We start from the raw sequence: 57,671 nt of genomic DNA on the forward strand, positions 1-57,671 counted from the left end.
TGAACTTGTACAAGCGCATAATATTAAAGTACTTAATAGCGTTGATGAGCGAGCGCGTACTTTCCGCGTTATTGGGCAAGTTAATGGTAATGGCTTAATGCCAGGAATGTCAGTAAGTGCATGGTTACCAGAAGGTGAAAGCAAAACAACGCTGACAGTACCGAAAGACGCACTGGTAAATCGCGGCGGCAACTACTTAGTTTATAAAATAATTGTGCAAGGCGATAAGCAAATTGCGCAGCCTGTATCTGTCAATGTGCAATTTCATCAAGGTGATAAAGTGGCTATTTTCGCTCCGCAATTAGCACCAAATGACAAGGTGATCACCGAAGGCAATGAACGATTAATGCCAGGCCCTGTGGTTGCTGTAGCCGATGTCTCAAATGGCAATCAACAACATTTAAAGTAGGCACGATATGAAGATTGTAGAAAGTGCGGTTAAACAACCCATAAGTGTTATCGTCGCTGTTATTTTATCAGTATTAGCGGGTATTTTAGCTTTTACACAAGTTCCAGTACAAATGACGCCATCGGTTGATTCTGTGGTAGTTAGCGTGCGTACCTTTTGGGAAAACGCCAGCCCTGAAGAAATCGAATCAGACGTTGTTATCGAACAGGAAAAAGTGCTGTCTGATGTCAATGGCTTAGTGTCGTTAACCAGTATTAGCCAAACGTCTGCAGCGCAGCTGCGTTTAGAGTTTGAAACTGGCACTGATATTAAACAAGCACAAGCAGAAGTTGTACAAAAACTTAATGAAGTTCCCGCCTACCCTATGGGCGTATCGGAACCGACAGTTGAAGGCGTTGACCCGATGTCGGTAGACTACATTGCCTGGGTTGGCCTTGCTGCAACCGACCCGAGTTTTGACAACACTACCCTATATGATTTTATGGAGCGCCGATTACGTCCACGCCTTGAAAACATCAAAGGTATTTCAAAAGTAGGCATTTTAGGTGCTCGTGAGCAAGAGCTGCAAATTCAAATTGACCCGATCAAACTTGCTAATTTTGGCATTACTTACAGCCAACTAGTCGACGCCATACAAATTACCAATAGCAACTACTCTGGTGGCAGGCTACCCGATGGTAAAAATGATATTCGTGTGCGTGCAATGGGGCGTTTTAGCGATGTAGCAACTATTGAAAATATTGTGATCCGCAAAGATAGCCGCGGCCCGGTATATGTTAAAGACATTGCGACAGTAAAACTCGACTACAAAGATATGCGTGATTGGGTGCGTGCTCGCGGTGTGAAAATGCCATTTTTCAACTTTCAGCTGGCGCATGGTGCAAACTTACTTGAAACCATGAACTCGCTAAAAGCGGAAATAGCAGAGCTTAATAAGCCCGATGGCATGCTTGAGCAACATGCTAAAAAGCTTGGTATCAATGGTACGATTGAGCTAGTTACTACCTGGGACTCATCTAGCTATGTTGAAAACGCCATTGATTTAGTGCAAAGCAATATTATGGTCGGTGGCTTACTTGCCGTTATTACCCTGCTACTATTTTTACGCTCGCTGCGTACTATTGGCGTTATTGCTATCGCGATTCCAATTTCAGTGATTGCATCTGTAGTAATTTTGGTTGCTCTTGGTCGTTCGATTAACATCGTATCGCTTGCGGGCATGGCCTTTGCGGTAGGTATGGTAGTTGATAATGCCATTGTGGTTATCGAAAATATTTTCCGCCATTTAGAAATGGGTAAAAAACCGCTTAAAGCCAGTGTTGAAGGTACGCAAGAGGTTGCAGGCGCAGTGTTTGCGTCTACCATGACAACACTCGTGGTATTTGTGCCAATTTTAACGATTGCCGACAGCGCAGGTCAGCTTTTTCGCGATATATCACTTGCCATCATGGCAGCAGTCTTTATTAGTTTTGTCGTTTCTGTCTTAGTTATTCCAGTAGCGGGTGCTTACTTCTTACGTGCTCGTAGTGACTCTAAACAGGTCAAACTGAAAACGGGTAAACTAGCTGAAATAGAGAAAAAAGCAGCACAACTTCCTAATAAAATTGGCGAACTCTTTATTGCCATTACCAGCACTACCAAACGAAAAGTGACTGTGGTGACTAGCTTTGCCGTTGTGACACTTGTGGGTATTGCATTACTTATTCCACCGCTTGATTACTTACCAAAAGGTAACCGTAATTTTGCCTTTGGTTTTATGGTACCGCCGCCAGGTTATAACCTTGATCAAGTATCTGAAATTGGCGACCGTATTGAAAAAGTACTGCGCCCTGCATGGGAAGTCACTGGCGATAAATACCAAGCTGAAACAGTGATCCGCGGTGGTGAGCCAGACTTAACGCAAAGCGTGCCTGACATTCAATTAATGGATGGCAGTACCATTAAAGCACCAGAAATCGATCACTATTTCTTAGTTGCCATGGACGGTCAAATACTCCATGGCATGATCCCAAAAGAAGCGGATAAAACCATTGATGCAGTCGACTTTTTAAACCAAACATTAATGGGTGTAAACGCGCCTGATGTAATTGGTTTTGCTTTCCAGTTTCCACTTTTTAATACCGGTGGTACAACAGGTAGCGCAATTCAAATCGACTTAGTAGGTGATGACTTAGAGCAAATCACTAATGGTGCAACAGCCTTGCTATTTAAGTTAATCGGCAATTATGGTCCCTACGCAACCATTCCAGAGCCAGCTAACTTTTTACTACCAACGCCAGAGCTATCAATTAAGCCGCTAGATGAACGTTTAGCCGAACTTAACATGACGCGTCGTGATTTAGGCTTGGCCGTGCAAGCAAATGGTGATGGCATTATTATGATGAACAGTTTTGCGGTTGGTGGTGAGTTAAAAGATCTTAAAATCGTAACGAATGCGCAACAAGGTGATTTTCCGATTGATGCACTGATGCAAACACCGCTTGCAACACCGCAAAGTCAGGTAGTAGATTTACAATCTTTGGCACTGGTTGAGCGTACACAAACCGTTGACCAAATTAAGCACGTTTCACGTCAGCGCGCGGTAACATTACAATTTACGCCACCTGCAGGAATGCCGCTTGAGCAAGCCATTGCATCAGTGAATACCTTGGTTAGTGAACTGCGCGGCGCGGGCGCTATTTCACCTGCTGTAGAGGTTAATCTTGCTGGTAGTGCCGGTAAACTGGCAGACCTTAAAAAGTCGTTATTAGGTGATGGCAGTGTTTTTGGCACATTAAGTTCAAGCATGTTTCTAGCAATGTTTGTGGTGTATCTGGTAATGGTTATTTTATTCCAAAACTGGAAATACCCACTTGTTATTATGGTAAGCGTACCGCTTGCAACATTAGGTGGCTTTATGGGACTTGCTGCTGTGCATTGGGCAAGCGTGTTTGACCGTTACACGCCGATACAAAACCTTGATGTATTAACCTTATTAGGCTTTGTTATTCTGGCAGGTGTAGTTGTAAATAATGCAATCTTGATTGTGCACCAAGCGCTTAACAATCTGAAATATAAGGGCTTAAATGCACAACAGGCGATTAAAGAGTCTGTTGAAAGCCGTGTTCGCCCAATTATGATGTCTACACTTACTTCTGTCGGAGGCATGTTACCTCTGGTATTAATGCCAGGTGCTGGTAGTGAGCTATACCGAGGTTTAGGCGGTGTTGTGGTTGGTGGATTAGTGGTTTCAACAATATTCACTTTGATTTTAGTGCCAGTCATATTAAGCTTCTTACTTAAGGATTCTGATGTAAAACAACAATCAGAAGACACCGATTTACGGACAGCCGCTTAGATATGGAAATCTAAATTGATGACTGACCAAAAATCCCAGCTCCGGCTGGGATTTTTTATCTAGTACTCTATTTAATAATTTCAAACACAGTTTATATAACATTTAGCCCGCTAAAATAAGCTGCTATTTAAGTGATTTGTTATAAATCACACTTTCAATTTCATCTGCATGACAATCTTTGTCTATAGTAATTAAGTGGCTTGCTAAAAATAAGCGAACTGATGATAGAAATAGACAGTAAAATACTTAACGATGTTGCAACGGGTTTTACCATTCCTGCTAAACCCGATATCTTGCAAGCCCTGCAAGATGAATTGAGCCAAGAGCCTGAACTGTTTCGCGTTGCCGATATTATTGCGGCAGATGTGGCAACATCCGCTGCAGTACTTAAAATTATCAACAGTCCGTTTTATGGGCTTGCCAGAACCATTAGTGATATTCGTCAAGCTGTAATGTTTTTAGGATTAGAAAACATTACCAACCTAGTGACAGGTTACCTGTTAAAGCAAGCATACGATCAAAGTAAATGTTCGGTGTCATTAAGTCGCTTTTGGGATAATGCCAATGATATCGCCAGTGTTTCTTGCATTATTGCCAAACACCTTAAGTCTCCTTTACCACCAGAGAACTTACATTTAATTGGCCTTTTTCATGACGCAGGTATTCCGGCGATGGCTATTCGCTTTGAAAATTATGCTAATCTTTTACAAGAACACCGAGAAAATGACACAACGCCTTTAATCAATAAAGAAGAAAACCGATTTAAAACCAACCATGCAGTTGTAGGGTATTACCTAGCCACCAGTTGGAATTTACCAAAACAAATCTGCCAATTAATTTTACAACATCACAGTAATGACTTTATCAATAGCTGTAATGACGCATTTGAGCGCAGCTGCTTTGCCTGTTTGCGTCTTGCTGAAAATTTCGTTCATGTTGCAAGGCAATTTCGCCCAGAGCCACAGTGGCACACTATTGAACAAGACGTGTTAGATATACTGCAGTTATACGATGATGATTTCCAAGATTTAAAAGAAGATGTGGATGAATATTTAATTTCTTCTCATTAAAAGTGAATACTTCTTTTTAAAGCCCCTTGAAAACAAAAAACCCAGCACATGGCTGGGTTTTTTTATATGACGTTACTTAGTCCGCTTGCGGGCGCATATGCGGGAATAAGATTACATCTTTAATTGTTGGTGAGTCAGTAAATAACATTACTAGACGGTCGATACCAATACCTTCACCTGCTGTTGGCGGTAAACCATACTCAAGTGCTTGGATATAATCATCGTCAAAGTGCATTGCTTCATCATCACCGGCATCTTTCTCTTCAACCTGACGTGCAAATCGTGCCGCTTGGTCTTCTGCATCGTTAAGCTCAGAGAAACCATTTGCTAATTCACGGCCGCCTACGAAGAATTCGAAGCGATCAGTAATAAATGGATTTTCATCGTTACGACGTGCAAGTGGTGATACTTCCCACGGGTATTCAGTGATGAAAGTCGGTTGAATTAGCTTGTGCTCAGCTGTTTCTTCGAAGATCTCACATAAGAACTTACCTGCACCCCATACACATTTTTCTGGGATCTTAACGTGTACTTTCTTCGCATAAGCTACTAGCTCGTCGAAGTGGTTTTCAGGATCTTTGAAGATATGCGCGATTTCAGCTGCATCTGGGCCAAACTTGATGATGGCATCAGCCATAGATAGACGCTCAAATTTGCTACCAAAGTCATATTCGATTGTCTCAACAACTTCACCTTCAGCGTTTTTAACTGTGTTAACAACCGTTGTTGTACCAAGTACATCTTGTGCAACGGTACGTAACATGTCTTCAGTTAAATTCATTAGGTCGTTGTAGTCAGCGTACGCTTGGTAGAATTCAATCATTGTGAATTCTGGGTTATGACGCGTTGAAAGACCTTCGTTACGGAAGTTACGGTTAATTTCAAATACGCGGTCAAAACCACCCACAACTAAACGCTTAAGGTATAGTTCTGGTGCGATACGTAAGTACATGTCGATGTCTAACGCGTTGTGGTGAGTCACGAATGGACGCGCTGATGCACCACCAGGAATAACCTGAAGCATTGGTGTTTCAACTTCCATAAAGTCGCGCTCAGCTAAGAAACGACGAATACCTTCAATCACTTTTGAACGAATACGGAAAGTCTCACGGGTATCCATGTTAGTGATAAGGTCAACATAACGCTGACGGTACTTTGCTTCTTGGTCTGTTAAACCGTGGAATTTTTCAGGTAATGGACGTAGTGATTTAGTTAGTAGCTCGTACTGAACCATATCTACGTAAAGGTCGCCTTTACCTGATTTATGTAACGGACCAGATACACCGATGATGTCACCGATATCTAATTGACCATATTTTTCTTTAAGTGCTGCTTGAACTTCTTTTGAAGCATACGCCTGAATACGGCCTTTCATATCTTGTAATACAAGGAAAGGACCACGTTTTGCTAAGATACGGCCTGCTACTGAAACTTGGTGGTCTAATTCGACTAACTCTTCCTTCGATTTATCACCAAACTTAGCTTGTAGATCTACTGTGTAATCTTCACGGCGGAAAGTATTCGGGTGACCATTAGCTGAGCAATTCTCACGAATCGCATCTAGCTTGGCACGACGCTCTGCAATCAATTTATTTTCGTCTTGAATTTGATCTGTCATGTTATAGCTCTAAGTTGCTTGGTTTAAATTAAAGGCCAGATTTCAGGCTGGCTTCGATAAACTTATCTAAATCGCCGTCTAATACGGCTTGAGTATTGCGGTTTTCAACCCCGGTACGTAAATCTTTGATGCGAGAATCATCCAGTACGTACGAGCGAATTTGGCTACCCCAGCCAATATCCGATTTTGCATCTTCTTGCGCCTGCTTTTCAGCATTTTGCTTATGCATTTCAAGCTCAAACAATTTAGCTTTTAACTGCTTCATTGCTTGGTCTTTGTTTTTGTGTTGCGAACGATCATTCTGACACTGTACTACCGTATTGGTCGGTAAGTGAGTAATACGTACCGCAGATTCTGTACGGTTAACGTGCTGACCACCCGCACCCGATGCACGATATACGTCAATACGTAAATCGGCTGGGTTAATATCAATTTCAATATTGTCATCCACTTCTGGATAAACAAACGCTGAAGCAAATGACGTATGACGACGACCCGTTGAATCAAATGGGCTTTTACGCACTAAACGGTGAACACCTGTTTCAGTGCGTAACCAACCGTATGCATACTCGCCTGATACTTTTACCGTGGCACCTTTAATACCGGCAACATCACCATCGGTCGCTTCAACGATTTCAGCTTTAAAGCCCTTTGCTTCTGCCCAACGTAAATACATACGTAGCAGCATATTACACCAGTCTTGTGCTTCAGTACCGCCCGAGCCTGACTGTAAATCGATGTAGGCATCGTTACTATCTTGCTCACCAGAGAACATACGGCGGAACTCAAGTTTTGCCAGCTGACCTAATAAATCTTCAAGCTCTGACTCTGCTTCTGCAAACGTGTCTTCGTCTTCAGCCTCAACCGCAAGTTCAACTAAACCTTCCACATCTTCAGCACCTTGCTCAAGATTTTCGATGGTTTCAACAATTGCTTCTAAGCTCGATTTTTCACGACCTAACGCCTGTGCTTTTTCAGGCTCATTCCATACTGCTGAATCTTCTAATTCGGCATTAACTTCTTCTAACCGCTCTTTCTTAAGAGGGTAGTCAAAGATACCCCCTAAGTTGGTCGGTACGTTCGCGAATTTCCTTGATTTGGTTAATCACAGGATTCACTTCAAACATTACATCACTCCAACAGGTGTTTTGCCCGAATTCTTGGCAATAATCAAAGGCGGGAATTTTAGCAAAAAAAAATGGTTTTGATTAGATTCAAAACCATTTTTTCGCATAAATATTTCTTATCTATGCCAATTGTATTTCGCTAACCAGTAATTGCAGCGAAAACTTGCCTCTAAACTCATTAATATCAAGCTGATAGGCTAAACGTACTTTTTCAGCAGCGGTATTTGGCCACGCCCTTAAATCAACATTAAAGGCAATCGCGTCAACATCTAAACCCGATGCATGTCGCAATACTAATTTTAAATGTTTTTCACCCACCATACGCTGTTGAATAACATAAAAAACATCGTCAAATAGCGGTTCAGGAAAGCTCTGACCAAACGGTCCAGCTTGCTTAAGCTGGTTAGCAAAATTCAAATTAAAACAATCAGCTGGCAAATTACCGTCGGTTAATAGCACCGCGTGTTTATCTTCTTCAGCTAACGTATTTGCTACTGCATCTGAGTACACTTGCTTAAAGCGTGTAAAGTCGCTTTCTAAAATTGATAACCCCGCCGCCATCGCGTGACCGCCAAATTTTAAAATTAAATCTGGGTGTTTCGTTGAAATTGACTCTAACAAATCACGCATGTGTAGCCCAGGAATCGAGCGGCAACTACCTTTAATTTCGCCATTTTCGCCCTGTGCAAAAATCACAGTAGGACGATGATATTGCTCTTTTAAACGCCCAGCTAAAATACCAATAACACCCTGGTGCCAATCATCTTGATATAGACACACTGCATCTGGAATCTCTTGTGACTTTGATACTAAGCGTTCTAGCACTGCGTTTGCCTCAATTTGCATGCCTTGTTCGATTTCGCGGCGCTCTTGGTTTAACCCGTCAAGTTCTGAGGCAATGCGCCTTGCTTGATTACCATCACGGCTCAGTAAACAGGCGATACCTAAACTCATGTCATCTAAGCGCCCTGCCGCATTAAGCCGTGGCGCAATCGCAAAGCCAAAGTCACTGGCTTGCAGACGATAACTATTACGGTTGGCAACCTCAATTAAAGCCAAAATACCAGGGCGGGTGCGTCCTGCGCGAATACGCGCCAAACCTTGATACACCAGAGTACGGTTATTGGTATCGAGTGGCACCACATCGGCCACAGTACCCAGCGCCACAATATCCAAAAGACTCGCTAAATTAGGTTGTGCTAAGCCGGAGTTTTCAAAATAACTTTGCTCTCGTAACATGTGGCGAAGTGCCACCAGCAAGTAAAACGCAACACCACACCCTGCCAAGGCTTTTGATGGAAACTGACAATCAAAGCGGTTCGGGTTAACAATCGCATCGGCATTCGGTAGTTGCTCACCTTGCAAATGGTGATCAGTTACTATCACTTGAATGCCAGCTTGCTTACAAATTTCAACACCCTGCAAACAGGAAATACCGTTATCGACTGTAATTAAAATATCCGGTTTGATTTGCACTACTTGCTCTGCAAGCTGCGGGCTTAAGCCATAACCTAGGTTAAAGCGGTTTGGCACTAAGTAATCAACATGTTGAAAGCCAAACATTGGCAGGCCTTCCATTAATACCGCGGTGCTAGTTGCGCCATCGGCATCAAAATCGCCAACAATTAAAATTTTTGCCTGTTTTTGCAGCCCATTAATTAAGATATTTGCTGCAACATCAATGTCTTTTAACAAGCGAAAATCAAGCAGTGACGCTGCACTGTTGTCGAGTTCAGTATTGTTTTTAATGCCACGAGAAGCATAAATTTGTTTAATAACAGGATGAAGCGATGCATCTAAATGACTGTCGTCAACGCGTGCTCGAGTTTGAATTGTTTTTTGCATGAACCGTTTTTAATAATCCCAGACTAAAAAGGGCCTTTACGGCCCTATTTCACAAACTGGTTAGATTACCCTTTTGTGCTACTTTCAAGAATTTGCTTTAATTGCGCTGCTGGCTGGTAACCCGGAATAAGCGTACCATCTTCTAAAATGATTGCCGGCGTACCCGTAATACCAAAGCTTTGACCCATTTCAAACTGCTCTTTTACTGGTGCATTACAGGCAGCAACATCAACCACATCTTCACCTGCTTTTGCATCTGTAAGTGCTTTAGCCGCATCTTTTGCACACCAAATGTCTTGTAAGTCGTCAAAACCTTTACTTGGTATACCTGCACGCGGGTAAGCAAGATATTGCACCGTAATGCCTGCATCTAAGTAATCTTCTAACTCACGGTGTAATTTACGACAGTAACCACAAGTAATATCTGTAAAGATTGTTACCTTGTATTTTTCATTTTTAGCTGGGTAAACAATCATTGAGTCTGCAAATTGTTTTACGCCTTCTTTACGTAAGTTACCAAGTGCAACTTCCGTTAAGTTTTCTTTGTTTTCAAGGTCAAGTAACGTACCTTGCAGTAAGTATTTACCATCTGCCGTGCTGTAAAGTACGCCGCGATTGGTTAATACTTCGTATAACCCTTTTACTGGCGTTTCTGCAACACCACTTGCTTTTAAACCAATTTTCTCAAATTCAGCAATGATTTTCGTTTCAATTGGATCAACACTCGCTGCTGCGACACCATTTGCTGAAATATTAAATGCCGCACTCAACAAAGCAGCTGCGATTGCTAGTTTTTTCATTTGCTTTCTCTATTTTTAAATACTGGGGCTTATAAATATTTAGACCGTACTAAGCCACATAAAATTCCGTATTTTGTCATCAAGCCCTTGGATGATGCGTCTGATGAATGGATTTTAACCTTTCTTTTGCTACATGAGTATAAATCTGTGTGGTCGATAAGTCACTATGACCAAGCATCATTTGCACCACGCGTAAGTCAGCGCCATGATTAATCAAATGTGTGGCAAACGCATGACGTAAGGTATGCGGTGATAATTCCGTTTGAATATTCGCAATTAACGCATAATGTTTAATGCGATGCCAAAAGGTCTGCCGAGTCATACCTATGCCGCGTTTTGACGGAAAAACAAAGTCGGTTGCATGTTTAATTAACTGCGGTCGCGCCAGCTTAATAAACGCTTCAATGTACTCAAGCGCCACTTCTCCCATCGGCACTAAACGTTCTTTATTACCTTTACCTTTAACAAATACCACAGCTTGACGCAGATTGATTTGCTCCATACGCAGGCCAACTAATTCACTTACGCGAAGCCCTGTTGCATATAACAGTTCAAGCATTGCTTTATCTCTTAGCTCAATGGGCTCTTCAAGATTAGGCGCATCAAGTAAAGCTTCAACTTCTTGTTCTGTTAAAGTTTTAGGTAATGACTGACCTAGCTTTGGCTGTTCAATATGGGCAAGCGGTGAACTAGAAAGTTTTTTTAAACCAATAAAATACAAATAAAAGCGTTTTAACGCACTTTGCGCCCGAGCCGTGCTGCGCGCTGAAAAACCGTTATCTCGACGATAAGCTAAATAATCGAGAATAATGCCTTCATCAACATCAAAAAGTGATGTTTTCGCAATAAAAATCGCAAATTTATTTAAATCGCTGCGGTAGGCCGATAAGGTATTTTCACTTAAACCTTGCTCAAGCCAAAGGGCATCTAAAAACTGCTCTATCTGTTGGCTATTTTCAACACTTGGGGTTTGTTTTTCTGTCAATGTATTAATAACACATAGGTTAAGGTAAACTAGCGCCTATCATATCAAGCTCTCGGCAACGCACAAATTTAATATGAAAATTGGTTTATTTTTTGGCTCTACAACCTGTTACACCGAAATGGCTGCAGAAAAAATTCAGCAAATTATCGGTGAAGACATCATTTCACTTCACAATATTAAAGACGAGCCACTGAAAAACGCAGAAGATTTCGATTTCTTAATATTTGGTATTTCTACTTGGGACTTTGGCGAGTTACAAGAAGATTGGGAATCGATTTGGGATGATATTGAGTCGGTTAACTTAAGTGGTAAAACCATTGCGCTTTTTGGCATGGGCGATCAGCAAGGCTATGGCCAATGGTTTCAAGATGCATTAGGCATGCTGCACGACAAAATAAAACCGCAAGGCGTGACCTTTTTAGGCTACTGGCCTAATACAGACGATTATGAGTTTGAAGCGTCAAAAGCATTAACCGAAGATGGCACACAGTTTGTTGGCCTGGCACTTGATGAAGACAGCCAGTACGAAAAAAGTGATGAGCGCATTGCTACTTGGGTTGAGCAAGTGATGACTGAATACGCCGAAACACTTTAATTTTCGACTTAAAAATTCAGATAAAAATCGCGGCACAGTGCTTTAAAGGCTGTGCTGTATTCGCCACTTTCAGCGTGAATAATCAATTCTTCTTCAACTAACGTTTGCAACTCATCATTGTGCGCTAAACACAGTAACACGCGTTTTGCAGCTTTCTTTTTGCTAGTGAATACCCACAGCTTTTTAATAACCATTAAATTAGCGTTATCTGCGGCACTTTCAAATCGGCTTAACTCGGTTGTTGGCAATACCACACAAAACCGGCCCTTTTTACTTAATAAACTCGCCGCTTTAGCACATAAACTATCAAACGATAAGCCATCCGTATGGCGTGCTGTCATGCGCTGTACATTATCACTTTTAAGTGAATCATTAAAAAATGGCGGATTTGAAACAATTAGATCAAATGCTGTATTTGCTTGAAATTCTTTGATATCGCCTTGCCACACATTTAAATCCGTCCAAGGCGACGCTGAAATATTTTCTTTTGCTTGATTGTACGCTGCCAAATCAATTTCAACGGCTGTGATCGCTAAACTAGGCGCACGTTGCTTAAGCATCAAAGCAATTAGCCCCGTACCTGTGCCAATATCTAATGCTGTATTTGCGCCTTCAATAGGTGCCAAAGCGCCCAGTAAAATACCGTCTGTGCCCACTTTCATGGCACATTTATCGTGGTTAATATGAAACTGCTTAAAAGTAAAACCCGACATTGCGGTAAAATGCCCTCTGCCCTATTGCCTGATTCGGTGTATAATACAGCTAATTTTCATTTATGTTTATTTCCTTATGCACTTTGCTGACCTAGATCTTGATCCCAAATTATTAAACGCCATTGAAAAAATGGGTTTTGATAAACCGACTAGCATTCAATCGCTCGCTATTCCTGCAGCGATGAAAGGTCGCGATATTTTAGCAAGTTCACCAACCGGTACTGGTAAAACAGCTGCGTTTTTACTTGGTTCAATGCAATACCTGATTGATTTCCCAAGACGTAATCCAGGTTTTGCGCGCGTACTTATTATGACACCAACACGTGAACTCGCCTATCAAGTGTATGAACAAGCAAATGCATTAGCTGCACAAACTCACCTTAAAATTGGTGTGGTAACCGGTGGTATTAACTACGGTAGCCATAAAGAGATTTTTGAAAAAAATAACGACATTCTGATTGCTACGCCTGGTCGTTTAATGGATTACTTAAATTCAGAAAACTTCCACGCAGAAGATGTTGAAGTACTTATTCTTGATGAAGCGGACCGCATGTTAGACATGGGCTTTCGTAAAGAAATGCTACGAATTTGCGATGAAGCAAAAAACCGTAAACAGTGCTTTTTGTTCTCAGCCACATTAGAGGGCGACAGCGTTGAGCTATTTGCAGAGCGCATTCTTAATGATCCTGCACTTTTAGAAGCAACCCCATCGCGCCGCGAAAAAGGCAAAATCCATCAATGGGTGCATTTATCAGATAACCGCGAACATAAAGTGGAACAACTTGAAGCGATTTTAAAATCGGAAGAAGTTGAAAAGGCCATTGTGTTCGTTAAAACACGTGAGCGTTTAGAGCAGCTAGTTGGCGAGTTATTCGCGAAAGACATTAAAACCACTTGGTTGCGTGGTGAAATGCCTCAAGATAAACGTTTAGCCGCACTTAAAAGCTTTGATACCGGCCGTACAAACGTATTAATTGCAACAGACGTTGCCGCACGCGGTATCGATGTAGCTGATATTAGCCATGTAATTAACTTCGATATGCCACGCACCGCGGATATTTATGTACACCGCATTGGCCGTACAGGCCGCGCAGGTAAAAAAGGCACAGCGATTTCATTTGTTGAAGCTCATGATGTAGAAATTTTGGCAAAAGTTGAGCGCTACACCGAGCAAAAACTTAAACGCCGCACGATTAAAGGCTTGGAGCCAAAGCACAAAGAAGCGAAACTGCCGGCGAAAAAGAAAAAAGATCCAGAAAAAATGAAAGCGAAAAAGAAAGCCAAGAAAAAAGCGAAAAAGAAGTAAATTAATTACGCGGTGTTAATTTATTACACCGCATTATATTTTCCAATTATAGAATGCTCACTAAATTAAAAATATATACTGCTCGTTTGATTGTAAGTTTATCGCTGCTTATAAGTACTTTTACTTTTGCAGCTGAAACTTACAGTGATCACGAGCAATTTTGTCAATCTCGCACGTTTGAAAAGTGTGATTTCTATCTAAAAAACACACTAGCGAGAATAAAACCCTACAGCAACCAGTGGTATAAAATCAGCTCGTATCAACTCGATTTTTACTACGATCACCAGTTGTTTTCAGAGACATTGAAAATTACTTCGCCATTGCTAGAAAAACCTGAGTTACCTAGCGTCTTTAAAGCTCAAATCTATTTTTATCACGCTAAAGCATTAAACTATACCGGCCAGAAATTACAGGCTAAAGAAGTTGCATTTAAAACCAAGGAGATTCTGAAAGACCATTTTGATGCCTTTCAGGACCCCTATCGCATTGTTGAAATAGCAAACCTATACCATGTATTTGGTGACCCTGAAAATGCACTAAAATTGCTCCAAAAAACCCAGCATCAATTTGCTAAACGTCAAGATCCGCATTTTAATTTTGAGTTGTACGGTAATCTTGCACAAACTTATATCGCATTGGGTGATTTAGATAAACAAGTATTAGCTTGGCAAAATGCCCTTTATGCGGCTAATCAAACAAATGACCCACAAAAAATAAAAATAGCTTATGGTGGTTTGGCCTTTAGCCAAAAAGCAAACAAAGACTTTCAAGGTGCTTATAATAACTACCTCAAAGCACTATCAATAAAAGCCCCAAAACAAAATCAAGCAAGCTTTGCTAGGTTGCAAATAAATTTAGCTGAAATGGGTCTGGCACTTAAAAATAAAAAGCTCGCAGCGGACCACTTTAAAAAAATATTACCGCAAAGTGTGCCTAGACTGCACAAAGAGCGATATTTACAATTACAAACTAAACTGCAAATCGAATAAAACTTAAGGTTTTATTGCACCTTCATGGCGTAATAACCATGCCTTTCGCTCTAAGCCACCTCCGTAACCTGTAAGTGACCCATCCTTACCAATCACCCGATGACACGGCACAATAATCGCAACCCGGTTCATACCATTTGCAGTGGCGACTGCGCGCACCGCTTTTGCGTTATTAAGTGCCGTTGCTTGCTCTGAATAACTGCGTGTTTCGCCAAATGGAATAGTTTGTAACCCTTGCCATACGCCTTGTTGAAATTCGGTACCAGGTAAATCTAGGGGAATGCTAAACTCTTTTCGCTTGCCCGCAAAATATTCATTGAGCTCTAACTTACACTGTTTAATGTGATCATTCTCGCCTTGTAAAATCACCGCATTCAAGCGCTTTTGTAAATCGTTAAATTCCGTCTCAAGCATTCGCCTATCAACAAACTCAACCAAGCAGACGCCGTTATTGGTTGCGCAAATAAACATTGGGCCAATCGGTGTAGTGTGGCGCGCAATTAAGATAACTTGCTTTTCATTACTTTTACTTGGGTTAAGGCCTGTGGCTTTTTTAAAGGTGTAGGCAAACCCGCTTAATGAGTTAAAACCTGAATCAAGTGCCGAATCAATCAGTTGCTTGCCATTTTGAATTTCTTGATAAGCGGTATTTATACGCACCATGCGCTGATAAGCTTGAAACGTCATGCCATAGTGTTTTTTAAACCAACGCCTTACCAGCTCAGGTTGAATGCCCGCTTCTTTTAAATGGTAGTCTGAAAGCTTTTCTTGGCCTTTTTGCGCTAGCAATTTTAACGCTGTAGCAACTGGCTCTGGCATTGAATGGGCATTTTGTGTTGGCTTACACACTTTACACGGGCGAAAGCCCGCATCCAGAGCATCTTTTACCTCAGAGCAAAACTCGACATTTTCTTTTTTTGGTTTGCGTGCACTGCAAGTCGCGATACAAAAAATCTGCGTGCTGGTAACACAGGCATAAAAACAGCCAAGATATTGACTGTTTTTATCTACCAATGCTTGGTAATACTCGTTAATTTTTTCAGGTTGTGTGATTTTCATAAAGCCAATCATTTGGTGATTTTAGCCAAGCGTAACCAAGGCTAACATTTCACTCAACCGAAAACTGAACAAGTATATTTTTAGTGTTGGACTAACGAACTTTCAGGCAATCCAATTTCATCCAACATCATCATTAAATGGGCAGCGCTCCAACTAAAGTTAGTTGCACCTTGTTGCTCACCAGTAAAAGGATGATAATTTTCACGAATACTGTCTTTTTGGCTAAGGCCTTTACTATTACTAATCAGCTTTTGTAAAAGCTGCTGCGCGTCCTTTTTATAGCCATAATGACTTAGTGCACTTAGCGCGAAATACACTTGATCAAGCCACACCCTGCCGCGCCAATAAACATCTGCGCCAAATGCGGGGTTTGTGATAGCAGCGGTAGGAAATGGCACATGGGTATTAAATTCGTGCTCACTAAGCATGGTATTAATAACGCTTTTAGCATTTTTCTCGCTTGCAACCTGGCTAAACAACGGCGCCCAACCTTCAGGGCCTTTGCCGCGATGCACTAACAACTTACCTTTACATTCACTCGTTGACTGCTGACTATTTTCAATGGCTAAATCATAGTAAAAGCCAGTTGTGCTATCGTAAAAACACGCATCAATACGTGCTTTTAAGATTTGATATTCTGCTTGGTATTTTTGTGCATCTTGCTTGTTACCTAATCGTTTTGCCATTGCCGCTAGTTGGCGTTTTTCCATCGCGAGGTAGCTATTAAGCTCTACAGATTCTTGGTTAATTGAGTAGCCAACCAATTGACCATCACGTACGTTTTCAAAAATCTTAACCTGCCAATCAGCCTTCGCTTTTGCCATATCGCCTTGATAAGTTTGATTGGCATATTCTTTAAACTGCTCATTTGAAATAAAACCAAAACGCGCCGCATTATCCATACCTGACTCCCAGCCCGCAGCATGTTGCACAGGAATATCAAACGCACTAATTTGGCTGTTATCAAGTAAACTTAAATACAACTGATTACCGCTGCATAAATACCAATTATCTTTCCCTTTTTTGCACGATGCCAAAACAGCCAGTTGCGTATTTGCTTGCACTGAGAAACGCATCTCCCCCTCTTTTGTGGTATGCGTATCATCAACCGTGCCGCCATATTCAATTAAGCCATTGCCATTATGATCACGGTTTAAATACCACCATTCATGGTACGCTTTTAATTTCGGATACATTTCAGCCAAAAACGCATCATCATTACTTTTTGACACAATTTGCCAAACAACCCAAGATGCCAGTGGCGGCTTAGTATTACGCTCATTCCAATTGCCGCCATCGCCCCCGCGCGCTTTTGAGTAGTTGTAAAACACCGCATCAATCACCATGCCCGCGTCTTGCGCACGAAGTGTATCTTTGTGCGTTATTTGATAGTCAAACATGGCGCGAACATTATCTTTAGCAAGTTCGGGCATCACCTCAGCAAGTGCATAGGCATGCTTCCAGCTGTCCCACGCCCATACACCATTAAACCAACGGGCAGTCACCGATGGGGTTATACCATTATGTTTAATTGCCCCTGCAGGACTACGCCAATTACCAACTAAGGTTTCTAGCGACTTTATTGCTAACCCCTTTGCTTGTTCGCTGTGCAGATTTGATAGTTTATTTGCAACTGACTGCCATCTCGTTTTCGCTTTCAAATAGGCGGGCTTTTTACTGTTCAACCAAGCGTTTATTTTTACATCTTCGCTATCGCTTTCTTGCTTATTGTGAGTATAGCTGAGCACTGTAGTCAGTAACTTTGAATTTGCAGGCAAAACCGTTAATGCACTTGTACTTATGTAGCTTTGTTCAACAGGGTTAATAACTGATTTAGAAGCAATGGAACGCGTAATTTTAAACCGAGCGTTGCTGTCATTAAGTTTGTGCCACGTATCGCGAGTTTGGTCAAATTGCCATGCAATTGCTTGCTTAGAGGTTTTTGGTGTTACTTGCCAAATGTAATCGTCATCGTCGCTTTTCCAATGCTTTGTAAGTTGCCCTTGCCACTTTAGTGAAAGGTTGAGTGGCTTTTCGGTTAAATTAGTAATGTGTGTATCAATCACACTGCTGCGCGTTGATACAAAACTTAAGTAAATATCGATGCTAAATGTGTTTGTGGTAAAGGTTTGTTTGTAATATCCAAGCTCACTGGAAATGGAACTAGATAAAGCCGAGAGACGTTGATAATCACCGCCATCAACAGCAACTGATAACATCTCAACATATTCAGCAAAATAAAGGGTGTACTCTTCAAACACAATGGCAGGCCCCGCAAATCCGCCAGCATTTTCATGGTTTGGTTGTAAAAATCCATGCCAGCTACCAAGGTCAAATAATGGGTTTGCTTGCTGATTACCATATTTGTCATAAAATTTTGCCAATTTGGGCTCGCCTACACGGTCGAGTTGCGATGCAGAAATAGCCTGAAAGCTAAAACACATTAGAATAGAAGTGAGTAGAAATTTCATTAAAATAAGTTAACAATTTAAATTTTGTATACATTATCCACAACATGCATAAAAAAACAATTCAGGACAAATGCACTACTATCTTAAGTAGAAATCAATTGAATTGCGTGACAGTACTTCCTAGAATAACGCTGACGCCAAAATAAATGGCGAGTAAATAAATTATAAAAATAATGAAAAAACGAAACGGTATTTTGGCAAGCTTATTATTGCTTTGCACACAACTTTTAGCTGCGGATAACATGCATAACTTTGAAGATGTATGTTTTGAGCTTCCCGTACCAAAGTGCAGTGCAAAATTATTAAAAGAGCAAAGTGAGTATGACCCATTCACGACCGATTGGTACTTTATTACTGCTCATTACCTAGATTTTCTCTATGAAACAACAAATTTGCTGCCGCTTAAAAACCTAACTGAGCAATATATCAATGCCGACCATAGGCACCCTGTCACTTTTCAAACTCAGCTTTACTTTTATGCCTCTAAAGCATTTAGTGTTTATGATGAAAAAGAGAAGGCTCAGCATTACGCTAAAAAAGCGATTGCGTTAGTAAGCGCTACATCTGATAGTTTTCCAAATCCTCTACGCACAGTAGAAATAGCTAATTTAGAAATGGTTTTCGGGGACAGAGATAAAGCCGTTAAAATGTTTAGTCGCCTTGCGCAAAAATACAAAAAGAGTAAAGACGCAAAATTACAGCACGAAATTTATGGAAACTTGGCAAATGCCTTGTACTCACAAAATCAATTACTAGAATCGATTCCGCATCGTAAAAGTGCTATTTTCTGGGCGAAACAGCTTGGCTTTACAGAAAATATAATTATGGCGATAGGTAATTTAGCGCGCACCTATCAACTCGTTGGCCAGTTACAGCTTGCTAATGAAACTTATCAAAATGCAATTTCTCTATTTAAAACAGGAGAAAGTCCAAACTATTCAATTTTTCAGTTACGTTTAGCTGAAATTAACGCTGCGCTGAGTTTGCAAAATGAAGCTAAAGTGCACCTTGCAGAAGTTAAATTTACTAAATTATTGCCGGGCCACCTTACTCTCTACAAGCAACTAGCTCAAAAGTTAGACTTAGAAACTTCGGCGCTTTAATCACCAATCTTAACTTGTTAATCTGATAGTGGCGGTTAATAATTGTACTAAGCACAAGTAATGTAGCGTAAAAATGTCGATTTATGCTTTAGCACTCTTTTTTTTATTACCAGTTGTTTCATTCTGGTTGTTTCCGCATGTAAATAACATCGATTACATCAGCTTTGCATCTGAATTTATTATGGCTGTGACGGTGCTAGTGTGTATTGTGAATTTAAAGAACTTTCAAAAAAGTGAACGCTCAAACCAAATTCTCTATGTTGGTTTCTCTATTCTTTTAGTTGCCATCTACGTTGATGCTCTAGATGAATTATTTATTTTTCCAAAAGTCATCACTATTGTTATCGAAGATATCTTCCAAATTTTAGGGTTGCTTTTGATCGTTTTCGGTATCAAGTTGTGGCTGGAAAAACAAGAAGCGCAAAACAATTCATTGATAAAATTAGCAACCACAGATCCACTAACTGGCGTATTTACTAGGCGCTATTTTATTGATAAAGCAACTGAAAAATTAAGTGAAAGCAATCCGCGTTTTTGTATTTTGATGCTTGATATCGATCATTTCAAAAAAATAAATGACAAGTATGGGCACAATGTAGGTGATTTAGCTTTGGTTGAGTTTTGCTCACTGATGGAAAAAAACTTACGTGATTCTGATTTATTTGCTCGCTGGGGCGGTGAAGAATTTATTGTGATGTTACCGCATATTGCACTGTCTTCAGCTGCAGATAAAGCTGAATCACTTCGAAGCAAGCTGGCTGAATCAAAAATCCAGTTGCCAGATGCTGAATTTACTATGACAGTGTCGATTGGTGTGGTTGAGTTTAACCCTGTTACGCCAAAACTCGAGACGCTGATCGATATTGCCGATCAGCGTCTCTATAAAGCAAAACAGCAAGGGCGAAACCAAGTTGTATCAAACTAGCTGCGCGCTTGTTTTTAAGCTTGCTCTTCTCTTAAAAATACAGGTTCATTTGCTTTTTTAGTTTGCTCTTCGCTAAAGTAATAACCCGCACAATCAAACGCTAATAATTGCTCCATAGTAGTCACTTGCTGCTCCATAAGATAACGCGCCATCAATCCTCGCGCTTTTTTCGCATAGAAGCTAATCACTTTATACTGACCGTTTTTACAATCCTTAAATACAGGTGTGATAATTTCACCTTTAAGCGCTTTTTTATCCACCGCTTTAAAATATTCGTTAGATGCTAAATTTACTAATGTCGATGTATTTTGCAGAGCAAATACCTCGTTAAGCTTTTCAGCAATAATGCTGCCCCAAAATTGATACAAATTAGCACCGCGAGAATTCGCTAGTTTTGTGCCCATTTCAAGACGGTACGCCATCATTAAATCAAGCGGTTTTAAAATTCCGTATAACCCCGATAAAATACGCAAATGGTTCTGCGCATAATTAAGCGTTTCTTCACTGAGAGACGCAGCATCAAGACCAACATAAACATCCCCATTAAACGCGTAAATAGCTTGTTTAGCATTACTTTCATTAAATGGTGTTTGCCATTCGGTAAATCGCGCTACATTCAAACCCGCCAATTTATCGCTAATTTTCATTAAGCTTGAAAGATCTTGTGCTGAGAGTGTACGACACACTTCTATAAGTTCTTGGCTATGGCTTAATAATTCTGCCTGAGTGAAGTTTTTGTGCGGTGCTGGCGTTTCGTAGTCTAAATTTTTAGCAGGTGATATTACTGTGATCATAATTACTATTGACTTGTCGTTGTATTAAGGTAATTTCAACATTTCTTGTAATAAAAATCACCTGTTAGTTAGTTTTCGATGGATTTTTCTTCGCTAGGAGTAGCGTAAACCGTGAGTTACGGACATTTGACCTTTCCCAAATACTTGTCATCTAGCTTTAATGATTCATCTTTAAGCTAAACTTTAGCTAACACGCTATTTTTATTACCTTGAAATTAGGAATGAGGTAAACCATGACACAAATTTTAGCGGCTTTAAAAGCCCAATCTACAATTGTTGCCGATACTGGTGACATCGCTGCAATCAAAGAACACCAACCTGAAGATGCAACAACAAACCCTTCACTACTTTTAAAAGCAAGTGAAATTGAGGCATATCAGCCACTGCTGGCAGAAGCACTTTCATATGCAAAAGCAAACGAAGCCGATTCTGCAAAGCAAGTAGCCCTTGCGTGTGATTATTTTTCAGTTTTACTGGGTAAAGAAATCAGTGAAGTTGTACCTGGTTACATTTCAACAGAAGTTGATGCGCGTTTATCATTTGATACTGAAGCTACCATTGCAAAAGCAAAAGCTCTGCTTGCGCTTTACCGTGAAGTAGGCGTTGATACAGATAAAATTCTGATCAAAATCGCATCAACATGGGAAGGTATCAAAGCTGCTGAACAGTTAGAAAAAGAAGGTATTAAGTGTAACCTAACACTACTATTCTCTGAAGCGCAGGCCAAAGCATGTGCAGATGCAAATGTATTTTTAATTTCACCATTTGTTGGTCGTATTTTAGATTGGCACGTTAAAAATGGTATGCCTAAGCCAGAATCAGCACTTGACGATCCAGGTGTACAATCAGTGCGTAGCATCTACAATTTCTATAAGTCACATGGTTATGAAACCGTTGTAATGGGTGCAAGCTTCCGTAATACCGGCGAAATTTTAGCGTTAACAGGTTGCGACCGTTTAACGATTAGCCCTCAGCTATTAACTGAACTTGCAGAGTTAACCGACGCAGAGGTTTATCCTCTAGAAAAACCAACGGAAGTATTACCAAAGCCAGCACCACTTAGTGAAAATGAGTTCCGCTGGCAGCATAACCAAGATGCGATGGCAACAGAAAAGCTAGCTGAAGGCATTCGCTCGTTTGCCGAAGCACAAATTGAACTTGAAACTCGTTTTGCAAACCTATAAGGAATAAACGGTTTATGACCACCTTAGCGCAGTTGCACACGCAACTAACAAATGCTGCTGAGAATATTAAAAAGAGCCATATTTTGGCTCTTTTTGATGCGCAGCCTAACCGTGCAAGTGAATTTACAATAAGTGCGGCAGGTTTAACCCTCGACTTTGCTAAGCAAGCAATCGATAAATCCATTCTTAATGATTTAATTGAAGTTTCTAAGCTAAAGCAGTTAGCGCAACTAAAGCACGCGCAATTTAGTGGTGAATTAGTAAACACTACTGAAAAGCGTGCGGTACTTCACACAGCATTGCGTGACAGCACTTTGTTAGCCAAGCACTTGCCCGAGGTGGCACAAGAAATTGAAGCAACTAAAACTCGATTGCTTGATTTTGTTGCCCGTTTCGAACAAAACAGCATCAAAGGCGCTACAGGCAAAGCCATTACAGATGTAATCAGCATTGGTATTGGCGGCTCTTTTTTTGGCCCTAAAATGTTGGAAGCCGCATTAGTAGATAACCATGTCAATGATATCAATGTGCACTATATTGCCAACATTGATGGCCAACAAATTAAGCACACGCTAGCAAAGCTAAATGCTGAAACGACCTTGATTGTGGTAGCGTCGAAATCGTGGACCACAGCTGAAACTCAGCTTAATATGCAAGCCGTGATGGACTGGTTTAAGCAAACCATGCCAAACACTGCAATTGCCAACCATTGGGTAGCATTAACGGCAAAACCAGAGCTCGCAAAGCAAGCAGGCTTTAGTGAAGAAATGATATTTCCATTGTGGGATTTTATTGGTGGCCGTTATTCAGTTTGGTCAACCATCGCCCTTCCGCTAGCACTAAAAATTGGTAAAGCTAATTTTGAAGCCTTGCTAGCAGGTGCTGCAAGCCTTGATAATCATTTTATTACTGCGTCAGAAGAGCAAAACTTACCTGTAATTGCAGCCTTAATTGGTTATTGGCAGCAACACTATTTAGGTGAAAACAACCTACTTGTACTGCCTTATGGTCACGCCTTAAAAACATTACCTGCTTATTTACAACAACTTGATATGGAAAGTAACGGTAAAAGCGTGAATATTACTGGTGATTCGATTGAATTATCAGGCCCAATTTTATGGGGTGCTGAAGGCACAAACTGTCAGCATTCATTTATGCAATTGCTGCATCAAGGCAAGCAAAGCGCCATGATTGACTTTATTTTGCCACGCGTCGGTGAAAGCAGTTACCAGCAACACCACAAAGCAATGATTGCAAATTGCCTAGGTCAAAGCCAAGCGTTATTGCAAGGTAAAAACTTAGCGCAAGCGCAAGCTGAACTAGAAGCCCAAGGGTTAAGCCAAGAAGACATAAATGAACTTGCGCCGCATAAAGTGATGCCGGGCAATAAAGGTTCTAATACATTATTAATTGACGATTTATCACCTCGTTCACTTGGCGCACTGTTAGCTTTTTATGAACACAAAGTGTTTGTGCAAGGTGTGTTATTTGGCATAAATAGTTATGACCAATGGGGCGTTGAACTTGGTAAACAACTCGGTAATCAAGTACTCGATGCGATGGCGTCCCAAAATTACGAACAGCTTGATCCTTCTACTGCTCACCTACTAAAAACACTTACAAATTAATACCCTAACAGCTACCTTTTTGGTAGCTGTTTCCTCCTTGTTTGATCCAGTCGAAAAACCTTCATTATTTTTTAACAAAAGCTAAACATATTAGTTTTATTTTTAGACGAGTTATGATATTTCTTATGCCGAGGTTAAAAAATCCACAGGAGGATACCATGGATAGCATCGACGATATTTTCGCAATATTAGAACGTCCTGACCCAACAACAAAGGCCTCTTCGAAAGGGAAAAAGCGCAAATGGCGTGAAATAGAAGCGTTAAAGGAAAGACACAGACTGAAAAAAGAACTCGAAGAATTCGGTTCTTTTGATGAAATTGATTTAGATGACTTAGTTATCTAACAATCATCACAATAAAGGCTCTCTTGAGCCTTTTTTTTCATCTGATTAAAGCTTAAAACTCATACCCAACACTGACAATAAATTGAAAATCGTTTTTCTCAGGTGCCTCCCCTTGAGAACGGGTAAATGGTTTATCATTTCTATCAACATACAATAATAAATCTAATTCAAAATCATTCGTCAGTTCAACATCAAAACCCGTTTTTAAGGTTTGCTGTTTACCACCTAACTGTTCTTTTAAGAATTGAATTTGATAATCAAATTTGAAATCAACGCGCGATGATACTTCCCAATCAACCACCATACCGAGCGAAAGCGCGCCGGATGTTTCTCGCTCTTCGTTATTTGATGAAGTGAAACGTGTACTTTGATAACTCGGGCCCGCACTTAAATTCCAGTCCAACGTTTTGCTGTCAACTAAGTGGTAACCTACACCTACACCATAAGTTGAGCGCTCATCAATGTTACTAAAAGGATCGGAAAAATATTCATATTCAAGCGGACGAATAAATACTTTGTTTGAGAAAAACCAATCAAGGCTGATATTAAGGCGCTGATTATCAACCGTTGTTTGCGCCTCTTTTGACGTATTTTGCAATTCACTTTTATTAATCAAATAATCAACTTTTAACCGATTAATCGCTGAGCGCCTTTGTAATTGCAAACGCATATTGGTGTCGTTTTGTTTAATGTTGCCACGGCGAAAATTAGCACCTAAATTAATCGAGCCAGACCATAAATTTATCCGGCTTTCTCCAAACGGCACCATGGTAAGCACATTGCTAAAATACACTCGCTCACTTTTTAAACCCTGGTGTATAGTCAGTACATTATCACTTAACTCTAAACGGCCAGTATAAATTCGCCCTGCATTGAGCCTCACACTAAATGCATGCTCTGAGCGAATCTCACTAATATCTTCAGCATCAATGGTTTGCAAGCCAAACTCATCAGAGTCAAACTCAACTTTGTCATCATAGAATGAAATGATTTCGCCATTTATCCATTCACCAGAACTGGTTTTAAGCCAATCACGATCAACAAATATTTCAGGCTCAGCGGCAAATGTCTTTAGCGAAAAAGCAAAAAGTATCAGGGAGACAAGTCGCGTAAAATAGTGCTTTTTTTGCATCATTAAAGGTTGTTTAAATGCCAATTTATTGGGGTTTTACCCATAGCTAATAAGGCATCGTTCGCTTTAGAGAAATGCTTACAACCAAAAAAGCCACGATAGGCCGAAAGCGGTGACGGATGCGGCCCATTGAAGACTACATGCTTAGTAGTATCGATATGACGTCCTTTCTTTTGCGCATGCGAACCCCAAAGCAAAAAAACAATACCTTCGGCATGTTCATTCAATGCAGCTATAACGCGATCAGTAAAGGTCTCCCAACCGAGCATTTTATGCGAGTGAGCTTGGCCTTGTTCAACGGTTAATACCGTATTGAGTAACAGTACACCCTGCTCTGCCCAAGTTTGCAAATAACCATGATTGGGTATAGCAAAACCGTCGATATCGGTTGCTAATTCTTTATACATATTGGCAAGAGATGGTGGCGCTTTAACGCCTGGTTTTACTGAAAATGCCAAGCCATGTGCTTGGTTTGGGCCATGATAAGGGTCCTGCCCGAGGATCACCACTTTTACATCTTCAAACGCGGTGCTTGAAAACGCACTAAACACTTCATCCGCAGGCGGAAATACATTAACCCCCTCTGCGCGCCTTTTAGCAACATAGTCGAGCGTGTCTTTAAAGTAGTCTTGTTGCTTTTCAACTGCGAGTACATCTGTCCAAGTAGTCATAAAATTCTTTGTCGGTTATTTTTGCTGTCAGTATGCCATAAAAAAGCCGCTAACTTGTAGCGGCTGGGTATTTCAATCAACAGATTTAAAAGGATTAAGCTAGTTTTGCCAAAATGTTTTCACGAAGCACTTGATAGTCATTAACTAGGTCTTCTGCTAAACACTGTTTTGCTAGTGCATCAGCAAGTGGTTTTGGCATATCTAATTCAATCGAAAGAATTTCTTCAACTGACTCTTTAAATTTAGCTGGGTGAGCGGTTGATAAAAAGATGCCAACACCATCGGCAGCTAAATCTTGTTTTAAGCCTTGGTAAGCAATTGCCGTATGCGGCTCAGCTAAGTAACCTTTAGCATAAACATCATGCATTACCGCTTTCGTTTCTGCTTCATCTACACTGTGCGAATAAAAGTTATCGTAACTAAACCAGTTGTTATCTAGCATAAACTGCACTCGTGGCCAGTTATTTGGTTTACTTACGTCCATCGCATTTGATAGCGATTCTAGTGTTGCATTTGGCGTCCATTCTTTTGATGCCAAATAGCGCGGCACAGTATCATTTTGATTTGTCGTTGCAGAAAGTTTAGCCACTGGTAAACCTAAACTTGCGGCAATCATTGCAGCACACACATTACCAAAGTTACCACTTGGCACCGAAATATGTGCTTTTGCGCGCTCTGCTTTAGGTAATTTCGCCACCGCTTCAAAGTAGTAACAAACTTGCGCAAGTAAACGGCTAATATTGATTGAGTTTGCTGAGTTTAAGCCCAAGCGCTGTTTCACTTCATCATCTAAAAACGCTTGTTTAACCATCGCTTGGCAGTCATCAAAGCTGCCATCTACTGCGTAACAATGAATGTTATTGCCTAGCGTTGTGAACAGCTTTTGCTGAGCTAATGAAATTTTACCTTTCGGGTATAAAATCACCACATCAATGTCTTTTTTGCCGTAAAACGCATGTGCCACAGCAGCACCTGTGTCACCACTTGTTGCTGTTAAAATCGTGGTTTTATTGCCTTCATTAAATACCGACAAGCACTCCGCCATAAAACGGCCACCAAAGTCTTTAAATGCGAGCGTTGGACCATGAAACAGCTCAAGGCAGTAAACATTATCTTCAACTTTTACCAGTTCAGCTGGAAAGTTAAAGGCATTTTGTACCATTTGCTGTACGGTACTTTCTGGTAGTTCATCACCAATTAAATGCGATAAAATTTTGCTACTACGCGCGACAAAATCAAGCTCAAGTAATTCATCAACATTGCTTAGCGGCACAAGGCTATTTGGGAAAAAGACACCTTGATTGTTGCCTAATCCTACTTTTACCGCCTCTACAAACGATACCTTCTGCTCGGCGTCTTTTAGATTATGCAATAACATCACTTTCTCCTTTTTCTAGTACACGTGTGCCACGGTTATCTATTTTACAAATGTGGCTAAAACCGTTTTCATTCAAATAATTTTCTTTTAACCAAGCGTCTATCGCTTGTGCTTGCGCTTCACTTTTTGTTAAAGCCAAAAGCGTTGGACCTGCGCCAGAAATGGCAACCACTTCTGCACCTAATTCTGGTAATGCCGCCTTGGCTTCGCTAAAGCCTGCAATCAGAGATTGGCGATATGGCTCAGCAAGTTCGTCTTTCATCAGGGCTATTGCGCTATCAAATTGCCCGCTAAAACATAATGCGGTAAACGCGCTTAAACGCTGACCATAATTAATGCTAGTGTGCATGCTGACTTCTTTTGGCAGCACAGCGCGTGCTTTTGCGGTATTCAGTGCAAAGCCTGGGTAGGCAACAACTAATTGCCAATTTTCATCTGTTGGTAACGCCAGTGAATTATTTGGCACTAAATCACCGCACAATTGCAAACCACCTAAATAACAAGGTGCAATGTTATCGTAGTGGCGACCACCACTGACTTTTTCTTCAAAATCAGCCATTAATGCCAATAACTGTTTTTGTGAAAGGTTGGTATTAGCAAACTTATCAAGTGCTGCAAATGCAGCAACCACAGAGCACGCACTTGAACCTAAGCCAGAACCAACCGGCAAGTTTTTCTTTAATTCCAGTTTACATGCTGGCATATCACTTGAAACACGCTCACGGAAATGCACTAAACACTGATAAGCAAGGTTATCCTCTTTAGGACCAGCCAGTTTTTCAGCGTATTTTCCACTACATACAAATTCGTCTTGGCCTGAATCGCTTGCACCAATTGCAACAATATCACCAAGTAGCGCGCCACTTACTGGCGCAAGTGCTGCGCCAAGTAAGTCAAAACCAACGGCAAAATTACCACTGGATGCGGGTGCATAAACTTCAATCATCACCCTCTCCTACGGCAGTGTTTTTAAAATGTCGGCAAATACGCCTGCCGCAGTTACTTCTGCACCTGCGCCATAACCACGAATGACAAATGGTTTTGGCTGATAGTATTGGCTTAAGATTGCCAGTGCATTTTCACCATCACGAACACTGTTAAGCGCATCTTCTTTGCTTACAGCTTGAATACCTACTTTACATTTGCCATCTTCGATTGAACCAACATAACGCAGTACTTTGCCATCCGCTTTTGCTGATTCAACACGCGCTGTAAACTCAGCATCAAGTTCAGGTAGTCGTGCCATAAACTCATCAACACTTGACCCTTCAGCAAATTTTGGTGATACCACAGGTTCAACGTCTATATCATCAAGCTCAAGCTGTAATCCAGATTCACGGGCAATAATAAGTAACTTACGTGCTACATCCATACCGGATAAATCATCTCGCGGATCAGGCTCTGTAAAACCATTCTCTTTTGCTTGTTTAGTTGCTGCGCTTAAACTTAAGCCATCTTCAACTACACCAAACATATACGACAGTGAACCGCTTAGAATACCGTTAAAGCTAAGTAATTTATCACCTGCACCAAACAGCAGCTGCAAGTTATCAAGCACTGGTAAGCCAGCACCTACGTTTGTTTCGTATAAAAATTTACGACCTGTTTTTTGTGTGGCAGATACCAGCGATTGGTAATATGCCTGCGAGCTCGTATTTGCTTTTTTATTAGCCGCTACCACGTGGAAACCTGCATTAATAAAGTCTAAATACTGCTCTGCTAAGAACTGTGATGATGAACAATCAACAAGCACAGGGTTAATTAAATGGTTTTCTTTGACAAATTGCTCAACCGCTTTTAAATCAAAGCTCTGCTGTGAATCGGCAAGTTGCATTTGCCAGTTTTCAAAATCTACACCGTCACTATCAAGTAGCATTTGACGCGAGTTTGCAACGCCATACAGATTCAGTTTGATATTACGTTTTTTCAGCCATTCTTGCTGGCGTTGTAGCTGGCTAACCAGCTCTTTACCCACTAAACCACAGCCGAGTAAAAATACATCTATAGAAGGCACATGAGTAAAGAAGTTTTCATGACATACTTTCACTGCATCATTACAAGATTGACCATCAATTACCGCTGAAATCGCGCTTTCTGTCGAGTCTTGCGCAATCGCAACAATGTTAACTTGTGCTTGAGCAAGTGATGCAAAGAACTTAGCAGCAAGGCCTTTATGGGCTTTCATGTTGTCGCCAACTAAAGTCACTATTGCTAAATTTTGTTCGATTTGGAATGGTTCTATCAGGCCTGCTTGGGCTTCTAACGAGAACGCTTGCTCAAGAGCGTTTGTGGCTTTAGCTAAATCAGCTTGATAAACACAAAAGCTGATGCTGAATTCGCACGATGACTGTGTAATTAACACAATTGAGATTTCATCTTGCGCTAATGCGCTAAATACGCGCGATGCCATACCCACTTTGCCTTTCATGCCTGGGCCAGACACTGTGATCATTGCAAGATCTTGTAAGCTCGAGAGCGCTTTTACAGGCTCACCGTTAGAGCTTGACTGCGCACTGATAAGCGAGCCAGGCACATCAGGGTCATGAGTATTTTTAATCTCACATGGCACGCCATATTTAGCACAAGGAAGAATTGTTTTAGGGTGAAGTACTTTAGCGCCAAAGTATGAAAGCTCCATGGCTTCTTTGTAGCTTAAGCTATCAATTTTCATTGCTGATTTGATATAACGCGGGTCGGCGCTATAAACACCGTCTACATCTGTCCAAATTTGGCAGATTTTAGCATCAACACAGGCTGCGGCTATCGCTGCTGAGTAATCAGAGCCATTACGACCAAGGGTTGTTAACTCACCTTGCTCGCTTGCGGCAGTAAAGCCCGGCATAATATAAACCTTGCTTGGCTGCTCTGCTAATTGTTTTGCAAATTGCTGTTTTGACTGTGTTAAATCAACTTCTGCATCTAAATAGTTGTTGTTTGACGCAATGCACTTAGTGGCTTCAAGGTAGACAGGCGATAATTCATTTAACAACGCTTGCATCAGCGATACACTAACGCGCTCACCAAAACTGATTACATACGCTTTTACTTGCGATGGGCAATGCCCGATTAACGCAACACCATCAAGCTTTTGCTTTAACTCATCAAAATTAGGCCAATTTGTTACAGCTGCAACCTCTGATACCTGTGCTTTAAGGCCTTCACTACGTGTAACGAGTGCTTGCCATGCAGCTGCATAATCTTGCCCTTTTTCAGCAAGTTCAGAGAGCTCAACAAGGCTGTCAGTCATACCACCTGGTGCAGATAACACTAACAGCATTTGGTCTTCAAGCTGACCTTTGGCAAGCTCAGCTACCTGCTTTAAACAGGCAAAGTCGGCAAGTGAAGATCCACCAAACTTTAATACTTTCATTCTTTTTCCCCATTCCAAAAACGAAAAAGGCCTGTGCTCTTAGTGAGCACAGGCCTTTAAATTTTGCGTACAGACCTATGCCACTATCCAGTTAGGATAATGGTTGTAATAATCGTGGTAAGTACTAAATTAATCTGTTTCATGGGGACTAGACTGCCGAATCACAAAAGTAATGTCAACTATTAAAAAAGATAATTTATTCCATTTAGCTCTATAATAAATCAACGAATGCCAAATTTATGCAAAAGAGATGAAAACGCTTCATCTTTAAATGGTTTTTCAATAAAACCTAGCACTCCATAGTCAGCAACTCGCTGCTTCATTTCAGGTTGGATATCGGCCGATATAATGACCGTATGTAGATGGATATTCTCAGCTTTTAAATTAGCTAACACCCCAAGGCCGTCCATTACAGGCATAGTGAGGTCGAGGCACAACAAACCAAATTCTTGCTGGCGCAATAAATCTAATGCCTCTTGTCCATTTTGGGCTTGGCTGACAACAAAGTCATCGTGACTTTTAAAAAAACGGACTACTTGTTTTCGCGCTATAAGCGAGTCATCGCACACAAGTACCGGAAATGCACTAGTCAAAACATAAAACCAAATAAAACTGCAATAATAGTCATAATATGAGTAAACGCTGTAATTGCAACAATTATGCGAGCTAGTTTCCAGAGCATGTTGATCTTTGTGGTCTAAATTCTGTTCAAATCCAAAGCATTTTGATCGCGGCGTTGCTTTGCAGGCCTAGTGGGCTAAGTCAAGAAGCAACAACAAAGAACAAAACGCTTTGGGCTGAACCTGTTAGGCAGTGCTTGTTTGGCATTTATACTGCTTTATCGTTCATTTATGTAGAATAACTACACTACAATCACTCTGCCTTGTCTAAATGCCAAACAAACAGCTGCAGAAACAGACAGCAAAGATCATCATGCTCTGATACAAAGTATTACAGACAAAAAATTATGAAATTATCGAGAACAGCGTGGAAAAATGAACTAAGCTTTTATTTATTCAATTTATTTAACCACTTTCGTATTTATTTTTAAGCTAAAATTAGCTAACTTTAATGTCGTGCATGAAAAAAATTACAATAATGAGGATCTGGTTAATTCAATGTTAAGCAAAAGTCTTTCTAAACGCTTGTTAACCAGCGTACTCTCAGTTTATTTTGTACTTACGTTTATCGTAACTTGCGGTCAAGTAATCGCTGAATATCACAATTCTAAAGATCACATTCAAAACGAACTCTCCACGTTACAAAAAACCTTTTCAGGTAGTTTAACGCGCGCTATTTGGGAGTTAAACACCCAACAAACACGTACCATTGCCGAGGGTTTATTGGCAATCCCCTCTATCGAAGGGGTCATTGTGCGCGATGATAACGGTGAAATTATTTCGCAGATTGGTCAATCTATCGATATTGTTGAGCGCTATGAATCGCAGTTAGTGCAAGAGGCGGTGCTAGTACAGCATACGACGTCTGGTTTATTTGGTTATACCTTCCCGCTGGTATTTGAATTTTCTGGTCGTGCTACCCAAGTTGGTGACGTAACACTATTTTCAAGCCGCGAAGTGGTGTTTAGCCGCATTATGGTTTCGCTTTACTTTTTAGTAGGTAATGCCTTAATCAAAACCACTTTCTTAATTATTTTGTTTTTAATGGCCTTTAGACGTTTACTTACTGAGCCATTAACCGATTTAACCCAACAAATTGAAGAGTTAGAGCTTGATAATTTAGAAGGTGCTCGCGTTAGCATTGAAACCACCGAGCACAACGAATTAAAAATCATGGAGCACTCTTTCAACAAGCTAATTGATAAAGTTGTAAGTTATAAAGACCAATTAGAGTCTACGCAAAAGCAATTAGTACATACCAATGAAAAGCTCGACCAACAAAATCTGCTTTTAGAGCAAGAAGTTGCACGTAAAACCTCAAATTTAAGCCAAGCTATGATGGATTTACAGCAGCAAAAGTACGAACTAGAAAAACAAAAACTGGTTCTTACCGAAGAAGTCGATCGCCGTAAAATGACCGAAGATGAGTTACTGTCTAAGCAAGATGAACTTACTAAGTATGTAGATGAATTAAACATGGCGCAGGAGCGCTTAGTTGGCTCTGAAAAAATGGCGGCATTGGGCGGCTTAGTAGCGGGTATTACTCACGATATCAACACACCTGTGGGTATTGGTGTAACTGCAACCTCTTTCCTGCAAGAGCGCCTTGCTCAAGTTGAAGCTGCATATCAAGAAAAAACCCTATCGCCTAAAGCGCTTGAAGAGTTTATTGCCGATGCAAAACAAAGCACGGCACTGTTAACCACTAACTTAGAGCGCGCATCAGAGCTTGTTGCTAGCTTTAAACAAATTGCGGTTGACCAAGCGAGTGAAGCTGTTCGTCAAATTAACTTAAAAGAATATTTGAATGAAATTATTCGCTCACTGCATCCAAAGCTTAAAAAGACAATGCACAAAATTAATATTCATTGTCCTGAAGACCTATTGCTCAACTTGCCAGCTGGCGCAATCAGTCAGATTTTTACCAACCTGATTATGAACTCGCTTATTCATGGTTTTGAAGGCATTAATGCAGGCACTATCGACATCAATATCCAAGAGCAAGATGGCGAAGTATCAATAACCTTCAAAGATAACGGTCGTGGTGTTGAAGCTGAACAACTAGAAAACCTATTTGACCCATTCTATACCACACGTCGCGAGCAAGGCGGCAGCGGCCTTGGTACGCATATTACCTTTAACTTAGTGAAGCAAACCCTTGCAGGTGACATCACTGCAACCAGCGAGCCTGGTAAAGGTTTATGCTATAAAATCACTTTCCCTAAGGATATGCCAAGCCCTGACTCATCACCTTTGGTTGATTAAATGTACAAATAGAAAAGAAGCGCCGAAAGGCGCTTTTTTATTGTTGGTAACCCTGTTAGGCTTAGCTGAATTTATAAGAGAAATTGGTACTACCAATTCAGTTTCAAGGATCCTTTCATGTGGTTTAGTAACCTAATTTGTTATCGCTTTAAACAAGAAGTTGATTACAACCAAGACGAATTTGAAAAAGCACTCGAACAAGATAAGTTTCGCCCATGTGGCAGCCAAGATTTAAGCACCTTTGGCTGGACTAAAGCGTTAGGCAAACATGGTCAAATGCTGTCACATTTTAGCAAAAAGAGCATTCTACTGTGCGCTAAACGTGAAGAAAAAGTACTTCCTCCAGCTGTGATCAATGACCTTCTAGCTGAAAAAGTAGAGCAAATTGAAAACAGCGAAAACCGCCCTGTTAAGAAAAAAGAAAAAGACGAATTAAAAGAAAACTTAATTCACTCGTTATTGCCTCAGGCGTTTAAAAAATCAAGCTTACAATTTGCTTTTATCGACCTAGAAAAAGGCTGGATGGTAGTTAATAGCGCAAGCTTTAATAAAGCAGAAGAGCTACTTGCACTGCTTCGTAAATCACTCGGTTCACTACCTGTAGTACCTGCATTTGTTAATTACGATTTAGGTCTATTTTTAACAAATTGGTTAGCAAAAGATGCAGCACCAGAGCAATTTACAATTGGCCTTGACGCAGAGCTTGTTGAACCAGAAGAAAACGGCGCAAAAGTAGTGCTTAAGCAGCACGACCTAGCCTCAGACGAAGTTAAGAGCCACTTAGACAACGGTAAAGTGGTAACAAAACTCGCTCTTGATTGGATGGAACGCATTCGCTTTGTACTGCAAGAAGACGGCTCTATTAAACGTGTTAACTACGCAGAGCTGTTAAAAGAAGAAAACGCTGACATTCCAAAAGAAGATATGGCAGTTAAGTTAGATGCTGATTTTATGCTTTCAAGCGATGAAATTAAGCAAATGCTAGAAGCGCTAATTACTGCGCTAGGCGAACCTGAAGATACAATTTAAGGCTATCTGTGTAACCGACGCTAAATATTCAAAAAGCCGCAAACGCGGCTTTTTTATGGTTAAAGTTTCTGATTTATCTATTTTGAAAACGTACTTTTAGACTTAAAAGTTTAATCTCAGCTTATAAATAAAATTAAAGCTGGTTTGTCGTACTATCAACTTTAAACTTACAAAACTATACATTGCGCAACTGCCCCCTCTTGTTCATTTTTGTTACACGACAAAAACGAACCAAAAAACGTGCCCCAAAAATCAAACTGATTCCTCAAATACAATTTAAATATGAACATAAACGCCATGAAGCAACGTCCCTGTTGTACATGGCTTGCTCGACCGCTTCGCTCCCTGTCTCGCATTATTCATTTAAATTGTATTTTCAAGTTTGATTAATGGGTGAGGGAGTAAACCTTAACACCTAGCTTAATGACAGGTTAGTGCCAGAAGCGGTCATTCGTAACGCCGCAAATAAACGGCTAAAAATAGTGGGCTATAATTTGTGAGGTACGAACAAAGCCCGCTGTTTTTTGTCCGCACTTTTAATTTGCTTTGTTATATTGCGATTTACACAATACATTTTGATTAGCGCCGCTACCATACAGCTTTAACCTTTCTGTACCACCTGTTTTTTCAAAAAACTCTTGTAATGTAATTTCCTTTTGCTCGTAGTTCATTAGTTGCCAGAGGCCGTAAAAACCTTTGAACCAAAAGTAATAGAACACAGCTCCGACAGCTAACAGTAGATATACAGATTTACCTGCTTTTTGTTTGTACTTTATCCCGCAATAAAAAAACCAAATGCAGCTAAATATCGCCACAATAAAAAATGCAGAGAAAGGAGTTATTACAGTATAGGAGTTACTCCAAATAGAGCTTAAACAAGTGAAATCTCTGCCTGATACTATTGAGAAGATCAAAGTAATTTTAAAAAAGAAATACAACAGCACGGTAATGAACACCGCATATAAGATACCACTTTCCTTGCTTTCTTTTTTATTCAACGCTTGACCTTACAAAGCAATATAACGCCTCAATATGGGGCGTAAAAAGCTTGGCTAAAATTAGCGAAGAATGAGCGTCAGCCAAGCTTTAGACGTCCCACACATAATTGACTTGTTATATGCTCTTAACACCAATAACCTCGCCCGACATTAAAACAGCAACGAAATTTTTTGAACCATACATTTTGTTGCCATCAAGTAAAGGATCGTACTCAACAACGTAATACCAATACTCTTCTTTAGAAAAGCCAGCCAGACAATGATACTTAACTAATTCTACACTTCTAATTTCGATGCCATCGAATTTAGGCAAATTATCGACAGCCCAATCTTCAACTAAAGAATAAGCTTTATAAGTTGCTAATGGTGGAGAAACCATTTTTTTAGGTGACCAAGAGCCTGCCTTTTTTATTTTGCTCCCCGGAACAATAAGACCATACTTTTCACCACCATGAGTTACTGTAGTTCTTGGAGTATGATCCTCACAAAAATCTGTATTCGCTTGTGCAAATAGCGGTAGTAAAACTAAAAAAGAAACTAGAAATTTATTCACAATTCTTCCTTGAGCATATAACGCCTCAATAAGAGGCATAAAATCAATTGGTTATACTTTAGCGAGGAACGAGCGACAAGCCAATTGATTTTTGTCGCTCACTTGATTGACTTGTTATATGCCGCTATCTCTGCACTAAAAAACCTAGAGGGCTTATTAGTAAAACAATTAGCGAAGAGTAACCTATTGTTAATGAATAGGAAGAAAGCTTAACCGTTAATTTAGTAAATTTGTCTTCGCTAACTTTATACAATAAACCGCAAAATATGAGCGTAATAAATGTAGCAATGGACGTAATTATTAAAGAGGTTTCACTAACTGTCGTGTGCCCGTCATTACTATAGCCATAGAACTTAAACCACTGCCATAAGCCATGAATAATTCTCTCACCAACACCGTACCATTGGATTAATGCGACAAAACATACAATCAAAGCTAGAAATCTATACAAAATTTTCATAGGCATATAACAATTTAATATCTACCCAATGGGTCGTTTTTCTAACGAGCCGCGGGTCATTTTTATCATTGTACCAGTTCTACCACACTAACTAACTTGTTGCTACAGATAAACTTTTAATCATTATAGAAATAATGAAAAGGATAAAAACGACCAAATGGGTCGTTTTCCTGAATATAGGAGAAACTCATAGCAACTGGACATAAAATCAGTGCTGAAAAATAATTTTCTAATGACTGCTATTCGCTCTGAGCTGCCTTAGAGCGACTAAGTATGATATGGACATGAATTAATAATTCATCCATGAAGCTTGGTTCCATCGGTCATCCATGACCTCACTTCCTAAAGCTGCGAAGCTCAGATGATTCTAGGCTTCCTGCCTTTCACCCTCCGGGCCAGCTAAGCTGTTCAAAAATATTCCATATATTTTTGTCGGTCTTTCGTCACCCCTTTAATCAAACCTGAAAGCAAAATTTAAATGAATAATGCGAGACAAGGAGCGAAGCGGTCAAGCAAGCCATGTAGGCATGGGTGAATAGCGTCTTGAGTCGAACGAAGTTCGACTAGCTATGAACGCGAGAAAAGGACTTCGAGCTGGAAAGCGTACAGGGATGTTTAGCGCGTTGCTTCATGGCGTTTATGTTCACATTTAATTTATGCTTTAAGAATCAGTTTGATTTTGGGGCACGTTTTTTGGTTCGTTTTTGTCGTGTAACAAAAATGAACAAGAGCGCATCATGGATGATGCGAGATAAAAATCAGGGATGAGTGCTGCTTTGTATAAGACTCCTAAAGCTCATTACCAGTTGAAACCCCAGCCACAAAAAAAGCCGCTTATGCGGCTTTTCTCACTCTGGCTGTAATTAGCAATTACGCCATTAAGTTTTGTAGCTTTTTCATAGCTGATTTTTCTAGCTGGCGAACACGCTCTGCTGATACTTGGTATTTAGCAGCTAGGTCTTGCAGTGTTTCTTTCTCTTCTGCTAACCAACGTGCGCGGATAATATCTTGTGAACGCTCATCTAACGTGTTTAACGCTGAGAATAGGCGTTGGTTTGAGTTATCCTGCCACTGTTCTTCTTCAACCGTTTCAGCTAAGTCTGACGATTGATCTGTTAAGTATTGAACAGGTGAAAACTGAGACTGCGGCGTGCTTTCGTCTTCGTCCGCATTTAAGTCAAAGCCCATATCTTGACTGCTCATACGCGATTCCATTTCACGTACGTCTTTTTCAGATACACCTAATTCGTTAGCAACTGTTTGCACTTCTTCGTGATTAAACCAACCTAAACGCTTTTTGTTTTTACGCAGGTTGAAGAATAACTTACGTTGCGCTTTAGTTGTTGCAACTTTAACGATGCGCCAATTTTTAAGCACATACTCATGAATTTCTGCTTTAATCCAGTGAACAGCAAATGATACTAAGCGTACACCTACAGTTGGGTCGAAACGTTTTACTGCCTTCATCAGGCCAACGTTTCCTTCCTGAATAAGATCTGCCTGCGGTAAACCATAACCCGAATAGCTCTTCGCGATATGTGCAACAAATCTAAGGTGTGACATGATTAACGCTCTTGCTGCATTAAGGTCGCCACTGTCCTGTAGCTTCTCTGCCAATGCCTTTTCCTCATCCGCACTTAGCATAGGAATTGTGCTTACAGCTTGTAGATAGCTTTCGATGCTACCTGCATTTTGCGGCATACTAAGTGTTAGGGCATTCATCTCTTTTGTCATATTTCACCTCAGGTGGAGTAACAAACTTTCTCAATTTTAGCACTCTCTTAACTAGAGTGCTAATCTGAATTTACAGGTTTTGAGCAGGAATTCAAGTTAAAGTTCCATGAAACTTGTAAGAAAAAACTAATCTCATGAAATATAGACAATTTTAAATGGATATATTCTTTGCAACAAACCAAACAAAGCTAAACTTCGTTTGGTTCTATAGCATCAATGTAGCGTTTAACCGATAAAAACGAGCCAAACAAACCTAGGCTAATTGCCAATCCTAGCAGTACTAAGAACTCGCTAAAGTTAAGCCCTTGCAAATTAAAGCTGGCGTTATAAACACCCACAACATGGGTTACTGCGTTATCAAGCCAAAGCAACATCATTAATACCGCAAGAAAGGCAATAAAGCCGCCAACAATGCCGTACCAAATGCCTGTCCATAAAAATGGCGCTTGTATAAAGTGGTTAGTAGCACCTACAAGCTTCATAAGCTGTATTTCTTGTTTTTTATCCATAATGGATAAACGAATGGTGTTACCAACAATCAGTACCACTGAGGTTAAAAGTAAGAAAGCGATGGTTAATACACTTTCTCGAAGCAGGCTGAGCAAGGCATTTAGCCTTTCAAGCCATTCAATGTCGAGTTTACCAAAATCCACATCTCGCTCACGCTCTAATTTATCGAGTAATTCTCGCGCGGCTTCCGGTTTGGTAAATTGACTATTTGGCGTCACCAGCACAACACTTGGTAGCGGGTTTTCGTCAAGGTAGTTAAGCGCTTCACCAAAACCCGATGCCACTTTAAATTCTTCTAATGCATCTTGTTTTGAAATAAAACGTACTTCTTTTACTTCTTTGTAAAGAGATAAGCGTTTTACCAGCGCGGTTGAGTCTTTGTCTGAAATATCTTGCTTTAAGAAAAGTGAAATTTCCGCAGCATTATCAAAACCACTGCTTACCTTTTGCACATTTTTAACCACCACATAAAGGGTGGTTGGTAAAGTTAAACTAAGGCCAAGCACGGCAATTGTCATCAATGATGCAACAGGTGTGCGCCAAAGTTCACCAAGGCTTTGCACCCCTTGGCGAATGGTATTCATAAAGGCGAAATACAATCCCATTATTGATGAATGCTTAATTTGTTCGCCCTGACTTTTACGCCCTTTAAATAATAAACTCACAGTGCATCTCCCATTAATGGATCAACCACTAAATTACCGGCTTTTAAGGTTAAGCTACGATATTTCATGCGAGCAATCAGCCCTAAGTCGTGAGTTGCAATCAACACTGTGGTGCCGTGCTGATTAAAATCTTCAAACAGTTTTAAAATTTCAACAGAAAGTTCAGGGTCTAAGTTACCCGTAGGCTCATCGGCCAATAAAATTGGCGGCGAATTTACAATCGCGCGGGCAATACCTACTCGCTGTTGCTCACCACCCGATAGCGTTTCTGGTGCGCAGCGTGCCTTATTTAAAAGTCCAACTTTATCAAGCGCGCCATGAACGCGCTTTTCAATATCGCGGCGATGGCTGCCAGCAATAATAAGTGGCAAAGCCACATTATCAAACACTGAATAGCGGTCTAGCAGGCGGTGATTTTGGAAAATAACACCAATATCCCGCCTTACAAATGGGACTTGTTTGGCTGTCACTTTATTGAGGCAAACACCATTAATAAAAACTTCTCCAGCTGATGGCCTTTCCATCAAACTAATCAGTTTTAATAATGTGCTTTTACCTGCCCCACTGTGGCCCGTTAAGAAAGCAAGTTCACCTGGTTGTAAGTGAAAGCTTACTTTCTCAATGGCTTTGTGGCCGCCGGGGTATGTTTTACTTACCTGTTCAAATTTTATCATTATTATAATTATGTCTTGTTTTATTCTTCGCTAAACAGTGCCTCGATAAAATCAGCACTGTTAAAGGTACGTAAATCATCAATACCTTCACCCACACCAATGTAGCGAATTGGAATGTTAAATTGATCTGCTACCGCAAAAATAACACCACCTTTTGCAGTACCATCCAATTTAGTTAAGCTGATACCTGTTAAGCCAACAGCTTGGTCAAATAACTTCACCTGACTAATCGCATTTTGGCCTGTACCTGCGTCAATGGTAAGCATTACTTCATGTGGCGCATTTACATCGAGCTTTTTCATTACACGTGCGATTTTTTCAAGCTCTTGCATTAGGTGATCTTTGTTCTGTAAGCGCCCTGCTGTATCGGCAATTAAAACATCTACATTACGCGCTTTTGCAGCTTGCAGCGCATCAAATACCACAGATGCACTGTCAGCGCCGGTATGTTGTGCAATAACAGGAATATCGTTACGCTCACCCCAAACTTGCAATTGTTCTACAGCTGCTGCACGGAATGTATCACCCGCAGCTAACATTACTGATTTGCCTTCAGCTTGAAATTGCTTAGCGAGTTTACCAATAGTTGTGGTTTTACCAACACCGTTTACACCCACCATTAAAATAACAAATGGGCCGTCGCTATTATCAATAACAAGTGGTTTATCTGCACTTGCCAACATTGACGACATTTCTTCTTTTAACAGGCCGTAAAGTGCATCACCATCTTTAAGCTGCTTACGATCAGCTGCATCAGTTAAGCTATCAATTAACTTTAATGTGGTATCAACACCGACATCTGCTGTCAGTAATTGAGTTTCTAACTCTTCAAATAATTCATCATCGATTTTTTTGCCGCTAAAAATGTTAGCAAAGCCAGCACCGATATTTTGCTTTGTTTTAAGTAAACCTTTCTTTAAGCGACCAAAAAAGCCTAATTTAGGTTCTTTTTGTTTAGCTTCTTCCGCTTGACGCTTTTCTTCCGCTTCAGCTGCTATACGAGCAGCATCGATTGCTTGACGCTTCGCTTCTTCCTCAGCTGCTAAGCGAGCAGCTTCCTCAGCTTGGCGTTTTTCTTCCGCCTCAGCTGCTAAACGTGCTGCTTCTTCAGCTTGGCGTTTTTCTTCCGCCTCAGCAGCTATTCGTGCTGCTTCCTCAGCTTGACGTTTTTCTTCCGCTTCAGCGGCTAATCGAGCCGCCTCTTCGGCCTGGCGTTTTTCTTCCGCCTCAGCAGCTAAACGAGCTGCTTCCTCGGCTTGGCGTTTTTCTTCCGCCTCAGCTGCTAAACGCGCTTCTTCTGCTTGACGCTTTTCTTCCGCCTCAGCAGCTATTCGTGCAGCTTGCTCAGCTTGACGTTTTTCTTCCGCCTCAGCCTCTAAACGTGCAGTTTCCTCAGCTTGGCGTTTTTCTTCCGCCTCAGCAGCTATTCGTGCAGCTTCCTCAGCTTGACGTTTTGCCTCAGCTTCAGCGGCTAAACGAGCTGCTTCCTCGGCTTGGCGTTTTTCTTCCGCCTCAGCCTCTAAACGTGCCGTTTCCTCAGCTTGGCGTTTTTCTTCCGCCTCAGCAGCTATTCGTGCCGCTTCCTCAGCTTGGCGTTTTTCTTCCGCCTCAGCTGCTAATCGAGCCGCCTCTTCGGCCTGGCGCTTTTCTTCAGCTTCAGTCTCTAAACGTGCAGCCTCTTCTGCTTGACGCTTTGCTTCTGCCTCTGCTTCCAAGCGAGTCGCTTCTTCTATTTGGCGCTTTTCTTCTGCTTCAGCTTCCAACCGTGCCTTTTCTTCCGCTTCTAATCGCGCTTGTTCTTCTGCCGCTAAACGGGCTTCTTCTTGTTGCTGTTGCTCGTCTTTTTTACCGAAACCAAGCCAAGATAAAAATTTATTTTTTGCCATTTAAGTTAAATACCAATCACAAAATTCTGATAAACTACAATTCCCAATATGGTATCACTTTCACCGATGAATGAAAAAAATCATATTGGTTTTTTAGTCTAATTCTGTAAGTAAATTTGTAATGAGATCACACAAGTCCAAAAACAAGCCAACAATGAGTTCTGGTCAAATTAGAATTATTGGGGGTAAGTTCCGCTCTCGAAAGCTAAAAGTATTAGATGTAGAAGGTTTAAGACCGACTACTGATAGAGTGAAAGAAACTGTTTTTAACTGGTTAATGCCTTATACCAGTCATGCGAACGTATTAGATTGTTACGCTGGTTCTGGCGGCCTTGGTTTTGAAGCATTGTCTCGTTATGCCGAAAACGTAACCTTTATTGAGCTAGATAATCTTGCGCACCGTCAACTTGCAGAAAATATCAAATTGCTAAACGCTGACAATACACAATTGTTTAATGGTAATTGTTTAGAAGTATTACCTAAGTTGACTGGCAGCTATGATTTGGTTTTTATCGATCCTCCATTTAGAAAAGAGCTTGCTTCAAGCACATGCCGTTTACTTGAAGAACTTCAATTATTAGCCGACGATGCTGTTATTTATCTTGAAGTTGAAAAAGAGCTAACCAATCTTGAATTGCCTTCAAACTGGCAAATTTTAAAAGAGAAGAATTTTGGGCAAGTGACAAGCTACTTACTAAAAAGGTAAGCAGCTCAGATATTTTCTAGCATTCAATGCCAATATTACTTTGACCATCAGCAAGCGCTAGTTGCTTTAACTCTTTCGCAGAATCTTTATCTATACGTTGAAATGATTCTACTTTATCTATTAGTTCAGCCAACACATCCATTTCGTAATTCATTAACGGGTGTGCTCTAAGTGCTGAATTGTCAGCGACTTCACCTTCAGTTGTCAGCTGATATTCAATAAATTTGGCAACACTTGCTTGCGAAATCTTACACACATCAACGAAGTTAGCCTCTTCTTTTTGTTGCATACCATTGATAAGGGTAATCAGTGCTGTACAAGTATCAATTGCAGGGTAAACACCAAACATATCAAAGTCATTTAAATCAGGTGTATTTAATTCAACTTTTTCATTAAGTTTTTCAAGGCTTATTTTTGCTTTTGGAATTAGCAATTTTTCCCAAAGTGAATTTAATACATTGCGTAAATCGGCTGCATTACCAAACTCAAGTGCCTCACTGAACAGCACATAATTAGGAAGCATACGCTCTATCATTGCTGCGGCTAGTGATGCTTGCTGTAAATAGTTCAGATCTCGAATACGTTGAAAATTATTAGGTTTTTTCATTTTTGATAGGTCTTATCTGCAATTAGCCGAATTGTAGCAAGTTTCTGTATAAAACACATAAAAAAGGCGCACTTAAAAGTGCGCCTTTTTTGTTAATACTCAAACTACTGATTTAGTTGCTTTTGTGCATATTCAAACTTCAGTTTGAATTCAGTCACTTTAGCTTCAAGTTCTTCAACACGATCGGTTAAGCTAATATTTTCGCTTCGAATTGACTCGTAGGCACCGCGTGCTTGCTGTGTATCTTTTTCAAGACGACTAAGTAAGCTTGTATTTCGACCTTGCTCTCTATTAAGTGCAGTGTCTTGTGCTTCAAGTTGACGACGCAATTGCGAAATCAAATCTTGGTCATCTTGCTTAGCATTTTCAAGTAATGTTAACTTTTCAAGCAGCTCTTGGTTTTTAGCTGTTTCTTCAGAAAGTGCGTCAGCTTGTGCTTTTACTTTTTCTTTTAAAGCACTGCTTTCTTGACTTAAATCTTTCTTAAGGTCATTAAAGCGGCCTTCGCTTTCTTTGCTAATTTCAGCGAGTTTTTCTGAAAGCTCACTCACTTGTGCTTTGTGCTCTTCAATATCAGATGACAGAAGTTTGTTTTGCTCTTCCAGCTTACCAACAATATCGCCTTGTTCTTTAACTTGGCTTTCTAATTGCGCTTTTTCTTTTTCAAATTGCTGTAATGACTTTTCTTTATCTTCTAGCATTGAACGCAATGTTTCGCTGTCTTTATTCGCTTCTTGAGAGAATGACTGATGTTGTTCATGCACAGAGTTTAACTCGCCGCTTACTTTATCAAGCTGTTGCTTTAACTCAGCAATCACATCATCTTTGCTTACAGATTCTTGCTTCAACATCTCAATCTCATCAGTGAATACTTTTTTCACTTCCACTAATTTTTGATCTTGATTTTGATGCTCTGCTCTACGCTCTTCAATTAGCTGCTTCAGCTTATTTGACTGCGCTTCGTTTTGTTCTTTTTGTTTACTTAGTTGAGATTCAGCAGCTTCTAAACTCTCAGTTAGCTTATTAATTTGCTCACTGAATTCGCCGTGCTGTTCTTCAGATTGACGGCTAAGTTCTTCACTCACTTTTTCAAGTTCAGCTTCTTTTACCGAAATCGCATCTTCAAGTGACTGATTATCTGACTCAAGCTGACTAGCTTTCTTTTTAATTTCAGCAAGTTGAGCTTCAAGCTGTTGAATGTGTTCATCTTCGTCGTTTTGATGTTGCACCATCGCTGCTTGATGGCCTTTTTCAAGTGCCTGCTGACTTGCGCTCAGCAATAGCGATTGCAAAATAGGTGCAATATTTGTTGTAAACTTTTGACTTAACTCAGAAATGTATGGATGTTCAAACTCAATTGCATCAGCAACTTGTTGTTCAATACTCTCTTGACTCGCATCCACTTTATCTGCGGCAAGATTAAACACATCACTAGGCGATAAACTGTTTAAAGCACTCAGCACTTCATTTAACTGCTTGCTCTTATTTTCACCCATGTATCCCCCTTTAGAGCTATCTTATTATTATTGCTCTTTATGTAATCCAATTTACTGAATAACTTTCTTTGCCTTCATTCATTTTTATGAATTGTAAATGCCAAAGATAAGTGTAGACAAAAAATCTTGCGATGCTTAACCTTGCGACAAGATTTAATTGTGTTATTTTTTGCGCATTAGTCTAGCTTACAATATAGTCTGATGGAATAACCTGATTATAAATTTAGAAAAATAAGTATTTATTACTAAAACAAAAAATACAAAATGGCGATGACAATCGAATTAAACCTGACAACTCCAGCGCTGCTTTTTCCAGCAATTTCACTGCTGTTACTAGCATATACCAACCGTTTTTTAGTGCTTGCGCAACTGATTAGGCAATTAAACGCCCGTGAAAATGGCAATGAAATACGTGCCATGGTGAAAGCACAAATTTCAAACTTACGAAATCGGCTAAATCTAATTCGCCGCATGCAATTTTTTGGTGTGTTATCTTTTTTACTTTGCACCGCGGCCATGTTTGCCGTTTTTCTAACTCAAAGCCTGATTGGAACAGGTTTATTTGGCTTGAGCCTAGCTTGTCTTTTGTATTCTTTAATACTGTCACTCTATGAAATACACATTTCTTGTCAGGCAATCGAAATAGAATTAACAAACATTGAAAATAAACCTGTTATTGATAGCCACCAAGAATAACCTTTCATTTATTCAAGGCTAAAACGCTCTCGTTTAGCCTTGAATATTTATTGCAATATTTCACTACTCACGTTTTTTACTTCTATACTTTATTACAACAATAAACCAAAAGAGCAGTGATTGTGACGGATTTTCTGTTTGCTGAAGAGCATATCGATGACATCAGATTAGCCTCGAATGATGAGAGCTGGAATATACTAGTTGTTGACGATGAAGAAGATATTCACCAAGTAACTAAGTTGGTGCTTAATGGCTTCACATTTGAAGACAAACGTCTCATTTTTCATCACGCATATACTGCTGCAGAAGCTATGGAAATGCTTAAAGGGCTGCCAGAGGTTGCTGTTGCCCTAGTTGATGTAGTGATGGAAACCAACCATGCAGGGTTAGACCTTATTCGCTATATTCGTGAAGATGCTGAAAATCATGATATTCGTTTAATTTTACGCACCGGCCAACCAGGTGAAGCGCCTGAGGAATCGGTTATTCGTGATTATGATATTAATGACTACAAAAACAAAACTGAACTTACCGCAATAAAGCTTAAAACCTTACTCTATTCAGCCCTTCGCTCCTATCGCGATATTTGTATTATCGAACAGCACAAACTCGGCCTTGAAAACATTATTAATGCCTCAGCTAAGTTTTTAGAATGCGAAACAGTAAGCGAGTTTGCTTCATCAATTTTAGAGCATGTCTCTGGTGTGATGGGTCATAGCGACAAAGAAATTTACTGCGCCGCAGCAATCAATTCGCAAGCAGACAACGCCACAGATTTTAAATTATTAGCCTGCTCTGGCGCAGATAAAAATACTAAGGATGTACCTAACGAGGTTGGTAATTTATTTGAGCAAGCTCATAACACTAAGTCATCTTTTAAAAATCAAAAAGAATACGTTGGTTACTTCCCAACGAAAGGCGGCCTAGAAACCATGCTTTATGTGAGTAAAGACTCTGATTTAAACGCATCGGATCATCAACTGTTAGAATTCTTTGCCAACAACATCGCCCTCGCTTACGATAATTTGCGCCTACGAGAGCTTATTCGAGAATCTCAAAAAGAACTTTCTTATATTCTTGGCGAAGCTGTTGAAAAACGCAGTAAAGAAACAGGTAGCCATGTAAAACGCGTCGCACATTACAGCTATCTACTTGCAATAAAATACGGTTTAACACCTTATCAAGCTGAGATAATTAAGCTTGCTTCACCACTTCATGATATCGGTAAAATATCCATTCCTGATCACATTCTAAATAAACCTGGTAAACATGATGCAGAAGAATGGGAAATAATGAAATCTCACGCTGAAATTGGTTTCGATATTTTGAAAAACTCAACCAATGAAATATTAAAACAAGGTGCAACAATTGCCTACGAACATCATGAAAGATGGGATGGCAATGGCTATCCACAAAAGCTCAGTGGTGAAAGTATTGATATTTCAGGGCGAATTACTGCATTAGCAGATGTGTTTGATGCTCTTGGCAGTGAACGTTGCTATAAACCTGCATGGCCGCTCGAAAAAATCATTGATTTATTGAAAGAAGAAAAGGGTAAACAATTTGACCCTAAGCTAATTGAAATATTCCTTGATAACCTTGACGATTTCCTAGCGATTAGAGATCAATTTCCTGATTAAATTCATGTGGCTTTGTACACTTTTCTTTATATCAGCTAATAATAATTAATTACACATTAGCAATGGTATTTGTACCTTATTTGTGTTCTTATAAGCTGATACACGGATTAGTTTACAGGAGTAACCATGCGTATAGAGCAATTTGAACAATTTATTGCACTTGCACATCATCAACATTTTCGCAAGGCAGCGGAAGTAAGCAACTTAAGCACTTCTGCGTTAACACGAAGCATTCAAACATTAGAACTTGATTTAGGCTGTGATTTACTAACACGTTCAACACGTTCAGTAAAACTGACTCCTGCGGGTGAAGTTTTCCTACAATACTGCCAGCAAGCACTTGATAATCATGCGTTACTCCAACAAAAACTAAGCAAATTCGCTACCAATAAACACGAAAAGATCGTTATTGGTTATAGTCCTGAAGCAATAGGTTTAGTGCCACAAGCTTGTGGTAAATTTATGCAGCAATTCCCTAATATTTCAATTGAAATGCAGCTACAAGATGCTGATACCTTGGCCGAAAATGTACGCAATGGACAACTTGATTTAGCAATTAATTCTCCAATAGCTGCCAATACAGGTGAGTTTATTAACCTGCCTGAACAAGTGGTGCTCTTTTGCCATAAAGATCACCCTATTTTACAAAGCAGTAATATCCGATTAGCACAGCTTAATGAGTTACCTATTCTCGCAACGGTTAGTACAAATCAAGCGCTTAGTAAGTTAATCAATCAAGCCGCGAGTAATCTAAATAAGTTGGACTCTTTACGCCTCGGTACATTCGAGCAAATCGTTAGTAAACTAAATGATTGTAAGCATATTGCTCTTACTACATTAGATATGATGCAAAAGATATCCAATGATGAGTCATTGGTTAATCTAAGTGCATCAATGGAGCGAAATAGCACACTGACTTTAGAGCTACAAGTTGCTAAAAATAACTTAAGTGCACCTAATGTATCTGAATTGCTCAATTTTATTACTTTAGAGGCGAATACGCGCCCAGAAATAGCACTTGCAAAAGCGACTTTCTAACCGCTTAATTGTCCATTAAAATAACGCCAATTAATTTAATTGGCGTTATTTATGTCTAACACACCGCAATTTGCATTTTCTTTCGATACGTTGCTAGATGACATAGCCGAACACGGTTATAGCATCATCGAAAATGCCCTGCCCGAACAGCTTATTTCTGATCTTAAAAAGCAATGTGAAGCCCAATCTGAGCAATTTCAACTTGCCAAAATTGGACGTCATCAAGACTTACAACAAGCCAGTAAAATTCGCAGTGACAGAACAAAATGGTTTGATGGCACGACCAAAGCAGAGCAAGATTACCTTGCACTAATGGAAGAAATTAGAACTGCCATCAACCAAAGCTTCTTTCTAGGTTTATTTGATTACGAATGTCATTTTGCTATTTACCAGCAAGGTGATTTTTACAAAAAACATTTAGATGCGTTTCGAGGAAAATCTAACCGTGTTTTTACTACGGTGTGTTATTTAAATACCCCAGAACAAGGTGGTGAATTATTAATTTACCCTGAAAAAGGAAAAACACCCTTAGCGAAAGTTTCGCCAACAGCGGGCACACTGATTTGTTTTGAAAGCGAGCGTTTTCCTCACGAAGTATTAGCCGCTGCAAGTACTCGCTATTCGATTGCCGGATGGTTTAGGAAGAATAATTCGAGCGCGAACTTTGTTGACCCTAGCCAATAAAACTTGCTGCTATTCCCATAAAAACAAATAAACCAACATAGTTATTATTTAAAAATGCCCAGAAACAAGCATCGCGATCGCGGTGCTTAATTTTAACTTGCTGATGGGCTAACAAAAATGCTGATAACAACACACCGATGTCAAATGGCCATGGCAAATTACGGTTAAAACCAATAAATACCAGAGTCAGTAAGAATGCGATTTGCAGCAACAGCACTGTAATTTTATCAAATCGGCCAAACAAAATAGCAGTCGATTTAACACCTATCTTTACATCATCATCTCTGTCGACCATACCGTACATGGTGTCGTATGCAACAGTCCAAACGAGGTTAGCAAAATACAGCCACCATGCTTCCTTTGGCACTTCACCAAGTACAGCCATATAGGCCATTGGAATCGACCAGCTAAATGCAGCGCCCAATACTACTTGCGGCAAGTGCGTATAACGCTTCATAAAGGGATAACAAAACGCCAACGCCAACGCACCAAACGACAACAGAATCGTTTGCCAATTTAAAAACAGCACCAGAATAAATGCACATACAATCAACAAAATAAAAAGTTGAATTGCTTCGTTTTCGGTTGCTTTACCAGAGGCTAGCGGGCGCATATGTGTACGCTTAACCAAGCCATCAACCTTGCGGTCGGCAAAGTCATTAATTACACAACCAGCACTTCGCATAACAAAAACACCAGCAGTAAAAATAACTAAAATACCGAGGTCAGGCACCCCTGAGCTTGCTAGCCATAATGCCCAGTAAGTTGGCCATAACAATAACAAGGTACCTATAGGTTTATCGGTTCGCATTAATGCTTTGTAGGCATCTCGATTTTGCCACGTTAATTGCATCATAGTCAGTCAAATGCTCCTGGCAAAAAGGCTTCACACACCATTAATTTTAAATCTGCTAAGTGAAAAACACTGCGCCTTGCTGACACATCACTCGCTTCAATAGCTAAACTAGTTAATAGTGTTTGTAATGGCGAGTGCTTGGTAAAATCAGTAATCATCAAGTTTTCTCTGACTAAATCAGGGTGCTGAAAAATAAACTCACCAAGTGGTCTTTCCCCTAAAGAAAGAAACAGGCTGTTTTCTGCTAGCGGCGCAAGAGGGATCCAGCTTTGAGCATAGACACGCGGTTTGCTATCACCATATAAAATCACTTCTCTGCAAAGCGCAGGTTGTTGCTCTATACCCATAATTTTTGCTTGGGATTCAGTCAACATAATGCGTGTTTCACTCAGCACTTTTACATTAAATTCAGAAAATGTTTGCTTTAATTTTGCGGTAAGCGACCCAGTCTCTAATAACCACTCGCTGCGCGAGCTATCTAACGCGGTAAAATTCTGATGCCACTGCGATGAAATATCTAAAGGAAAAGTTAACACAATAACCTGCTGCAAAAAAATAACGCGTCATTTTAGCACTGCTCAGTAATGAGCTAAATGAGAAATTAAATTTTCCATTAAATTCCCAGTAAGTGACTAGTAAAAAGCCCATAATCAAGTATTATTATTGATTAGTTACTAAGGGAAAAACAAGGTGTTAGTCACGCAATGCGTAGCCTATCGATATTTCTATTTACACTTTTATTATCACTTTCAACGCCTAAGGCATTAGCTGCGTCAAACTTTGGCTATTTTGGTTTCGAGCCGGACATAATTACCAACTACATTGCAACATCAAATAAAAAACTTGGCTATGTGCGAGTTACCGTTGAATTGATGATTAAAGATATGGGTAACTTAGAAGTTGTAGAGCATCATCAACCATTATTGCGTGATGCAATTGTAGAAATTATTAGTAAAGAGCAAGAAGAGCACGTTAAATCGCTAACAGGCCGCGAGGAAATTCGTAAGCGCTGCAGTGAGCGAGTAAAAGAATTACTTAAAGAAGAAACAGGGCAAGAAATTGTTCATGATGTGTTGTTTACTAAATATCTGTATTATTAATTTCACTAATCTTGTAAAAAAAAAAGCAAAGTTAATCAACTTTGCTTTTTTTATGGCTATTCGCAACGAAAACACCCAATAATGCACCCGCAACAAGCCCACCTAAGTGCGCCCAATTTGCCATATTGATAAACAACACATCAGCAAAACCAAGTACTAGCCACACCAACATAAAGCCAACAATAGATAGGTTAATCGCTAACTTAGTATTACCCGCAATATGACCATACAACCAGCAAAAACCGAGTAAGCCGTAAACTACGCCAGAGAGACCGCCAAAGTTTGCATTTTCAAGGGAAAATTGAAGCCAATTACTCGCGAGCGCAGTCACAATAAATACCAACACTAAAAAGCGTTTTCCTAGTTGCTCTGCGATTTTATCGCCAAGATATATCCACCACATCAAATTAAAGATCAAATGCATTGCCGAGAAGTGCATTATGGTGGGCGTGAGCCACGAGTAAATTTTAACAGGCGAAAATTGCAAGTAAGGAAACAGCCATTCAAAGCCACCTAGTATAAAGGCGCCATAAACGAAAATCGACAGTATCGAAACACCCTGAATAAGCAGTGACAACTTGAAAAAGCGCGGCAGTAAATTGAGTGAGTTACCCACATAGCTCAGCCCATTATTGGTTGAGCCAACTTGCCAAGACGCTTCATAGTACTTTGCTTGATTAGGATCCTCGAGAAACAATTCAAGCTCTTTGTAAGCGATATCGAACTGAGCATCGGTTACAAACAAAATCACTTGTTCACTGCTTATGGGTTTTAACTCACAGTAAATACTAATGCTATTAAGATAATCACAAAAACCTTGTGCAGCCCTTACATTACTTAGCGTGGCAAGTTGTTTCACAATGATTACGCACCTGATTCAACGTTGTCTGCTTGCTCAGTACCCCATGCGGCAAAGCCACCATCCATACTATAAACGTCTTCAAAGCCTTGCTCTACCAAGTAGCTTGCTGCTGTTTGAGAGCTGATGCCGTGATAGCAAACTACAACAATAGGTTGTTCGTAATCTTTTTCATTTAAAAATTGCCCCAAGTTTTCATTAGATAAACGCTCTGACCCCGGAATACGCGCAGATTGAAAACTATTCGGATCACGAATATCGGCAATAACAACATTGTCATTCGATAATAATGCCGCGGTTTGCGACACTGAAATATGTTTATATGACATATATACCTCAATAAAAAAGGGAGCAAATGCTCCCTTTATAATATCATCAAGCGATAGCTTAATCCCAATTTAAAATAACTTTGCCCGATTGGCCTGAAATCATCGTATCAAAGCCTTTTTGGAAGTCATCAATATGGAATTCATGGGTAATAATTGGCGATAAATCTAAGCCTGATTGAATTAAACTTGCCATTTTGTACCAAGTTTCAAACATTTCACGGCCATAAATGCCTTTAATGATTAACCCTTTAAAAATAACCTGATTCCAGTCAACCGCCATATCTGATGGTGGAATACCTAGCATGGCAATTTTACCGCCATGGTTCATGTTATTTAGCATGCTGTTAAACGCGCTCGGTACACCTGACATTTCAAGACCAATATCAAAGCCTTCTGTCATGCCAAGCTCTTTCATTACGTCTTCAAGCTTTTCGTTTGCGACGTTTACGGCACGTGTTGCACCCATTTTACGAGCTAGGTCTAAACGGTATTCATTCACATCAGTAATTACCACATGACGCGCACCCACGTGTTTAGCAACTGCTGCAGCCATAATACCAATTGGGCCAGCGCCAGTAATCAGTACATCTTCACCCACTAAGTCAAACGACAGCGCTGTGTGCACTGCATTACCAAACGGGTCAAAGATTGATGCTAATTCATCAGGGATGTTGTCAGGAATTTTAAACGCATTGTATGCAGGAATAACTAAGTACTCAGCAAATGCACCTTCGCGGTTTACGCCAACACCAGTTGTGTTACGACATAAGTGAACACGACCTGCACGACAGTTACGACAGTGACCACAGGTAATATGACCTTCACCTGATACGCGATCACCTACTTTAAAACCACGCACTTCTTGGCCCATATCCACTACTTCGCCAACGTATTCGTGACCAACAACCATAGGTACTGGAATGGTATTTTGCGACCATTCATCCCATTTGTAGATATGAACATCCGTACCACAGATCGCTGTTTTACGGATTTTGATTAATAAGTCATTGTGGCCAACTTCCGGTTTAGCCGTTTCTGTCATCCAGATCCCTGGTTCAGCTTTAAGCTTTGATAATGCTTTCATCTTTTTACTCACAAAAAAGGCCTGTTACAAACAGGCCAATATCAAATTAAATAATACCTAACTCTTTACCAATACGGGTAAATGCAGCAATTGCTTTATCTAATTGCTCACGCGTATGCGCAGCAGAGATTTGTGTACGAATACGCGCTTGACCTTTTGGTACCACAGGGAATGAGAATCCTGTCACGTAAATACCTTCAGCAAGTAATTTATCAGCCATTTCAGATGCCAATTTTGCATCGCCTAACATCACTGGAATAATTGCATGGTCTTTACCGGCACAGGTAAAGCCAACTGCTTCCATTTGTTCACGGAAGTAAGCAGCATTTTGCCAAAGGGTATCACGTAGCGCTTTACCGTCTGCAAGCATATCAAGCACTTTAATTGATGCCGTAACAATTGATGGTGCTAATGAATTTGAGAATAAGTATGGACGAGAACGCTGACGTAACCACTCGACAATTTCAGCTTTACCAGATGTATAACCACCTGAAGCGCCACCAAGTGCCTTACCTAATGTACCCGTGATAATGTCAACTCGATCCATTACATTGCAATACTCAGGCGTACCACGACCATTTTCGCCAACAAAACCCACTGCGTGAGAATCATCAACCATCACCAGTGCATCGTATTTGTCAGCCAAATCACATAACGCTTCTAAGTTACAAATAACGCCGTCCATTGAGAACACGCCGTCAGTTGCAATTAACTTAGTTTTTGCGCCTGCCTCATCAGCTGCGATTAATTGCTGCTCTAAATCAGCCATGTCGTTATTAGCATAACGGAAACGCTTTGCTTTACATAAACGCACACCATCAATAATTGAAGCATGGTTTAATGAGTCAGAGATAATGGCATCTTCTGGGCCTAAAATCGTTTCAAAAAGACCAGCATTGGCATCAAAACATGAAGAATAAAGAATAGTATCTTCTGTTTTTAAGAAGTTACTGATTTTCGCTTCTAACGTTTTATGAATATCTTGTGTACCACAGATAAAACGAACAGACGCAACACCAAAGCCATGATCATCTAGACCTGCCTTTGCGGCATTAATTAACTCTGGGTGATTTGCTAAACCTAAGTAGTTATTTGCACAAAAGTTAATTACTGAGTCGCCAGAAGCAACTTGAATTTCAGCTTGCTGCTGTGAAGTGATCACTCGCTCACTTTTATATAATCCATCTTCTTTTACTTGGTCAATCTGTTGCTTAAGCTGATCAAAAAATGCAGATGCTCTCATCCAAAGTCTCCAATGCCTAATAGAACGGGTTGCGGAAATGTGTTTACGCACCAAACGTGCAAAAAAACATACGCTAAGCTTTAAAATTGTAGCTTAAATTTAGGAGGGTAATTGTAAAAGGTTAGGTAGATAAATGCACTTATTACTAGTAAATGCATTTAGAAAAGTGAATAAATCCAAAATAAAGATTAAATACAGTATAAAAAACTGCATTTTAAATATTGCGACAATTATTCTCAGTTGTTTTCACTAAATTTTTCACTCGCACAATCAAGTGAATTCCATACTTCATCTGCTAAGGAAAGCTCTTCATCAGTTAAGCTTTGGCCTGATTTAACTAAAATTTTCTTTTTAAATCCCGCAGCAGTTGCAGCTAACATATCTGAACCTTTATCACCAAACATAATGCACTCACCAGCATCAAGAGATAGCTCTTTAATCCCCTGCAATAACATTCCAGGTTTCGGTTTACGGCAATCGCAATCTTGCTGGTAATCGGCGATACCTTTTGTTGGGTGATGCGGACAAAAATACACTTTACTGATTTCTATATCGTGCTGTTTAAATTGCTCTACCATCCACTTTGTCAGTTCGTGAAAATCTTGCTCCGTATAGTAACCACGGCCAATCCCTGACTGATTCGTTACAATAACAATTTGATAGCCACATGCTTGAAATTGCTTACATGCCTCAAATACACCATCGATAAATTCAAACTCTTCGATTTTATATACATAAGCGTGGTCTACGTTTACAACACCATCTCTATCAAGGAAAACTGCCTTATTACCCATTACAACGCCTTTTCTGTTACTACACGGTCAAACATCTGCTTTACACTCTCAACACTAATTTGCTGCATAAGCTCTTTACCTTTAACGCGCGTACCCCAAGGCAGTTGCTTTGCAGTCTTGCCCGTTTGTTGTTTTAAGTTTTGATGGTATACCTCAACAACGTAATCTTGGTATAAATACGGACCTGTGCGCGCAGGATTTGAGTGTGCATACAGCCCAATTACCGGCGTTGTCATAGTAACCGCCATATGTGCTGGCCCCGTATCAGGTGCAATAACCAGCGACGCTTTTTCTAAAACACATAACAGCTGCTTTAAATTAGTTTTACCAACTAGATTAAGAGCGTTTGATTTCATCGCTGCTTCAATCTGCTTTGCAAGGGCAATTTCAAGTTCAGTAGGGCCGCCGGTAATTACCACACTAAAACCTTGTTCTTTCGCGTAATCTGCGACTTCGGCATAGCGCTCAGGTAACCAATTGCGCTCAGCTTTACTTGCTGCAGGCGAAAGCACCAGTACTTTATCGCCAAGTGGGGATAGTATTTTTTCGGCAAAGTCTCGGTCTTCTTGGCTTACTGGCATCTGCCACGATGGCTCATAATGCGGCACACCAATGGCTTTTGCGAAACCACGAAAACCCTCAAGTACATGAGCTTCTTTTTCAGCTGCTATACGGTGGTTGGTAAATAAGAAGTGCCCTTCTTTGGCGCGGTGCCAATCAAAACCTACTTTCACTTTTGCAGGAATAACACGTGCAACTAAATTGGCACGTAGTGCAACTTGCATATGAAGCAGCACATCAAACTTGCGGCCTTTGAAATGCTGTTTAAGAGTCTGAAACGCCTCTTTACCTTGCTTTTTGTCAAAAACAACGAGTTCAACACCTGGTAAATCTGCCAGTAACATCGCCTCGATTTTGCCTACCACCCAAGTAATTTTAGCGTTTGGATAGTGCTTCTGAATAGCCTGAACCGCAGAGACGGCATGACACACATCGCCAATTGCCGAAAGACGCAAAATACAAATATCGTTAAATGGGCCCTGTAAACTCACAATTTACCTAAAAACATATAAATAGATGCGTGCAGTTTAACGTAAATTAAAACTTGGTATAATCCCTTTTTGCACGCAATCACTTTTAAACACATTCGCCATGCTTTCAATTAAACATTTAGGTTCAACATCAATCATTACACCAAAATCATTTAACGGTGAGTTTGATGCCTCATTGTTTGATGTCGGTTTCTTAGCTAGAAACGATTTAATTCGCGCTGAGAAAAAGGGCCGTGCAACAACTTACTTTTTTAATTGCGGTGAAAAAATAGGTGTATTGCGCCACTATTGGCGCGGTGGATTAATCGGCAAGTTATTGAGCGATCAATATGCCTATTTCGGTCTCAAAAATACCCGTACCTATAAAGAGTTTGCACTGCTTGTTGAAATGAAGGAAAAAGGCCTGCCAGTACCAAGTGCAATTGCGGCAAAAGTCACTCGAAGAGGATTGATTTATCGCGGTGATATTATTACTGAGGCACTGCCAAACTCGCAAAGTGTGCTCGATATTCTAAAAACACGTTCTCTTTGCGAACAAGAGATAGTGCAAATTGCAGAAACTATCGCGAGTTTCCATAACCATGGTGTGAATCACGCCGATCTGAACATTAATAATATTCTGATAAGTAACAAAAATGTGTACTTAATTGATTTTGATAGAGGCACATTGGGCGCGTTTAATGCCAAACGTAATCAGAATAATATCGAGCGATTAGCACGCTCATTTGCTAAAGAAAAACATCGCAACAGCCCTTTTTATTGGCAAGAGAATGATTGGCAAGTGTTTTTAGAAGCATATAAAAGCGCACTAAAAGCAGATTAGTGCGCTTAACGATTTGTAGTTATTAACTGTCGCTTTGGATTTTTTTAATCACGTTTGAAGTAGAGCAACCATTAACAAACTCAAGAACTTCAACTTTGCCGCCATTAGCAAGCACAAAGTCTGCACCAGCGATTTCAGAGACTTTATAATCGCCGCCTTTCACTAATACATCAGGTTTAACACGCTCAATTAATTTCGCTGGCGTATCATTTTCCGCTTCAGAACCAAACGGGATAACCCAATCTACTGATGCCAATGCGCTAATTACTGTGGCGCGCTCATCTAATGGGTTAACCGGTCGTGTTGGCCCTTTTAAGCGGCTAATTGATGCATCATTATTTAAACCAACCACCAGCTTATCACCGCGCGCTTTGGCTTGCGCTAAATAGCGCACATGCCCTGCATGTAAAATATCAA

Annotated in this window: 52 protein-coding genes (2 of these 52 only partly in view); 20 read left to right on the forward strand and 32 right to left on the reverse strand. The window is 40.3% G+C overall.

Going from position 1 to position 57,671, the window contains the following annotated elements; translation table 11 throughout:
• From AAEU29_RS06275 to AAEU29_RS06285, 3 genes are all read left to right on the forward strand, one after another.
• Positions 1-409, forward strand: the end of a protein-coding gene (locus AAEU29_RS06275; RefSeq protein ID WP_421972521.1) for an efflux RND transporter periplasmic adaptor subunit. The gene continues 716 nt to the left of window position 1, outside the view; the window shows 409 of its 1,125 coding nt (coding positions 717-1,125); its start codon lies beyond the left edge, outside the window; it ends in the stop codon at positions 407-409.
• Positions 410-416: 7 nt separating this feature from the next.
• Entirely contained in the window at positions 417-3,746 is a 3,330-nt protein-coding gene (locus AAEU29_RS06280; RefSeq protein WP_421972522.1) for an efflux RND transporter permease subunit, read from the forward strand.
• 221 nt (positions 3,747-3,967) lie between these two features.
• Entirely contained in the window at positions 3,968-4,816 is an 849-nt protein-coding gene (locus AAEU29_RS06285; protein ID WP_421972523.1) for an HDOD domain-containing protein, read from the forward strand.
• Positions 4,817-4,892: 76 nt separating this feature from the next.
• Here the strand turns inward: AAEU29_RS06285 and lysS are convergent, their stop codons facing one another.
• From lysS to xerD, 5 genes are all read right to left on the reverse strand, one after another.
• The gene (lysS, locus tag AAEU29_RS06290) at positions 4,893-6,434 is read right to left on the reverse strand and encodes a lysine--tRNA ligase (RefSeq protein ID WP_421972524.1); all 1,542 of its coding nucleotides are present in this window, start codon (positions 6,432-6,434) and stop codon (positions 4,893-4,895) included.
• Between the two features lie 28 nt (positions 6,435-6,462).
• Positions 6,463-7,561, reverse strand: a protein-coding gene (prfB, locus tag AAEU29_RS06295; RefSeq protein ID WP_421972525.1) for a peptide chain release factor 2 whose coding sequence is annotated in 2 segments (ribosomal slippage) — positions 6,463-7,485 and positions 7,487-7,561 — 1,098 coding nt in all. Because the reading frame shifts where the segments join, the coding sequence is not laid out codon by codon here.
• 120 nt (positions 7,562-7,681) lie between these two features.
• Positions 7,682-9,406: a single-stranded-DNA-specific exonuclease RecJ gene (recJ, locus tag AAEU29_RS06300; RefSeq protein ID WP_421972526.1), complete on the reverse strand. Its 1,725-nt coding sequence runs from the start codon at positions 9,404-9,406 to the stop codon at positions 7,682-7,684.
• A gap of 65 nt (positions 9,407-9,471) precedes the next feature.
• Positions 9,472-10,206 carry a bifunctional protein-disulfide isomerase/oxidoreductase DsbC gene (dsbC, locus tag AAEU29_RS06305; RefSeq protein WP_421972527.1) on the reverse strand — a complete coding sequence of 245 codons (735 nt, stop codon included), beginning with the start codon at positions 10,204-10,206 and terminating at the stop codon, positions 9,472-9,474.
• A 79-nt stretch (positions 10,207-10,285) separates the two neighbouring features.
• On the reverse strand, positions 10,286-11,191 hold the full coding sequence (gene xerD, locus AAEU29_RS06310) for a site-specific tyrosine recombinase XerD (protein WP_421972528.1): 906 nt from the start codon (positions 11,189-11,191) through the stop codon (positions 10,286-10,288).
• Positions 11,192-11,264: 73 nt separating this feature from the next.
• On the opposite strand from xerD, the gene fldB reads away from it, so the two are divergent.
• Positions 11,265-11,786, forward strand: coding sequence for a flavodoxin FldB (fldB, locus tag AAEU29_RS06315; protein WP_421972529.1), 522 nt, complete (start codon positions 11,265-11,267; stop codon positions 11,784-11,786).
• Between the two features lie 8 nt (positions 11,787-11,794).
• Here fldB and AAEU29_RS06320 read toward each other — a convergent pair whose 3' ends face one another.
• The gene (locus AAEU29_RS06320; protein WP_421972530.1) at positions 11,795-12,499 is read right to left on the reverse strand and encodes a tRNA1(Val) (adenine(37)-N6)-methyltransferase; all 705 of its coding nucleotides are present in this window, start codon (positions 12,497-12,499) and stop codon (positions 11,795-11,797) included.
• Positions 12,500-12,575: 76 nt separating this feature from the next.
• On the opposite strand from AAEU29_RS06320, the gene srmB reads away from it, so the two are divergent.
• Together srmB and AAEU29_RS06330 are read left to right on the forward strand one after the other, a co-directional pair.
• Positions 12,576-13,805, forward strand: coding sequence for an ATP-dependent RNA helicase SrmB (gene srmB / locus AAEU29_RS06325; RefSeq protein WP_421972531.1), 1,230 nt, complete (start codon positions 12,576-12,578; stop codon positions 13,803-13,805).
• A 53-nt stretch (positions 13,806-13,858) separates the two neighbouring features.
• Positions 13,859-14,794, forward strand: coding sequence for a tetratricopeptide repeat protein (locus AAEU29_RS06330; protein WP_421972532.1), 936 nt, complete (start codon positions 13,859-13,861; stop codon positions 14,792-14,794).
• A gap of 3 nt (positions 14,795-14,797) precedes the next feature.
• On the opposite strand, the gene AAEU29_RS06335 is transcribed toward AAEU29_RS06330, so the two are convergent.
• Entirely contained in the window at positions 14,798-15,853 is a 1,056-nt protein-coding gene (locus tag AAEU29_RS06335) for a bifunctional transcriptional activator/DNA repair enzyme AdaA (RefSeq protein WP_421972533.1), read from the reverse strand.
• Between the two features lie 80 nt (positions 15,854-15,933).
• Positions 15,934-18,324 carry an alpha-glucosidase gene (gene ygjK, locus AAEU29_RS06340; RefSeq protein ID WP_421972534.1) on the reverse strand — a complete coding sequence of 797 codons (2,391 nt, stop codon included), beginning with the start codon at positions 18,322-18,324 and terminating at the stop codon, positions 15,934-15,936.
• Positions 18,325-18,497: 173 nt separating this feature from the next.
• Here ygjK and AAEU29_RS06345 point away from each other — a divergent pair, with 173 nt between their 5' ends.
• Both AAEU29_RS06345 and AAEU29_RS06350 read left to right on the forward strand, forming a co-directional pair.
• The gene (locus AAEU29_RS06345; RefSeq protein ID WP_421972535.1) at positions 18,498-19,427 is read left to right on the forward strand and encodes a tetratricopeptide repeat protein; all 930 of its coding nucleotides are present in this window, start codon (positions 18,498-18,500) and stop codon (positions 19,425-19,427) included.
• A gap of 73 nt (positions 19,428-19,500) precedes the next feature.
• Positions 19,501-20,352 (forward strand): GGDEF domain-containing protein, encoded by an 852-nt coding sequence (locus AAEU29_RS06350; protein WP_421972536.1) that lies wholly within the window; start codon positions 19,501-19,503, stop codon positions 20,350-20,352.
• A 14-nt stretch (positions 20,353-20,366) separates the two neighbouring features.
• Here the strand turns inward: AAEU29_RS06350 and yaaA are convergent, their stop codons facing one another.
• A complete protein-coding gene (gene yaaA / locus AAEU29_RS06355; RefSeq protein WP_421972537.1) occupies positions 20,367-21,146 on the reverse strand; it encodes a peroxide stress protein YaaA in 780 nt (259 codons plus the stop codon).
• Positions 21,147-21,379: 233 nt separating this feature from the next.
• Here yaaA and tal point away from each other — a divergent pair, with 233 nt between their 5' ends.
• The 3 genes from tal to AAEU29_RS06370 all read left to right on the forward strand — a co-directional run bounded on the left by tal (position 21,380) and on the right by AAEU29_RS06370 (position 24,302).
• A complete protein-coding gene (gene tal, locus AAEU29_RS06360; RefSeq protein ID WP_421972538.1) occupies positions 21,380-22,330 on the forward strand; it encodes a transaldolase in 951 nt (316 codons plus the stop codon).
• A gap of 14 nt (positions 22,331-22,344) precedes the next feature.
• Entirely contained in the window at positions 22,345-23,958 is a 1,614-nt protein-coding gene (gene pgi / locus AAEU29_RS06365) for a glucose-6-phosphate isomerase (RefSeq protein ID WP_421972539.1), read from the forward strand.
• 158 nt (positions 23,959-24,116) lie between these two features.
• Complete coding sequence (locus tag AAEU29_RS06370; RefSeq protein ID WP_421972540.1) at positions 24,117-24,302, forward strand: DUF3545 family protein; 186 nt, start codon at positions 24,117-24,119, stop codon at positions 24,300-24,302.
• Between the two features lie 52 nt (positions 24,303-24,354).
• On the opposite strand, the gene AAEU29_RS06375 is transcribed toward AAEU29_RS06370, so the two are convergent.
• From AAEU29_RS06375 to AAEU29_RS06400, 6 genes are all read right to left on the reverse strand, one after another.
• Positions 24,355-25,437, reverse strand: coding sequence for a DUF481 domain-containing protein (locus tag AAEU29_RS06375; protein ID WP_421972541.1), 1,083 nt, complete (start codon positions 25,435-25,437; stop codon positions 24,355-24,357).
• Positions 25,437-26,105, reverse strand: a complete 669-nt coding sequence (ung, locus tag AAEU29_RS06380; protein ID WP_421972542.1) for a uracil-DNA glycosylase — start codon at positions 26,103-26,105, stop codon at positions 25,437-25,439. The genes AAEU29_RS06375 and ung overlap by 1 nt, the downstream gene beginning before the upstream one ends.
• Before the next feature lie 94 nt (positions 26,106-26,199).
• Positions 26,200-27,483, reverse strand: a complete 1,284-nt coding sequence (gene thrC / locus AAEU29_RS06385; RefSeq protein ID WP_421972543.1) for a threonine synthase — start codon at positions 27,481-27,483, stop codon at positions 26,200-26,202.
• Positions 27,470-28,429 carry a homoserine kinase gene (gene thrB / locus AAEU29_RS06390; RefSeq protein WP_421972544.1) on the reverse strand — a complete coding sequence of 320 codons (960 nt, stop codon included), beginning with the start codon at positions 28,427-28,429 and terminating at the stop codon, positions 27,470-27,472. The genes thrC and thrB overlap by 14 nt, the downstream gene beginning before the upstream one ends.
• A 9-nt stretch (positions 28,430-28,438) precedes the next feature.
• A complete protein-coding gene (thrA, locus tag AAEU29_RS06395) occupies positions 28,439-30,853 on the reverse strand; it encodes a bifunctional aspartate kinase/homoserine dehydrogenase I (protein WP_421972545.1) in 2,415 nt (804 codons plus the stop codon).
• Between the two features lie 221 nt (positions 30,854-31,074).
• Positions 31,075-31,446 (reverse strand): response regulator, encoded by a 372-nt coding sequence (locus AAEU29_RS06400; RefSeq protein ID WP_421972546.1) that lies wholly within the window; start codon positions 31,444-31,446, stop codon positions 31,075-31,077.
• Positions 31,447-31,971: 525 nt separating this feature from the next.
• Between AAEU29_RS06400 and AAEU29_RS06405 the strand changes: the two genes are divergently transcribed.
• Together AAEU29_RS06405 and rdgC are read left to right on the forward strand one after the other, a co-directional pair.
• Positions 31,972-33,738: an ATP-binding protein gene (locus AAEU29_RS06405; protein ID WP_421972547.1), complete on the forward strand. Its 1,767-nt coding sequence runs from the start codon at positions 31,972-31,974 to the stop codon at positions 33,736-33,738.
• 117 nt (positions 33,739-33,855) lie between these two features.
• Positions 33,856-34,767, forward strand: a complete 912-nt coding sequence (gene rdgC, locus AAEU29_RS06410; protein WP_274763654.1) for a recombination-associated protein RdgC — start codon at positions 33,856-33,858, stop codon at positions 34,765-34,767.
• A gap of 536 nt (positions 34,768-35,303) precedes the next feature.
• Here rdgC and AAEU29_RS06415 read toward each other — a convergent pair.
• The 6 genes from AAEU29_RS06415 to ftsY all read right to left on the reverse strand — a co-directional run bounded on the left by AAEU29_RS06415 (position 35,304) and on the right by ftsY (position 42,247).
• Entirely contained in the window at positions 35,304-35,765 is a 462-nt protein-coding gene (locus tag AAEU29_RS06415) for a hypothetical protein (protein WP_421972548.1), read from the reverse strand.
• Positions 35,766-35,880: 115 nt separating this feature from the next.
• Complete coding sequence (locus AAEU29_RS06420; RefSeq protein ID WP_421972549.1) at positions 35,881-36,318, reverse strand: hypothetical protein; 438 nt, start codon at positions 36,316-36,318, stop codon at positions 35,881-35,883.
• A gap of 1,330 nt (positions 36,319-37,648) precedes the next feature.
• Positions 37,649-38,512, reverse strand: a complete 864-nt coding sequence (rpoH, locus tag AAEU29_RS06425) for an RNA polymerase sigma factor RpoH (RefSeq protein ID WP_421972550.1) — start codon at positions 38,510-38,512, stop codon at positions 37,649-37,651.
• A gap of 188 nt (positions 38,513-38,700) precedes the next feature.
• The gene (gene ftsX / locus AAEU29_RS06430; protein WP_421972551.1) at positions 38,701-39,687 is read right to left on the reverse strand and encodes a permease-like cell division protein FtsX; all 987 of its coding nucleotides are present in this window, start codon (positions 39,685-39,687) and stop codon (positions 38,701-38,703) included.
• Positions 39,684-40,361, reverse strand: coding sequence for a cell division ATP-binding protein FtsE (ftsE, locus tag AAEU29_RS06435; protein WP_274763667.1), 678 nt, complete (start codon positions 40,359-40,361; stop codon positions 39,684-39,686). The genes ftsX and ftsE overlap by 4 nt, the downstream gene beginning before the upstream one ends.
• Positions 40,362-40,381: 20 nt before the next feature.
• Entirely contained in the window at positions 40,382-42,247 is a 1,866-nt protein-coding gene (gene ftsY / locus AAEU29_RS06440; RefSeq protein ID WP_421972552.1) for a signal recognition particle-docking protein FtsY, read from the reverse strand.
• A gap of 121 nt (positions 42,248-42,368) precedes the next feature.
• On the opposite strand from ftsY, the gene rsmD reads away from it, so the two are divergent.
• Positions 42,369-42,953: a 16S rRNA (guanine(966)-N(2))-methyltransferase RsmD gene (gene rsmD, locus AAEU29_RS06445; protein ID WP_421972553.1), complete on the forward strand. Its 585-nt coding sequence runs from the start codon at positions 42,369-42,371 to the stop codon at positions 42,951-42,953.
• Between the two features lie 16 nt (positions 42,954-42,969).
• Here rsmD and AAEU29_RS06450 read toward each other — a convergent pair whose 3' ends face one another.
• Together AAEU29_RS06450 and AAEU29_RS06455 are read right to left on the reverse strand one after the other, a co-directional pair.
• A complete protein-coding gene (locus AAEU29_RS06450) occupies positions 42,970-43,560 on the reverse strand; it encodes a YjaG family protein (RefSeq protein ID WP_421972554.1) in 591 nt (196 codons plus the stop codon).
• Positions 43,561-43,664: 104 nt separating this feature from the next.
• Positions 43,665-45,056 (reverse strand): coiled-coil domain-containing protein, encoded by a 1,392-nt coding sequence (locus tag AAEU29_RS06455; RefSeq protein ID WP_421972555.1) that lies wholly within the window; start codon positions 45,054-45,056, stop codon positions 43,665-43,667.
• 270 nt (positions 45,057-45,326) lie between these two features.
• On the opposite strand from AAEU29_RS06455, the gene AAEU29_RS06460 reads away from it, so the two are divergent.
• The 4 genes from AAEU29_RS06460 to AAEU29_RS06475 all read left to right on the forward strand — a co-directional run bounded on the left by AAEU29_RS06460 (position 45,327) and on the right by AAEU29_RS06475 (position 49,114).
• Entirely contained in the window at positions 45,327-45,752 is a 426-nt protein-coding gene (locus tag AAEU29_RS06460; protein WP_421972803.1) for a DUF2721 domain-containing protein, read from the forward strand.
• A 122-nt stretch (positions 45,753-45,874) separates the two neighbouring features.
• Positions 45,875-47,392, forward strand: a complete 1,518-nt coding sequence (locus tag AAEU29_RS06465; protein WP_421972556.1) for a DUF3369 domain-containing protein — start codon at positions 45,875-45,877, stop codon at positions 47,390-47,392.
• Between the two features lie 126 nt (positions 47,393-47,518).
• Positions 47,519-48,430 (forward strand): LysR family transcriptional regulator, encoded by a 912-nt coding sequence (locus tag AAEU29_RS06470; protein ID WP_421972557.1) that lies wholly within the window; start codon positions 47,519-47,521, stop codon positions 48,428-48,430.
• Positions 48,431-48,481: 51 nt separating this feature from the next.
• Positions 48,482-49,114 (forward strand): 2OG-Fe(II) oxygenase, encoded by a 633-nt coding sequence (locus AAEU29_RS06475; protein ID WP_421972558.1) that lies wholly within the window; start codon positions 48,482-48,484, stop codon positions 49,112-49,114.
• Here the strand turns inward: AAEU29_RS06475 and ubiA are convergent.
• Together ubiA and AAEU29_RS06485 are read right to left on the reverse strand one after the other, a co-directional pair.
• Positions 49,104-49,970: a 4-hydroxybenzoate octaprenyltransferase gene (gene ubiA / locus AAEU29_RS06480; protein ID WP_421972559.1), complete on the reverse strand. Its 867-nt coding sequence runs from the start codon at positions 49,968-49,970 to the stop codon at positions 49,104-49,106. The two genes, AAEU29_RS06475 and ubiA, sit on opposite strands and share 11 nt — an antisense overlap.
• A gap of 2 nt (positions 49,971-49,972) precedes the next feature.
• Positions 49,973-50,506, reverse strand: a complete 534-nt coding sequence (locus tag AAEU29_RS06485; RefSeq protein ID WP_421972560.1) for a chorismate--pyruvate lyase family protein — start codon at positions 50,504-50,506, stop codon at positions 49,973-49,975.
• Between the two features lie 168 nt (positions 50,507-50,674).
• Between AAEU29_RS06485 and AAEU29_RS06490 the strand changes: the two genes are divergently transcribed.
• Positions 50,675-51,070, forward strand: coding sequence for a flagellar basal body-associated protein FliL (locus AAEU29_RS06490; RefSeq protein WP_421972561.1), 396 nt, complete (start codon positions 50,675-50,677; stop codon positions 51,068-51,070).
• Positions 51,071-51,101: 31 nt separating this feature from the next.
• On the opposite strand, the gene glpG is transcribed toward AAEU29_RS06490, so the two are convergent.
• The 6 genes from glpG to AAEU29_RS06520 form a co-directional block, all read right to left on the reverse strand.
• The gene (glpG, locus tag AAEU29_RS06495) at positions 51,102-51,929 is read right to left on the reverse strand and encodes a rhomboid family intramembrane serine protease GlpG (RefSeq protein WP_421972562.1); all 828 of its coding nucleotides are present in this window, start codon (positions 51,927-51,929) and stop codon (positions 51,102-51,104) included.
• Positions 51,930-51,934: 5 nt separating this feature from the next.
• The gene (glpE, locus tag AAEU29_RS06500) at positions 51,935-52,258 is read right to left on the reverse strand and encodes a thiosulfate sulfurtransferase GlpE (RefSeq protein WP_421972563.1); all 324 of its coding nucleotides are present in this window, start codon (positions 52,256-52,258) and stop codon (positions 51,935-51,937) included.
• Between the two features lie 58 nt (positions 52,259-52,316).
• A complete protein-coding gene (tdh, locus tag AAEU29_RS06505; RefSeq protein WP_421972564.1) occupies positions 52,317-53,342 on the reverse strand; it encodes an L-threonine 3-dehydrogenase in 1,026 nt (341 codons plus the stop codon).
• A 46-nt stretch (positions 53,343-53,388) separates the two neighbouring features.
• Complete coding sequence (locus tag AAEU29_RS06510; protein ID WP_421972565.1) at positions 53,389-54,585, reverse strand: glycine C-acetyltransferase; 1,197 nt, start codon at positions 54,583-54,585, stop codon at positions 53,389-53,391.
• 236 nt (positions 54,586-54,821) lie between these two features.
• Complete coding sequence (gmhB, locus tag AAEU29_RS06515; protein ID WP_421972566.1) at positions 54,822-55,379, reverse strand: D-glycero-beta-D-manno-heptose 1,7-bisphosphate 7-phosphatase; 558 nt, start codon at positions 55,377-55,379, stop codon at positions 54,822-54,824.
• A complete protein-coding gene (locus AAEU29_RS06520; RefSeq protein WP_421972567.1) occupies positions 55,379-56,431 on the reverse strand; it encodes a glycosyltransferase family 9 protein in 1,053 nt (350 codons plus the stop codon). Before AAEU29_RS06520 ends, gmhB begins: the two co-directional genes overlap by 1 nt.
• A 100-nt stretch (positions 56,432-56,531) precedes the next feature.
• Between AAEU29_RS06520 and AAEU29_RS06525 the strand changes: the two genes are divergently transcribed.
• Entirely contained in the window at positions 56,532-57,254 is a 723-nt protein-coding gene (locus tag AAEU29_RS06525) for a 3-deoxy-D-manno-octulosonic acid kinase (RefSeq protein ID WP_421972568.1), read from the forward strand.
• Positions 57,255-57,276: 22 nt separating this feature from the next.
• On the opposite strand, the gene hldE is transcribed toward AAEU29_RS06525, so the two are convergent.
• Positions 57,277-57,671: the 3' portion of a bifunctional D-glycero-beta-D-manno-heptose-7-phosphate kinase/D-glycero-beta-D-manno-heptose 1-phosphate adenylyltransferase HldE gene (hldE, locus tag AAEU29_RS06530; RefSeq protein WP_421972569.1), read on the reverse strand. The gene runs 1,051 nt beyond the window's last position; 395 of the gene's 1,446 nt are visible here — the last part of the coding sequence; its start codon lies beyond the right edge, outside the window — the gene reads right to left on this strand; the stop codon is at positions 57,277-57,279.

The organism is Pseudoalteromonas aquimarina (assembly GCF_049257255.1).
GTDB lineage: Bacteria > Pseudomonadota > Gammaproteobacteria > Enterobacterales > Alteromonadaceae > Pseudoalteromonas.

Coding starts and splice junctions, on each gene's coding strand:
- rsmD (WP_421972553.1), top strand. CDS start 42,369: ATGAGATCACACAAGTCCAAAAACAAGCCAACAATGAGTTCTGGTCAA.
- ftsE (WP_274763667.1), bottom strand. CDS start 40,361: ATGATAAAATTTGAACAGGTAAGTAAAACATACCCCGGCGGCCACAAA.
- thrA (WP_421972545.1), bottom strand. CDS start 30,853: ATGAAAGTATTAAAGTTTGGTGGATCTTCACTTGCCGACTTTGCCTGT.
- AAEU29_RS06280 (WP_421972522.1), top strand. CDS start 417: ATGAAGATTGTAGAAAGTGCGGTTAAACAACCCATAAGTGTTATCGTC.
- AAEU29_RS06375 (WP_421972541.1), bottom strand. CDS start 25,437: ATGATGCAAAAAAAGCACTATTTTACGCGACTTGTCTCCCTGATACTT.
- AAEU29_RS06330 (WP_421972532.1), top strand. CDS start 13,859: ATGCTCACTAAATTAAAAATATATACTGCTCGTTTGATTGTAAGTTTA.
- AAEU29_RS06320 (WP_421972530.1), bottom strand. CDS start 12,499: ATGTCGGGTTTTACTTTTAAGCAGTTTCATATTAACCACGATAAATGT.
- tal (WP_421972538.1), top strand. CDS start 21,380: ATGACACAAATTTTAGCGGCTTTAAAAGCCCAATCTACAATTGTTGCC.
- yaaA (WP_421972537.1), bottom strand. CDS start 21,146: ATGATCACAGTAATATCACCTGCTAAAAATTTAGACTACGAAACGCCA.
- AAEU29_RS06525 (WP_421972568.1), top strand. CDS start 56,532: ATGCTTTCAATTAAACATTTAGGTTCAACATCAATCATTACACCAAAA.
- glpE (WP_421972563.1), bottom strand. CDS start 52,258: ATGTCATATAAACATATTTCAGTGTCGCAAACCGCGGCATTATTATCG.
- thrC (WP_421972543.1), bottom strand. CDS start 27,483: ATGTTATTGCATAATCTAAAAGACGCCGAGCAGAAGGTATCGTTTGTA.
- AAEU29_RS06285 (WP_421972523.1), top strand. CDS start 3,968: ATGATAGAAATAGACAGTAAAATACTTAACGATGTTGCAACGGGTTTT.
- lysS (WP_421972524.1), bottom strand. CDS start 6,434: ATGACAGATCAAATTCAAGACGAAAATAAATTGATTGCAGAGCGTCGT.
- AAEU29_RS06405 (WP_421972547.1), top strand. CDS start 31,972: ATGTTAAGCAAAAGTCTTTCTAAACGCTTGTTAACCAGCGTACTCTCA.
- AAEU29_RS06510 (WP_421972565.1), bottom strand. CDS start 54,585: ATGAGAGCATCTGCATTTTTTGATCAGCTTAAGCAACAGATTGACCAA.
- AAEU29_RS06450 (WP_421972554.1), bottom strand. CDS start 43,560: ATGAAAAAACCTAATAATTTTCAACGTATTCGAGATCTGAACTATTTA.
- AAEU29_RS06350 (WP_421972536.1), top strand. CDS start 19,501: ATGTCGATTTATGCTTTAGCACTCTTTTTTTTATTACCAGTTGTTTCA.
- recJ (WP_421972526.1), bottom strand. CDS start 9,406: ATGCAAAAAACAATTCAAACTCGAGCACGCGTTGACGACAGTCATTTA.
- ygjK (WP_421972534.1), bottom strand. CDS start 18,324: ATGAAATTTCTACTCACTTCTATTCTAATGTGTTTTAGCTTTCAGGCT.
- AAEU29_RS06345 (WP_421972535.1), top strand. CDS start 18,498: ATGAAAAAACGAAACGGTATTTTGGCAAGCTTATTATTGCTTTGCACA.
- AAEU29_RS06470 (WP_421972557.1), top strand. CDS start 47,519: ATGCGTATAGAGCAATTTGAACAATTTATTGCACTTGCACATCATCAA.
- dsbC (WP_421972527.1), bottom strand. CDS start 10,206: ATGAAAAAACTAGCAATCGCAGCTGCTTTGTTGAGTGCGGCATTTAAT.
- AAEU29_RS06335 (WP_421972533.1), bottom strand. CDS start 15,853: ATGAAAATCACACAACCTGAAAAAATTAACGAGTATTACCAAGCATTG.
- AAEU29_RS06475 (WP_421972558.1), top strand. CDS start 48,482: ATGTCTAACACACCGCAATTTGCATTTTCTTTCGATACGTTGCTAGAT.
- AAEU29_RS06490 (WP_421972561.1), top strand. CDS start 50,675: ATGCGTAGCCTATCGATATTTCTATTTACACTTTTATTATCACTTTCA.
- AAEU29_RS06370 (WP_421972540.1), top strand. CDS start 24,117: ATGGATAGCATCGACGATATTTTCGCAATATTAGAACGTCCTGACCCA.
- fldB (WP_421972529.1), top strand. CDS start 11,265: ATGAAAATTGGTTTATTTTTTGGCTCTACAACCTGTTACACCGAAATG.
- srmB (WP_421972531.1), top strand. CDS start 12,576: ATGCACTTTGCTGACCTAGATCTTGATCCCAAATTATTAAACGCCATT.
- tdh (WP_421972564.1), bottom strand. CDS start 53,342: ATGAAAGCATTATCAAAGCTTAAAGCTGAACCAGGGATCTGGATGACA.
- AAEU29_RS06460 (WP_421972803.1), top strand. CDS start 45,327: ATGACAATCGAATTAAACCTGACAACTCCAGCGCTGCTTTTTCCAGCA.
- AAEU29_RS06455 (WP_421972555.1), bottom strand. CDS start 45,056: ATGGGTGAAAATAAGAGCAAGCAGTTAAATGAAGTGCTGAGTGCTTTA.
- gmhB (WP_421972566.1), bottom strand. CDS start 55,379: ATGGGTAATAAGGCAGTTTTCCTTGATAGAGATGGTGTTGTAAACGTA.
- thrB (WP_421972544.1), bottom strand. CDS start 28,429: ATGATTGAAGTTTATGCACCCGCATCCAGTGGTAATTTTGCCGTTGGT.
- ftsY (WP_421972552.1), bottom strand. CDS start 42,247: ATGGCAAAAAATAAATTTTTATCTTGGCTTGGTTTCGGTAAAAAAGAC.
- rdgC (WP_274763654.1), top strand. CDS start 33,856: ATGTGGTTTAGTAACCTAATTTGTTATCGCTTTAAACAAGAAGTTGAT.
- pgi (WP_421972539.1), top strand. CDS start 22,345: ATGACCACCTTAGCGCAGTTGCACACGCAACTAACAAATGCTGCTGAG.
- rpoH (WP_421972550.1), bottom strand. CDS start 38,512: ATGACAAAAGAGATGAATGCCCTAACACTTAGTATGCCGCAAAATGCA.
- ung (WP_421972542.1), bottom strand. CDS start 26,105: ATGACTACTTGGACAGATGTACTCGCAGTTGAAAAGCAACAAGACTAC.
- ubiA (WP_421972559.1), bottom strand. CDS start 49,970: ATGATGCAATTAACGTGGCAAAATCGAGATGCCTACAAAGCATTAATG.